Source organism: Sinorhizobium sp. CB7 (assembly GCF_041357635.1).
Classification (GTDB): Bacteria; Pseudomonadota; Alphaproteobacteria; order Rhizobiales; family Rhizobiaceae; genus Rhizobium.
The window spans coordinates 1-56,308 of the sequence record NZ_JAULLL010000028.1; the positions used below are offsets into that span (position 1 = coordinate 1).

The following is a 56,308-nucleotide window of genomic DNA, read 5'->3' on the forward strand; positions in this document are numbered from 1 at the left end:
GCGCGGCGTATCCCTCCTCCTCTCCGCTTTCGACAATGTGTGAATCTAATAGCCCGCCGGGGAGAAGGGGAGTTCGCCGCTTGCTCGATCGTTCCCTCTCCCCTCGGGGAGAGGGCAGGGTGAGGGGGAATCTCTCAGCAATTACAACAGCCTGCCATCAAATCCCACTCCGCCGCTACCGCCACATCCCGCGCATCCGCGCGCCGACATCGACGCGGATCTGCCTGGCCTGCTGTGACGCAGCTGTTTCCGCCTTGACCTGGGGCCAGCCACAGACCTCGAAGAACTGCAGCAATGTCGCTGGTATGAAACGCGTGCGCGAGGCATAGACGTGCCGGTCGCCCTGCGCATTCTGACCATGCGTGAAGAAACGCTGCGGCACGACCAGGTCGAGACCGTCCCTGGCGCGGGTCATGGCGACATAGAGCAGCCGCCGTTCTTCCTCGATTTCCGCCGTTGTGCCGACGGCGAGATCGGAGGGGATGCAGCCGTCGACCACGTTCAGCATGAAGACTTTCGTCCATTCCTGCCCCTTGGCGGAATGGATGGTCGAAAGGATGAGGTAGTCCTCCTCCATCAGCGGCATGCCCGCCTGATCGCTTGTCGCATCGGGCGGATCAAGCGTCAGCTCGGTAAGAAAGCGCTCGCGTGAGGCATAGCCGCCGGCGATCTGCTCGAGTTGGATCAGATCCGCCTGGCGTGTAGAGGCGTCCTCATGCAGCCGTTCCAGATGCGGTTCGTACCATTGACGCAGCAGCCCGATCTCGGCCGGCCAGCCGGCATTGCCCGTCTTCAGCTCCTGCAGCACGGAAACGAAGGCCGACCAGTCAGCACCAGAGCGCGGGGGCGCCGGGATTTCGGTAAGAGTGCTGAGCGGATCCGGCGTTTCTGCCATGCGGTCGAGCGTGCGCTGCGCCGTCGAAGGTCCGATGCCCGGCAGGAGCTGCATCAGGCGGAAACCGGCCACCCGATCCCTCGGGTTCTGCGTGAAGCGCAGCGCGGCCAGCATGTCCTTGACATGGGCGCTGTCGAGAAACTTCAGGCCGCCATATTTGACGAAGGGAATGTTACGGCGGGTAAGCTCGACCTCCAACGGCCCGCTATGATGCGAGGCGCGAAAGAGAACCGCCTGCTGCTTCAGCCGCGTTCCGCTCTCGCGGTTGTCGAGAACATGATCGGCGACATAGCGCGCCTGATCCGTCTCGTCGCGAACCGTGACGAGACGCGGGCGCTGAGCCGATTCGCGTTCCGTCCATAGGTTCTTGGTGAAGCGTTCGGAGGCAAGCTCGATCACTGCATTGGCGGCTGCAAGGATGGGCTGGGTCGAGCGATAGTTTCGGTCGAGCGTGACGATGTCGGCCGCCGGGCTGAACGAGGTCGGAAAGTCGAGAATGTTGCGAACTGTGGCGGCGCGAAAGGAATAGATCGACTGGGCATCGTCGCCGACGACGGTAAGCCCGCGCCCCCCCGGCTTCAACGCCAGCAGGATCGACGCCTGCAGCCGGTTGGTATCCTGATATTCGTCGACGAGCACGTGGTCGAACCGCTCGCCGATATCCTGCGCGATGACAGGTTCGGTGACCATCTGCGCCCAGTAGAGCAGGAGGTCGTCATAATCGAGGACGTTCTGCGCCTGCTTTGCGTCGACATAGGCGGAAAAGAGTTCCTTGAGCTGCTTTTCCCAGGTGGCGCACCAGGGAAAGCTGTCGCGCAGCACGGCCTCCAAAGCGGTTTCGGAATTGACCGCGCGGGAATAGATGGCAAGACAGGTCGTCTTTGTCGGAAAGCGGCTTTCCATCTTCGAGAAGCCGAGCTCGTGCCGTATGAGGTTCATCAGGTCGGCACTGTCTTCACGATCGTGAATCGTGAAGGCGGGGTCGAGGCCGATCTGTTCGGCATAATCCCTGAGCAGCCGGGCGCCAATGCCGTGGAACGTGCCCGCCCAGGCGAGCGCATCGGTCATGATGCCGGCATTGTTGCCCAGAACCTGCACGCAGATCCGTTCGACCCGGCGCGCCATCTCCGCCGCCGCCCGCCGTGAGAAGGTCATCAGCAGGATACGCCGCGGATCGGCGCCCTTGACGATCAGGTGCGCGACGCGATGGGCAAGCGTATTGGTCTTGCCGGAGCCGGCCCCCGCAATGACCAGCAGTGGGCCGGAGATGTGGCCAGTCCCGTCGAGCGTTCCGTGCTCGACCGCCATGCGCTGCTGGACATTGAGTTTTTCGAGATACATCCGGCCGTCCGTCCTCGCGCCTCTACAGCGCCGTGCGTCTTAATAAGATGCACAAAGGTCGCTGTAACACTTTGAATTACGGAGCCTTCTCTCCGCCAGGCGGAGAGAATCAGCGCCGCCTGGAAGCGATCGTTCGTTGAATGTTCCCAAAATGGCATCCCTGTCAAGCAAGGACCTGTGGAGGAGATCTATCATGCCGGCGATGACTGCCACGACCGGAATTTTCAATCGTTCGAGGTGTCGGAGATGTATTCCCGCTGCAGGATCTTGAGGCTCCTGTCCGGCTGGATCTGGTAGGTTTCTTCGACGCGCCGGCCGAATTCATCCCGGAACATGTGGGGGAAGGTGCTTCCTATCGGGGACTTCGTCAGTTTCGTCCGCGGCTGCCCGCCATAGGTGATGCTGCCGGGAATCGGTGCGAGACCCGGGCCGGATGTGATTGGCGTTGTGCAGGCGGAAAGAATGATTGCTGTGGTTATGGCAATTCCAGGCAAAGCGCGAAATAATTTTCCGTTCGCAGGCAGAAGCGTTTTCATGCCAAGTCCCCCGATCGCGATGCCGGATGATATATGGTTCCGGCCTGTCGCAACCAGAGGCTGACGCCTTTCGAGCATCTCAAGAATTCGTGACCGTTCGCGCAGTGCCTCCGCACGTTTGCAGCTCAAGAGCGGGATGCCGAAAAATGTGTGCGGTTTTCGAGCGACATCCGGCTCTAATGGCGCAACCTTATAATAAAGTTGTCGTCATCACGATTGAGATACTGCCTGCGCGCGATGCTTAAGCTTCTATCCGGCTGGATGATGTAGATCTCTTCCACCAGCCGTCCTTGGTTATCTCTGAATTCATGGGGAAACGAACTACCTATGGGTGACCTCGTCAGTTTGGTTCGCGGCTGGCCGCCATAGGTAATGCTGCCGGGGATCGGTTCGAGTCCGGGGCCGAATGTGGTGGCCGTGCAGGCGGTCAGCGTGGCAGTCGTCACTAAAGCGATTGCCAGCAGAGCGTACGGAAACGCTTTCATGAGTGAACCCCCGTTTTCACTGCCTGATCATATAATAAGCAGACACGCGGCAAAACAGGTTTGCCGAGGGAGCACTTCAAGAAATCGCGAGCACCGCTTACGCCGCCACTAAATTTCGACCGGCGTGCGAGCCTTTAGTTACTGCAGAAGCAGAACGACCGGGAAGACGAAGAGCGTTGCCAGCATCAAGATGGCAGCTCCCGCCATGAACAATCCCCGACCGAATTCGCGCTTCGTCGTTGATTCATAAGCCAATACTTGTCCCTTCCAGTGTCGCCGGGCCGTTGTTTGACCTCGTGCTTAGGGGAAGGGTACACTGATTCTGTTAAAGAAGTCTCTAATTAATATGATTTATCGAAGTTTCGCCGAGGGCAGAAACACGTCCTATCGTTCATTTAGCCTCCTCATTGTCGGTAGAGATACCTCGGAGGCGGATGCCTGGAAGCGCGATGGCCATGGGACCTACGCCTAGTCCTCATCGCCGAAAGCAGTAAGACAAAGTCGACATCCACTAAGATTATTGCCGCGAACGCAGCGCGCGAAGTGTCGCGGCGCGATGCTTTATCGAAAAGCATCCGGCATGAAGGACGCAGTACATGTTCCGTGTGGCCTCCCCATAAATCGACGCAAATGATTTGAAGTTTTATCGTAATTTAGTTTGAGTGGCGCATTCCTGTTCGGCACAGAACAAGCGTCGGGCAAGAAACTGGGAAAAGGCCGGCAAAACGGCTATGAGCTCGCGTCTTGCAAGCAACCGATACAACAGGCAGGTCAACCATGAATGAAGGTTTTGCTCAAGCGTTCCAATATCTGATTCATTGTGGCCCGCTTGGCACGCGATCGAGCGGGGGGCGGCTTACACGTGGTGTAAAAATTGCCTGCATCGCGGCCGTGGTCTCGCCTTTGCTGCCTGCTCCCGCCGTCGCCGACTGCTGGTCGGCTTTGAAAAGTCCGGAATGGCCGCGTCTTGCCAAGACATTCACGACAGTCAAACTGTGCGAGCAACTTCCCGGCGGCCCGGATCGAACCAAAAAGTTCGAGGTCACTGCGGTGGACGTCTGCACAGCGCCAAACGGCGTGTCGATCACGGCAAAGGCATCATTGAGTTGCGAGGCAGGTTCGGGAGGCCTCTTGAAACTCCCAGCTCTCAACGGCAGCGCTGTAGCAAAAGTCACCCTGGATATCGGTGCGTGTAGGATAACAGAATCCCATGTGAGCTTTGGCGGCGCAATCGGCGAAGCTTTGGAAACACTGCCGGAAATACAGAACTTCACGCGTTCCTGGGCACAATCTCGGCTCTCAGAGCTATGTGGCTTGCAATGACCCAGGCGACGTTTCAAATGCCCTGGCCGCGTTGTAGCCAAATGCCCCGGTTCAATGTCGGAATAAATGGGAAAAACTGGTGCTGCTAGAGAGATTTGAACTCTCGGCCTCTCCCTTACCAAGGGAGTGCTCTACCCCTGAGCTATAGCAGCATTCATGACGTGACGCTTGCGTCATGTCGAGCGTGGCGCCTATTGCCACAGCTTGGAGGCAAGCGCAAGCCGCAATTCCAACTTAGCCGCAACATTCTCTGGAAAGGCACCGGCACGTTTGCCGGCACTTTTGAAAGAGCACGATTTCCGCTAAGAAATGTGTATGTGTGACGGGGCGAAAGAAGATCAAGGATTGGCAGCGACGGCGGACGGTAGCGAGGCTGCATCGGCAAGGCAAAAGACCGAGGCCGAACGACGTCGCGAGCGCGAGGCTGCGAAGCTGAGGGAAAATCTGCAGCGCCGCAAGCAGCAGCTGCGGGCGCGCCGTGCCGGGCGCGCGGACGAGACGGATGGATTACCTGCCGCAAAAATGGACGAATCGTAATGTTCGTTGCGCGCTCGAATTGAAGCGCATCGGGAATTCGGCTAAAGCCCACCTTCTTTTTCAAGGCAAAGAACTTTCAGGAAAGGCGGGCACCGCCCGTAAGTGTACATGGATCGTATCAGGATTGTCGGCGGCAATGAGCTTAACGGTGTCATTCCGATTTCCGGCGCCAAGAATGCAGCCTTGCCCTTGATGATCGCCTCGCTTCTGACCAGCGATACTCTGACGCTCGAAAACGTACCGCATCTCGCCGATGTCGAGCTTCTGATGCGCATCCTCGGCAACCATGGCGTCGATGTTGCCGTCAACGGCCGGCGTGAGCGCCAGGAAGACGGCTATTCCCGCACGATCCATTTCACCTGCCGCACCGTCGCCGACACCACCGCCCATTACGAACTTGTCTCGAAGATGCGCGCGAGCTTCTGGGTCATCGGGCCGCTGCTGGCCCGCGTCGGCCAGGCGCGCGTTTCGCTTCCAGGCGGCTGCGCCATCGGCACGCGCCCTGTCGATCTCTTCATAGAGGGCCTGACAGCGCTCGGCGCCAACATGGAAATCGATGCCGGCTATATCAATGCCACGGCTCCGGCCGGTGGCCTGATCGGTGCGCACTACACCTTTCCCAAGGTTTCAGTCGGTGCGACCCATGTGATGATGATGGCGGCAACGCTCGCCCGTGGCACGACCGTGATCGGCAACGCCGCGCGTGAGCCGGAAGTGGCCGATCTCGCCAATTGCCTCAATCAGATGGGTGCCAAGATCACCGGCGCGGGAACGAGCACGATCACGGTAGAGGGCGTGACCTCGCTTTCCGGTGCCCGTCACCGTGTCCTGCCGGATCGCATCGAGACAGGCACCTATGCCATGGCCGTCGCCATGGCGGGCGGCGACGTTCGGCTGGAGAATACCGACATGGCTCTGCTGGAGACGGCGCTGGACGCGCTCCGCCGCGCCGGTGCCGAAATTTCCGCGACCAACAACGGTGTCCGCGTCAGGCGCAACGGCAGCGGCATCGAGCCGGTCGATATCGTCACCGACCCGTTCCCCGGCTTCCCGACGGACCTGCAGGCGCAGTTCATGGCCCTGATGACGCGCTCATCGGGCATTTCGCACATCACGGAGACGATCTTCGAAAACCGCTTCATGCATGTGCAGGAACTGGCGCGGCTCGGCGCCAGGATCTCCCTTTCCGGCCAGACGGCGAAGATCGAGGGCGTGCAGCGTTTGCGTGGAGCGCCGGTCATGGCGACCGATCTGCGTGCTTCCGTTTCCCTTGTCATCGCGGCGCTCGCGGCTGAGGGCGAAACCACGGTGTCGCGCGTCTATCACCTCGATCGCGGCTTTGAGCGGCTCGAGGAAAAACTGGGCCGGTGCGGCGCCGTCGTCCAACGGCTCAGCGAATAGAAAAAACGGGTCGACGGCCGGTGGGAATGAAGCATTCTGACCGGTTGCCTAATCTCTCGCTACGTCTTATCTCCATTTCAGGATGCCGTCCGGCATCGGAATGGTGATGGGGAAAATGTGCGAATGACCGATCTCAGGCTCGTGGCGCTCGACAGCGAAGATCTTGCCGTGCTTTCCGCACATATGCAGGACAGCGTCTTCAAGGTGGGGGATCTTGCCTGGTCGCCGCGGGACCGGCAGTTTTCGCTCGTTGCCAACCGTTTCGTCTGGGAAGACGCGGAAAAGAAGCGCAAGCCCTTCGAGCGCCATCGTGCCGCGCTTGTCTTCAAGCGGGTCCTGACTGTGCGGTCCACCGGCGTTGATCGCAATAATGCGGACGAGGTTCTGTCGCTGCTTGCGATCCGCTTCGATCAGAAAGGCGAGGGGCCGGAGGGAACGCTCGAGCTGACATTGGCTGGCACGGCAAGCATCGCCCTCGACGTGGAATGTATTGAAGTTCAGCTTGCGGATATCGGCGGTGCGTGGGAAACGACTTCGAAACCCCGTCATCCGAAATGATCGCCGCCGATCCAGGCGGCTCCACTGAAGAGGAATTTCACCATTGGCTATCTGGCTGGAACAGGCGTCGGCAGGGTTTGAGCAGCGTTTCGCGGCCTTTCTGACGACCAAACGGGAAGTGTCGGAAGATGTGAACGCCGCGGTTCGCGCCATCATCGATGATGTCCGGCTGCGCGGCGACAAGGCGCTTGCGGAATATTCGCTGCGCTTCGACGGCATCGACTTTTCCCATTCGCCGATGCGGGTGACGGAAGCCGAAATCGATGAGGCGATCGAGGTAGTGCCTTCCGAAGTGCTTGGCGCGCTGAAGGTTGCGGCGCTGCGCATCGAGTCGCACCATCGCCGGCAGTTGCCGAAGGACGATATCTACGAAGATGATCTCGGCGTCGGCCTCGGCTCGCGGTGGACGGCGATCGAAGCGGTCGGAATCTACGTCCCGGGCGGTACGGCGAGCTATCCGAGCTCTGTCCTGATGAACGCGGTTCCGGCGAAGGTTGCCGGTGTCGACCGCGTTGTCATGGTCGTTCCGGCAAGCGGCGGCGCCGTCAATCCGGCGGTGCTGGCGGCTGCCCGCATGGCCGGCGTCGAGGAAATCTATCGCATCGGCGGCGCTCAGGCGATCGCCGCTCTTGCTTATGGTACGGAAACCATCGCACCGGTTGCCAAGATCACCGGCCCCGGCAACGCCTATGTGGCCGCAGCCAAGCGCCAGGTCTTCGGCACGGTCGGGATCGACATGATTGCCGGCCCTTCCGAGGTGCTCGTCATTGCCGACCGGCACAATGATCCGGATTGGATTGCGGCCGATCTTCTTGCCCAGGCGGAGCACGATCAGGGCGCACAGTCCATCCTGATCACCGATGATGCCGAGTTCGCTCGCTCGGTCGAGGCAGCGGTCGAACGGCAGTTGAAGACGCTGAACCGCTCTGAAACGGCGGCCGCGAGCTGGCGGGATTTCGGCGCGATCATTCTCGTGCCGGAGCTCAAGGATGCCGTGCCGCTCGCCAACCGTATCGCCGCCGAACATCTGGAACTTGCCCTCGACGATCCGGATACGCTTCTTTCCGGCATCCGCAATGCTGGCGCCATTTTCATCGGCAGGCATACGCCCGAAGTCATCGGCGACTACGTCGGCGGCTCCAACCATGTGCTGCCGACGGCACGCTCGGCGCGATTCTCCTCCGGCCTTTCCGTGCTCGATTTCGTAAAGCGGACGTCGATCCTGAGGCTCGGTCCGGAGCAATTGCGCGCGCTCGGGCCGGCTGCGATCGCGCTCGCGAATTCCGAAGGGCTTGATGCTCACGCGCGATCCGTCGCCATCAGGCTCAATCTCGAAGGATAAGGCATGGCGAAGGGCGACTACCGGCTCTGCGATGTGGTCCTTGACGACACGATTGGCCGTTCGACGCCCGATACCGAGCATGAGCGCGCGGTCGCCATTTTCGATCTCATCGAGGAAAACAGCTTCGAGCCGGTCGGCCATCCGGGCGGTCCCTACCGGCTCAACATCTCGCTTGTCGATTCAAAGCTGGTCTTCGACATCAAGACCGAAGGCGACAGCGACGTTGCCAAGCATATTCTCTCGCTGACGCCTTTCCGTCGGATCGTGAAGGATTATTTTATGATCTGCGAAAGCTATTACGAGGCGATCCGTTCTGCGACGCCAAGCAAGATCGAGGCGATCGACATGGGCAGGCGCGCCATTCACAATGAAGGCTCACAGACACTGAAGGACCGCCTCAACGGCAAGATCAACATCGATTTCGATACCGCACGACGGCTCTTCACCCTTGTTTGCGTGCTCTACTGGCGCGGATAGGGCGATGGAAACACCCGTGGTTCCCGATGCTGACAAAAAGGCGCCGGGCGCCATTCTCTTCATGTGCGGAATGAACGTCATCCGTTCCCCCATGGCGGAAGCGATTGCCCGTAGCATTTTGCCGACAAAGACCTATATAGCGTCGGCAGGTATTCGGGCCGGAGAACGTGATTCGTTCGTCGACGTCGTGCTGGAAGAGATCGGTCTCTCGCTGGGGCGTCGGCAGCCGCGAACGCTGGAAGAGCTCGAAGACGATTACTTTGATCTCATCATCACGTTGTCTCCCCAAGCTCATCACGTGGCCCTGGAATTCACCCGCTCGAACGCTGTCGAAGTCATCTACTGGCCGACGCCGGACCCGACGGTTGCAACGGGAACGCGCGACCAGATACTCGACGCCTATCGTGCCGTGAGGGATCATCTTGCTGGTCTCATCGAGAGCCGCCTGGTCAAGAGAGACCGAATTGCCGCGCAATCGGCGTGAAACAAATGCAGAAAGGCAATCAATTAGGTTCACAAACCCCTGTTGATTGTGTAGTTTCCGCGCAAATTTCCGGCGGCCCCTGCCGCGGACATCAACCGACAGGAAGAAAAGTCTTATATGCCGAAAGAAGAAGTCCTAGAATTTCCCGGTATCGTTACCGAGCTTCTGCCGAACGCGACGTTTCGCGTAAAGCTCGAAAACGAGCACGAAATCATAGCCCATACGGCTGGCCGTATGCGCAAGAACCGGATCCGCGTTTTGGCCGGAGATAAGGTTCTTGTGGAAATGACGCCTTACGACCTCACCAAGGGCCGCATTACCTATCGCTTCAAGTAAGCTGGCCTTGTCCCCCTGCCTGCGACGGTCGAATTTCCATGGCGCTGAAACACAAGCTGATACTGGCCTCCGGCTCACCGCGCCGCATCGAATTGCTCAATCAGGCAGGTATCGAACCCGCCCGCCTGATGCCCATGGATATTGACGAGACGCCGAAGAGGTCGGAGCATCCGCGTTCGCTTGCTCGCCGACTTTCCGCAGAAAAGGCGCAAGCCGCGCTGGCGGCGATCAAGGGTGATATCGCCTGGCAGGGCAGCTATATCCTGTCGGCCGACACGGTCGTTGCGGTCGGACGGCGCATCCTGCCGAAGGTGGAGTATGTCGAGGATGCCTCTTCCGCGCTTCATCTCCTCTCCGGCCGCAGCCATTGGGTCTATACGGGCGTCTGTCTCGTCACGCCGGACCGCAAGCTGCGGCAGAAGATCGTCGAAACCAAAGTGCGTTTCAAACGGCTGTCCGGCTTCGAGATCGAAAATTATCTCGGCTCCGGTGAATGGCGTGGTAAGGCGGGCGCCTATGGAATTCAGGGACTTGCCGGAACTTTCGTCCAGAAAATCGTCGGCTCCTATACGAATGTCGTCGGCCTGCCCCTATATGAAACCGTATTGCTTTTGACCGGCGAAGGCTTCGATGCCTATAGCCGGTGGCAGGAAGGTTGAATTATGTCCGATGAAAATATCAAGGTCGGAGCTAAGGTCGAGCCGCTTCGCAAGACCCGGCCTTGCCCGGAATGCGGCCGCCCCTCCGTTCGCGAGCACTATCCATTCTGTTCGGATCGCTGCCGCTCGGTCGACCTGTCGCGTTGGCTGAACGGATCCTATGCGATTCCCGTCACCGAGGACGAGGCGAAGGCCGAATTTCCCGAGAAGGAATAGGCAACCTTCTGTTGCGGTCGCCGAATGCTTCGCCTGGGCGGGTCAGTGGCCCGCCACCCCGAAGCCCTTCAATTTGCTAGTGAATCGCCAAAATATCGTTTCCAGTCAAAAAAGAGTCATTTGCCGCTGGACATGGGCGGACAAGATGCTATAACCCCGCTCGCTTCCGGGGCGAACCAACAGTCCCCGCGGTTCTTCAAGAACTTCCGCGCATAAGAGGCGGGATGCCCAGATAGCTCAGTTGGTAGAGCAGCGGATTGAAAATCCGCGTGTCGGTGGTTCGAATCCGCCTCTGGGCACCACTCCTAATTACTTGGTTTTCCTTAGATTTTCAGTCTTTTTCTCTCTCGCTTGCAATTTAGCCGCGAAGCGGGCGGTTGGGCCCTGTCTCAAGCTTTATCGCGCAGATGTCTTTCGAGCGGAAAGCGCAACCAGTTGAGGCAAGCCTCGCACAAGGTTGACCACAAATAATTTGGGTACTGGTGGTTCTGAAAAATGCCATCATGGGTAACACCGATGAGCGGTGCAGTTTTTTCGCGCCGCAGATCATCGTCTACCTGGTCTCTGGCGCATGATGTTTCACGCCTTTGCCGGAGCCCTCCCGTGACCAGCATCTCATCCATATCAAGCGATAGCTATCGTCGCTATTTGACGACAGCATCAACATCCGCGTCAGGCGGAAGCGACAGCATCGCATCCATCCTGTCTTCGAATACAGACAGCAGTTCCAAATCCCAGGCGTCAACTGAGAGCGATTCCGATTATTCGAGTTCGGCCGACAAACTGATCTCCCAACTCATGTCGATGATACTCAGTCTCCAGAGCAGTGGAGCGACCGATGATAATTCCTCTGAGGCGAATTCTCGGCAGGACATGGTTTCCGCCATGGATACTGACGGCGATGGCAGTATCACGGAGGAGGAATTCGTTGCAGCCCGGCCTTCGGATGTGAGCGAAGAACAAGCCGCCTCGCTGTTCTCCAGCTTTGACGTCGAAGGCGCCGGATCATTGCCGACTGAGGAGCTAACCCAACTCATGCGACGCCCTTCTGAGCAGCCTCCTTCGCCGGCGATGCCGGATGACAACGATTTGTCGGAGGTTTTTTCGTCGCTCGACACCGATGGTGACGGCAGCGTAAGCGAAGCCGAGTTTGTAGCTGCGCGTCCGGCAGATCTCAGTGAGGAAGAGGCATCCACGCTTTTTGAAAGCCTCGACGCTTCCGGAAGCGGATCGTTGACTGAAGCCCAGTTCACATCTGCTGTCAGAGCGGCCATGGCTCGGCCTGAAGACATGTTCGGCTACTCCGATGCCCATTCCGACGATATGGCAGCCGAGATCCTGAGCCTCTGACGGTGCGATCGGTCAGTTCGATTGATGAACTACTGCATGTTTCCTTAAATCGGAACCGATTTAAGGATAAAGACATGCAGCGATTGAAAGTGCTACAGCGTCCTTTGTGCGTCTGAAAAGACGCACGGCGCTGTAGAGCAATTCCAGGAAAAGTGCGAAGCGGTTTTCCGTCCGGACTTGCATAAAAACAAAAGGTCAGAGCGGTTCTGCGCTTCCATGAAAAGCTGAAACGCTCTCGCCGGTCCCATTGGTGCCGACCGGGAGCCGGGCTGCGATGGTGCAGCACCTCTATCTTTTGAACACAGCATGTGCGCGGCTTCCATCAGGGGTGCCGCGCCGCAGTACTGCGCCTCGCCAAGGGTATGGTTCACCTACGTCCGGAGCGTTACACTTTCTCCGGAACATGATTAAGCCAGCTGGGTTTCCCCTTCGAATGAAAGGGAGAAGCAGCGTGTCACACGATCACGATCCGCATGACAAGCACAAAGAGCCTCAGGCCCTTGAGAAGATCCAGCACAGCCGCGCGAACAACGAAAAGCAAAAGCCAAAGCGGAAGGCCGCTGTCGTTGCCGATCCGAGGAACAGGCTGGTCGACGGTTCGGTCGATCCAGTCACCAAAGAGGTCAAGCCGGCGGGGGAATGACGTCTTGTCTTGCCCCCGCACGTGCTGTGAGGCGAGCCGTATGGTCTTGCCGGTTAACGGCGTGTCGCCGGTTTATTAGTTTCTCGGCGAGGATACATAACCTTTGACTTGTGGGAAACGGAGCCTTTCTTGATGCTGCCCGTGTGCATTACATCGGGCGTCCGGCTCGGTTGCTGCCCGCCGGATCTCATCATTTTCGGGTATGGGTCTGCGTCGGGACCGTAATAGTCTGAGGCCGAAGCCGTACCGGCGACGAATGCGGAGGCGACGATTGCGGCCGCCATCGTAATGCTTGCTATCTTACTCATTTCCTCTTCCCTTGAGACGCCGTGCGCTGCTTGGGATCAATCGCACGGGCAATATCTCAACTTTCCCGGCCGATCCGCGGGATCCATCCGGGCGGTTAGTCTTTCCGAGATGTCAGCGATTAAGGAGGAGTGGACCCCGCTTGTTTCGCGGTGACACCGTTTCTGGAGGGCACCTCCGGTACCCAATAGCTGAGATATGAATGCTGACCGTCGCAAAAAAGACGCGAAAATCCGAACTCACTGTCAAGCTAAGGTGAATAATTGGTCGATTGCTGCTTTTGGTGGCACAACCACCATAGGACGCTGCGAAAACGCCGCCGATGTAACGCCAGCTCTCGTGGTCATCACAAAGAGTTGAGCCCTAAAGGGCACAAAAAGGCTTGCAGTAGCTTGCGAATAATTAGTGTGCTATGTACAAAGGCATCGGTTAGCCTGTTGATCAGTTCGCGCGACCTGCGCGCAGCACCGTTCCGTTCCCCAATTCGGAAAGGTAATCTGATCCAGGCTAACTTTTTATTTGTGCATGCACATCCGGGCATCAGCCCGATGTTTCCGGCATCAGACGCGTCTCTGGCGCCTCCAAAGACCTGGAGATATGCCGAACTGGTTGGTGAAGACGCGTGTCAAATGGCTTTGATCGGAAAAGCCGCAGGCGACGGCGATTTCCGCGATCGAGAGCTCTCCGAGCAGCATCTGCCGTGCTTTTTCCGCCCGGTATTCAAGAAGCCAGCGATGCGGCGTGCGTCCTGTCGCTTTTTTGAAAGCACGAATGAAGTAACTGGCCGAGAGGCCGCATTCCGCAGCGACATCCGCAATCCTGACATCTCTGGCCGGTTCTGCCGCAAGAAATGCGGTTGCGACGTTCAACTGCTTGGCGGATAGGCCGCCGGCGTGACCGGGCAGTTTCAGGCCGCCATACCGGCTGACGAGATGCGCCTGCAACGCCAGAAGCGTATGGTCGATGAAGAGGCTGCTGGAATGGGCCGGCTTAGCCAGCGCCGGCAGGAGAGCGGTGGCAAGTCCCTGGACGACCGGGTCGATCCGGCCGGCTCCACAACTGAGGCCGCCGGGTGCTGGTCTGCCCGCCTCATCGGCAAACTCATCGAGTGCCTGACGCGTGATGTTGAATCGCACATTGTCGAAGGGGGAGCGATGGTGGCAGCGCCATTCGTCTCCGAGATAGGTGATCGACAGGGCGCCCGATGCATGACCGCCATCGTAGACCATCCGCCCGCTGCGCCAGAGCCGATGGCTTTCGAATCGCTGCAGCTGAACAATGACGCTGAAGGCATCGGCGCATGGAATCGGGCCGCCTTCGTCGTGAAGGAACCGGTTGCTGCGCATCCGCACAACTGAAATCTTGTCACCGTGGATGGAAGATATGGTCGGGTGCTGGGTCAGTTCGGTTACTCCCGTTTCGTCATGGACGTGCCGGTCACGTTTATACGAGCCGGCGAGTGATGAGTAGATCGCTGGCCGCCTTGGCGATGGAGGGCAATTTTCGACAAGGGAGAGTGAAAACGTCCAATCAGAATCCGCACGGTCGGTCTAGGTTTCCGCACCAACGCCAACCCCAAGTCAAACGAGGACGACGATGCCGACGAATGCCACTCCGACACCCGGTTCAAAGCTGATTTCGCCGAAGGACCACACGCTGATCATGATCGATTTCCAGTCGCAGATGTCCTTTGCGACCAAGTCGATCGATGCCGTCCTGCTGCGCAACAACGCCGCGCTCGTCGCCCATGCCGCTGCCGGTTTTGGCGTCTCGACGATCCTGACCACCGTTGCCGAAAAGACCTTCTCCGGTCCGATGTTCGAAGAGATCACCGCTGCCTTTCCCGGTCAGCCGCTGCTCGACCGCACCTCGATGAACACCTGGGAAGACGCTGCCGTCATCAGGCAAGTCAACGCCATCGGCAAGAACCGTCTCGTCTTTTGCGGCCTCTGGACCAGCGTCTGCATCGTTGGCCCGACGCTTTCCGCGCTCGATCAGGGCTTCGAAGTCTATGTGATTGCCGACGCCTGCGGGGACGTTTCCGACGAAGCGCATGAGCGCGCCATGGAACGCATGATCCAGGCCGGCGTACAGCCGATGACCTCACTGCAATATATGCTCGAGCTGCAGCGCGACTGGGCTCGCAGCGAAACCTATGACTTGACGACCGGCATCGCCAAGAAATTCGGCGGCGCCTATGGCCTCGGCATCATCTACGCCAAGACCATGTTCGGTGCGCACAAAGGCTGAACTGTCTGGAAATGGCGTCGGCGGCTTCGCCGGCGCCTCCCGGCAATCCTCTTCGTTCTCCCCCTCCGTTTTCTTGGAGCGCGTCCGCCGTGAAAGTCTATGTCATCTCGCTTGCAGCCGGTCTTCTTGTCGGCATCATCTATGGGTTGTTGAACGTCCGCTCTCCCGCGCCGCCCGTTATCGCACTTGTCGGTTTGCTCGGTATCCTTGTCGGCGAGCAGCTTCCGCCGCTGGTCAAGACCCTGTGGCGTAACGAGCCGGCCGCTCTCTCCTGGCTGCATCAGGTGCGCCCGCATATGTTCGGCCATCTGCCGAAAGGCGACAACCCTTCCGACAGGACACCGGTGTGATGCCGACGCGCCGCAATTTTCTCGGCGCGACTGTCGCCCTTGCGCTGGGCGGCGGTGCAGCTGCGCGATCCCAACAGAATACGGAGGCCCATCCGATGACTGCCGACCTGATCCTGCATCATGGGCTGATCACCACGCTCGACCGTTCCAATCCTTCCGCCAGTGCAGTTGCGGTCAAGGACGGCAAGTTTCTCGCCGTCGGCCATGACCACGAGATCATGGCACTCGCCGGCCCGGATACGAAGGTCATCGACCTCAAGGGCAAGCGCGTGCTGCCCGGCCTGATCGACAACCATACCCATGTCGTCCGCGGCGGCCTCAACTTCAACATGGAGCTGCGCTGGGACGGCGTGCGCTCGCTCGCCGACGCGATGAGCATGCTGAAGCGGCAGGTGGCCATCACCCCACCGCCGCAATGGGTGCGCGTCGTCGGCGGCTTCACCGAGCATCAGTTTGCCGAAAAGCGGCTGCCGACCATCGAGGAGATCAACGCAGTCGCCCCCGACACACCGGTTTTCCTGCTGCATCTCTATGACCGCGCGCTCCTGAACGGGGCGGCTGTGCGCGCCGTCGGCTACACCAGGGACACGCCGAACCCACCCGGCGGCGAGATCATCCGCGATGCCAGCGGCAACCCAACCGGACTACTGCTTGCCAAGCCCAATGCCGGCATTCTCTATGCGACGCTCGCCAAGGGGCCAAAGCTGCCCTTCGACTACCAGGTCAATTCCACCCGCCACTTCATGCGTGAGCTCAACCGCCTTGGCATCACCGGCGTCATCGACGCCGGAGGCGGCTTCCAGAACTATCCGGATGACTACGCCGTCATCCAGAAGCTCGCCGATGAAGGGCAGATGACAGTGCGGCTTGCCTATAACCTCTTCACCCAGAAGCCGAAGCAGGAAAAGGACGACTTCCTCAACTGGACGGCCTCGGTGAAGTATAAGCAGGGCGACGACTATTTCCGCCACAACGGCGCCGGCGAGATGCTGGTGTTTTCCGCCGCCGATTTCGAGGATTTCCGTGAGCCGCGTCCGGACATGCCGCCGGAGATGGAGGGCGAGCTCGAAGCTGTCGTGCGCGTGCTGGCCGAGAACCGCTGGCCGTGGCGGCTGCACGCCACCTATGACGAAACGATCTCACGGGCCCTCGATGTTTTCGAGAAGGTCAACCAGGACATCCCGCTCGAAGGGCTGAACTGGTTCTTCGACCACGCCGAGACGATCTCCGACCAGTCGATCGACCGCATCGCCGCGCTCGGCGGTGGCATCGCCGTGCAGCACCGCATGGCTTATCAGGGCGAGTATTTCGTCGAGCGCTACGGCCATGGTGCGGCCGAAGCGACGCCGCCGATTGCCCGCATGCTGGAGAAGGGCATCAGGGTTTCCGCCGGCACCGATGCCACCCGTGTCGCCTCCTACAATCCCTGGGTTTCGCTTGCCTGGATGATATCAGGCAAGACCGTCGGTGGCCTGCAGATCTATCCGCGCCGCAACTGCCTCGACCGCGACACGGCGCTCAGGATGTGGACGGAAAACGTCACCTGGTTCTCCAACGAGGAAGGCAAAAAGGGCCGCATCGAACAGGGCCAGTTCGCCGATCTGATCGTGCCGGACAAGGACTTCTTCGCCTGCGCCGAGGACGAGATCTCGTTCTTGACCTCGGAGCTGACCATGGTCGGTGGCCGGATCGTCTATGGCGCCGGGGATTTCGCCGGCCACGAAGACAATCCGGTGCCGCCGGCCATGCCGGACTGGTCGCCGGTGCGCACCTTCAAGGGCTATGCCGCCTGGGGCGATCCCGAGGAGGCGGGCAAGAACTCGCTCAACCGCCGTATGATCGCCGGCTGCGGCTGCGCCAACGACTGCAGCGTCCACGGCCATGCCCACGCCAATGCCTGGACATCGAAACTGCCGGTCTCCGACCTCAAGGGCTTCTTCGGTGCCCTCGGCTGCGCCTGCTGGGCGGTGTGAAAAGGGTGCCGATGTCAGCCTTCGCCGCCCTCGAAACCAGACTGGCCGCCATCGTCCGACCGGTCTTTGCCACCTCCGCCATACGTTTCACCGCGCTGCTCGGCCTTTGCGCCGCCTACATCCAGGGCGGCCTCAACAAGCTGACCGATTTTGCCGGAGCGATCGGTGAAATGACGCATTTCGGACTTTCGCCTGCTCCGCTCTTCGCCGTGTTCGTTATCATTCTCGAGCTTGCTGCATCGGTGATGATCGTGACGGGCTTTTTCCGCTGGCTCGGCGCACTCGGTCTCGGCGCCTTCACCCTTCTTGCCACCTTCCTGGCGCTCCGCTTCTGGGAATTGCCCGCCGGTCAGGAACGTTTCATGGCGGCCAATTCCTTCTTCGAGCATCTCGGTCTCGTTGGCGGATTCCTCCTTGTCGCGTGGCTGGACCTGGGCGAAAAAAGCCGGAACAGACATTGAGGTGGTTCAGCTTTTCACGGAAGCGCAAAACCGCTCTAACTTTTTGTTTTTACGCAATTGCGAACGGAAAACCGCTTCGCACTTTTCCTGGAATTGCTCTAGAAGGGGACATAACGCGATGCGCCCGGCACTGCCCATTATTCTGAGTTTCACCGGCGGCTACGTCGACACGGCCGGGTTTCTCGCGCTCGGCGGCCTGTTTGCCGCCCATGTTACCGGCAATTTCGTCACACTCGGCGCAGCACTCACCTATGGCACGTCCGGCATTATCGCGAAACTCCTGGCCCTGCCGGTCTTCTGCGTAAGCATTATCGTTTTACGCTATCTCGTCGATCGGATCGGGGCATCCGACAGCGTTTCGTTGCGTGCAATGCTGATTGCGAAGTCGGCTTTTCTAATCGCAGGTGCGGTCTCCGCGATCTATTTCGCACCGTTCGCACATCCCGACAGCGCTCCGCTCGTCCTGACCGGCATGCTTCTGGTGATTGCGATGGCGATCCAGAATGCCGCGCACCGCATCCATCTCGGCTCGGCGCCGCCATCGACGCTGATGACCGGCACGACGACGCAGATCATGATCGATATCGGTGACATATTGAGCGGCGTTCCGGCGGAATCGAAGGCCGTATTGCATGGCCGGCTGACACGCATGGCATTGGCCGTTGCAGGCTTTGCGGCCGGCTGCGGTGCGGCAGCCCTTCTCTTCATCCTGTTCAAGATGTGGTGTTTCGTCCTGCCGCCATTGCTCGGGATTAGCTCAGCTCTGCTGGTCGTGTCCGAGCCGAAGACCTAGAGCGGGATGCCGAAAAGTGTGTGCGGTTTTCGGGCGACATCCCGCTAACTTTTTGCGCAAAAACAAGGGGCTGGAGCGGTTTTGCGATTCCCTGAAAAGCTGAAACGCCCGAGCCGAAGCCCTGGACCCGCTCAGGCTGTTGAAACGGCTGTGCGCTTACGCCGAGGAGACGCTTGCGTGCACCACAATGGTATCAGAAACCTCGTCAAATGCGCGGCCACCTTCGCGCAGCGTCAGGAGTGTCAACTCCTGAAACCCCTTCAAAGCTCAGCCGGGCGAGCGAAACAGGACGTTGTTGATGTCGACGTCAGTCCGGCAGCCCTAGCTGCTTTCGCAGACTTTTGTCGAAAGCGGAGGCGGGAACGAAGCGGCGCAGGAAACTGACCTGGCGCGCCATTTTCCCCGCCGCATAGCGCCTCTTCGGATTGGCATCGGTCGCAGCCGCCCAAACTGTCTTGGCTACCACTTCGGGCGCATCGCCTTTTTCCATCGCTTTCCGCACGGCTACATTCATACCTGCGCGCGCCCGGTTATAGATATCAAGCAACTGATCCGGAGTTGCGAGATTTTCTTCGAACGACGTACGCGTATAGGCGGGCTCGACCAATGCGACGCGAATGCCCAACGGGCGCAGTTCGTGATCGAGCGATTCGGAATAGCCTTCGATAGCATGCTTGGTCGACGAATAAAGCGCGAAATAAGGAGCTGGGATGAACCCCTGCACCGAACTCAAATTAACGATCCTTCCCTTTCCCTGGCGTCGCATTATCGACAACACCGCGTTCGTCACACGGAAAACCCCGAATACGTTCACGTCGAACAACGCTTGAGCCTGGGCCATCGAGGACTCCTCCGCGCCGCCAAGCAGACCCATGCCGGCATTGTTAACAAGCAGGTCAATGCGCCCGGCCTCAGCCATAACGTCATCGACCATTTTCGTCACGGACGCGTCATCGGTTACATCGCAGGTCAGCATGGTAACGCCATCGGATCTTTCAATAACCGCGCGACGGCTGGTTCCGAACACGCGAAAGCCGGCCTTCTGCAGGGCTTTGGCCGTTGCGTGCCCGATGCCGGTCGATGCCCCTGTCACGAGGGCAACGCCAAGATTGGTCCTGTTCATGGAAATCACTTCCTTCTTTGTCCTGGATTACCGGCTTCGAGCGTGCGCACGCAAGCAGACGTGGCGCACGCCCCGGCGACCTGGTGAGGCCATTACTCGGCAATGGCTCCAATTTGCTGATTGGAAATCGATCCCACTTCGGTGACGGTAAGCTTGTCGCCCGAGCGCGACATCTCGAGGCTTTGGGCAGCTTCGCCCAATTTCCCTGGGATCGATATCGTAGCAGACTGCCCTTCAGCGAGGGTTGCCGAGAATCGCACCGGAACTCCGGCCCCACCATCCGCTAGCGTTGCGATCACGCGATAGCTGTCATTTTCGTTGGTGTAATAGAGGACGCCATGAAAACCGCCGATATGGATACTCTCTGCCGCCATGGTGGACAGCTCACCGGCATATAGCGAAGACGCGGCCAAGCCGAATGCCGCCACACCACCGATGAAGTTGATCGTCGCGAGGCTAAGTTTGGATTGTTTCGATCTCGGCTGGTCCGGAGGGACATGATGCGCCGATTGCACGCGCTGGGGGGCGCCAAGATTGGTCATGTTCATGAGGTCATTTCCTTCTTTGCTGTAGAGCCCGCAATACGCCTGACTTCATCGGCCGCTACTTCGAGGAGGCCTTGCGACAAACTCTCATCTTTTACAATACGAGAGAGCGTGACCGCGCCCACCATAAGCGACAGCATCACCATTGCTTTGCCGCTGGATTTGGAGCTCTCCGTCTCCTCCATGAGTTCGTCCAGAATTTGCAGATGAGCCCGGATCCCGTCCTGGAACGGAGCCCTGACCTGGTCACTTTGACGTGCCGCGTCTGCGCCAAGCGCCACCAGCGGACAACCGTCGCTCTTTTCTTCGCGATGTCCCACCGAAAGGTAGAGCCCGATGACGGCGGCAAGGGGATCAGGGCTTGCGGCAGCAGCAGCTGACCATCTGCGGGTCGCATTCTCCATCGCGCGCCTCGAAGCCAGTGCCGCAAGATCGTCCTTGGACTCGAACTGCTTATAGAATCCGCCCTGGGTCAGGCCGGCGCCCTTCATCAGATCCTTCAGTCCGATCCCATCAAAGCCATGCTCCCGAAACAGCCGGCTCGCGGCATTGATGACCGCTTCGCGATTTGCCTCGGCCTGCGCTCGACTGACTCTCATATCGACCTCCAATTAGATTTCACTTGACATCTATAGCACCAATAGATTTAGATCGCAATCTAAATCGAGCGCGTCGCTCGTCAAGAAGAGTCATCTGCAATGAACCGCAAATATGTTCTGACATCTCTGGGCCTCCTGGCAGCGGCCGCTGTCGCGGCTTTTGTCCTCGTTGTCGAAGCGCCCAAAAGGGAGGCCGAGGCCGCAGATCCCCGAATGGCGCCGCCACTCGTAAGATTGGCGGGAGCGACGAGGCCGGAGACGGCCGAGCGAGCCTTTACCGGCACGATTGCAGCGCGGATACAGAGTAACCTCGGTTTTCGTGTCCCCGGCAAGATCGTTGAGCGGCTGGTCGACGTCGGTCAGCAGGTCAAGGCGGGCCAGCCTCTGATGCGCATTGACGAGACGGATCTTCAGCTTGCGCTCACAGCAAAACACAATGCGGTCGTCGCAGCGCGCGCTGTATTGGTGCAGGCCGAAGCAGACGAGAGACGCTATGCGGCTCTTGTCAAGAACGGATTGGCTGCGACGCCGCAGCGTTATGAACAAGCCAAGGCAGCCCTTGACACTGCGACCGCACAGCTCGCCGCCGCGGAAGCGGAAGCCAAAGTCGCGGAAAACGAAGCGACCTATACCGTCCTGGTTGCCGACACCGATGGAACTATTGTCGCGACGCTCGGGGAGCCCGGGCAGGTCGTCGGGGCGGGACAGACGGTGGTTCAACTCGCGCAGGCTGGGCCGCGTGAAGCGCTGGTTTGGCTTCCGGAGTCCCTGCGGCCCGAGATTGGCTCGGAAGCGGAGGCTAATGTCTATGGAAGCGACGGGCGGGGCGGAAAAGCACGCCTGCGACAGATCTCGGATGCGGCCGATTCGCAGACCCGCACTTACGAAGCCCGTTACGTGCTCGACGGCGACGCCGCCTCGGCGCCGCTCGGTTCGACGGTAACCATCAGAATCCTCAATGGAGAAAGGCAGTCGGAGGTCGCGGTTCCGGTCGGCGCCGTGTTGAATGACGGCAGCCGTACCGGAGTCTGGGTTGTTGACCAAGCCTCTTCCACCGTGCACTTCGCTCCCATCGAGATCAAGCGGCTCGGTGAGGAGACAGCATTTGTCATCGGGATCGCGCTTGGAGAGCAGGTCGTTGCCCTCGGGGCACATCTCCTCAAAGATGGCGCTCCTGTCAGGACGGCGCTTCAGGAAGAGGTTTCGAACCGATGAGCTTCAATCTTTCCGCGCTCGCGGTTCGCGAGCGAGCCGTCACTTTGTTCTTCATCGTCCTGCTGGCTGCCGCAGGTGTCTATGCCTTTGTCAAGCTGGGGCGCGCCGAGGACCCCTCCTTCACCATCAAGACCCTGACGGTCACGGCCGTGTGGCCAGGCGCCACTGCGCGTGAAATGCAGGATCTCGTCGCTGAGCCGCTCGAGAAGCGCATCCAGGAACTGACCTGGTACGACCGCGTCGAGACAATGACCCGACCTGGCTACGCCTTTCTGACCGTCACGCTGAAGGACAGCACGCCGCCTACGGCCGTCGAGGAAGAGTTCTATCAGGCCCGCAAGAAACTTGGAGACGAAGCCCGAAATCTGCCCCCGGGCGTCCTTGGCCCCTTTGTCAACGATGAGTATTCCGATGTGAGCTTCGCCCTTTACGCGCTGAAGGCCAAGGGCATGCCGATGCGCGAGCTTGTCCGGCAGGCCGAGGTGATCCGCCAGGATCTTCTGCACGTGCCGGGCGTCAAGAAGATCAACATCCTTGGAGAGCGGCCCGAACAGATCTTTGTCGAATTCTCCTACGCCAAGCTCGCGACCCTTGGCATTTCGGCACAGGACATCGCCGCCGCCTTGCAGAGGCAAAACACCGTGACGCCGGCGGGCTCCATCGATACACGCGGTCCGCAGGTCTTCATCCGCTTCGATGGCGCCTATGACAGTGTGCAGGCGATCGCCGATACCCCGATCGTCGCTGCCGGACGCACGTTGAAGCTCTCCGATTTCGCAGATGTGCGGCGCGGATATGAAGACCCAGCGACCTACATCATCCGCCATGAGGGCGAGCCCGCCATCATGCTTGGCGCGGTGATGCAGCAGGGCTGGAACGGCCTGGAACTCGGAAAGGCGCTCGAAGAAAGATCTGCCGCGATCGCGCAGACGCTGCCGCTCGGCATGACGCTCGCCAAAGTCAGCGACCAGGCCGTCAACATCGACGCTGCGGTCGGCGAGTTCATGTTGAAATTCGCCATGGCGCTTGGCGTTGTGTTGCTCGTGAGCCTGCTCAGCCTCGGTTGGCGGGTCGGGATCGTCGTGGCGCTTGCTGTTCCGCTCACGCTTGCCGTCGTCTTTCTCATCATGCTGGAAACCGGCCGGTTCTTCGATCGCATCACGCTCGGCGCGTTGATCCTGGCGCTCGGCCTTCTTGTTGACGACGCCATCATCGCCATCGAGGTGATGGTGGTGAAGATGGAAGAGGGCATGGATCGCATCAAGGCGGCCGCCTATGCCTGGAGCCATACGGCCGCACCTATGCTGTCCGGCACACTCGTGACAATCATCGGGCTGATGCCGGTTGGATTCGCCAGATCAACCGCCGGCGAGTACGCCGGCAATATCTTCTGGGTCGTGGGCTTTGCGCTGATCGTTTCCTGGATCGTCGCGGTGATTTTCACGCCCTACCTCGGTGTCAAGATGCTGCCGGCGATCAAGCCAGTCGAGGGTGGCCATCACGCCATCTACGACACTCCGAATTACCGGCGCCTGCGAGGGCTCATCGAGTTTGCGGTGCGCCATAAGTTCATCACATGCGCTGTCGTCGGCATCGTCATGGCTCTTTCTGTGGTCGGAATGGGAGGGGTGAAACAGCAGTTCTTCCCGACGTCGGATCGCCCCGAGGTATTGGTCGAGGTCCGCATGCCGGAGGGTACGAGCATCGAGACGACGACAGCCGCGGTCGAGAAAGTTGAAAGCTGGCTGCAAAACCAGCCCGAGGCAAAGATCGTCACCAGCTATGTCGGGCAGGGGGCTCCCCGCTTCTTTTTCGCCATGGCGCCGGAATTGCCAGACCCCGCTTTCGCCAAGATCGTCGTGCTGACCCCTGATTCTCACGCGCGCGAGGCTTTGAAGCAGCGCCTTCGGACTGCTGTTTCGGATGGATTAGTTCCCGAAGCCTACGTTCGTGTCACGCAGCTCGTGTTCGGCCCTTACACGCCGTTTCCCGTCGAGTTTCGAATCATGGGCCCCGATCCTGACCAACTGTACAAAATCTCCGACAAGGCCCTCGACATCATGAAAGGCGTGCCGGACGTTCGGCAGGCAAACCGCGACTGGGGCAATCGGACGCCCGTGCTTCGCTTTGTCCCCGATCAGGATCGGCTCAATTTGATTGGCCTTTCGCCGGCTGAGGCAGCGCAGCAGATGCAGTTGCTGCTGACTGGCATTCCAGTGACACAGGTTCGTGAGAACATCCGCAACGTGCCTGTCGTCGCGCGCAGCGCTGGCGACAACCGCCTCGATCCGGAAAGGCTGGCCGACTTTTCACTGATGAGCAGGGACGGCCGACAGGTTCCGCTCGATCAGATCGGCCATTCCGAGATCCGGTTTGAGGAACCGATCCTGAAACGTCGCGATCGAACGCCCGTCATCACGATCCGGTCGGATATCAACGAGGCTACGCAGCCTCCGGAAGTCTCCCAGCAGGTCATGAAGGCACTTCAGCCGCTGATCGCTTCGCTTCCCGTCGGATATCGCATCGAGATGGGTGGAAACATCGAGGAATCTTTGAAGGCCAATGTCGCGCTTGTCCAAATCTTCCCGGCCATGATTGCCGCCATGCTGATCGTCATCATCCTCCAGGTCCGCAGCCTGTCAACGATGACCATGGTCATGTTGACGGCGCCGCTCGGTCTTGCCGGGGTGGTTCCGGCCCTGCTCCTCTTCAATCAGCCCTTCGGCTTTAATGCCATTCTCGGATTGATAGGACTGGCCGGAATCCTGATGCGCAACACCTTGATCCTGACCGAACAGATCAAGGAGAACCAAGCAGCCGGTCTAGACGACTACCACGCCGTTATCGAGGCGACGGTGCAGCGGACACGCCCGGTTATCCTGACCGCCCTTGCAGCCGTCCTTGCCTTCATTCCGCTTACCCATTCGGTGTTCTGGGGATCGATGGCTTATACGCTGATCGGCGGCACGGCGGTGGGTACGGTTATGATCCTGCTCTTCCTCCCCGCACTATACGCCGCGTGGTTCCGGATCAAGCCGGCCGAAGATGAGATCCACCAGGGACCGGCGGACGACCTGGAGCCACCAAGAGCAATGGCTGCCGAGTAGGGCTCCTCCGTTGGAAGACATAGTTCAAGATCTCCGGCATCTGGTTTTGCGCTACGGAACGCCGATCAGCTGAGGCCGGCGCTCTTCCACATTCACGAAAGGAAAACTCATGAAGATCGGGATCATTGGCGCTGGAAACATCGGCGCCACTTTGGCGCGGAAGCTTGCTGCCGGCGGGCACGAGGTCAAGCTTGCCAATTCCAAGGGGCCGGACACTATCCGCGAGCTTGCGTGCGACGCAGGAGCGACCGCCGTTTCGAAGGATGAAGCCGTGCAAAACGTCGAAGTCGTCATTCTCTCTATTCCCTTTGCCAGCTACCAGGACCTCGCCAATCTTTTCAGCGATGTCCCTGACGACGTCGTTGTGATTGACACCTCTAACTACTATCCATTCCGCGACGGTGTGATCACGGAGGTCGACGGAGGCAAGCCTGAAAGCGTCTGGGCCAGCGAGCAAATCGGCCGTTCGGTCACCAAGGCATGGAACGCAGTGTTGGCGGTGACGCTCGCGGAGAGGGGGCAGCCGAAGGGGCAGTCTGGACGCATCGCCATTCCTGTCGCGGGTGACGACGGGAAAGCCAAGGCCACCGCCATGCAACTGGTAGAGGTCACCGGCTTTGAACCGGTGGACTCCGGGGACCTGAATGACTCGTGGCGTCAGCAGCCTGGCACCCCCGCCTATTGCACAGAGCTCACGGCGCTCGAGTTGAAATCGGCGCTGCAGTCTGCGGATCGGTCTCGCGCGTCCAGCAATCGCGACGCCCTTATCAGGGAATTCATGGCAGCCGGCGGCAACCTGTCCCACGTCGAAACTGTCGCTCGCAATCGAGCGGCGGGGACCGCGTGATCACCGAAACCTTAGAAAGAAAAAGCTCCTGGCTTACTGACTTTCCGTTTCGCGGAAGAGCCATTTCTGGATGATCGGTATGTCCGCCTCGCCGAGGTCATGTCCACCCGAGATCACATCGGAATCGACCGTTGCCCCTGACCCTTTCAGCCTCTGTTCCAGCTCACTCGCATAGCGGCCGTAGGCATCCGTCTTTCCGCTGATGACGAGCAGATCTGTCCCGGAGAGATCGGCGCGGGGCGGGTTGTTCAGCACCGGCATCGATCTCAGAAGGACTGCCCGGTGGATCATCCGGGGATGCAGATAGAGAAGCGAGTTGAGCAGGTTCGCGCCGTTGGAATAGCCGACATAGACGATCTTGGCCGGATCCATCCCGTAGGATTTCACAGCTCCGTCAATGAAGGCCGCGAAGGCTTCCGCTTCATTCTTGATATCCTGCTGATCGAAGGAGAAGGGCGTAATACGCTTGTACCAGCGTGGGAAGCCCTCCTCGGTCGCGCGCCCGCGAACGCCGAGGAGTGTAGCCCTGGGTGCGACCTTATGGAGGAGCGGCATGAGCGTCGTCTCATTGCCGCCTGAGCCGTGCAAGAGCACGAACACGCTGCCGTCCGGATCCGGCGGCGTATAGAACCGATGCACGAAGGGAAGGTCGCGATAGTTGACGCGCGGCTCGCCCGGCATCGAGAACTGCGGCAGGACGACCCTCAGATCATTGAGGTCAGTGATGGCGTCTCCAGGAATGAAGAGTTTCCTTCCGAGCTTGGTGACGGGCTCGTCGACCGTCATGCCCGGCTTGTCGGTTGCAAGCTCGATCAGGTTGCCGCCGGGCTCTCGAACATAGAGCGATTTGAAATATTTGCGGTCGTGCACGTTGGTGGCGGAGGAATGGCGAGCCTGCAGGTCTTCATGAACGCGTGCGAGTTCAGCTTCATCGGAAGCACGGAAGGCGATGTGATCCACCGTGCCCGTTCCAGGTGCGCTCGACCAGAAACCCTGGGCGTCGCGGACGTCCACGACATCGCCCGACGATGAGATCAGACGGCGAATGGCGCCGCTGCGTGATTGGAGCCTGTAGTCGAAATGGTTTTCGAGGAATGCCTGGGTTTCGTCTGCCACTTCCGTCAGCATCGTGGCGCCACGAATCCGACGGATGGCGTGCTCCGTCGGCACCTGTGCACCGTCCCAGTGGGCGGCTGGCCGCAGGTTGCGCGCGCCGGAGAGCTTCAGGATCACATTGTCCGGATCTTTCATTCGCAAGGTCGGTTCACCGAACTCTTCCACCGGCCCTTCCGGCCGGAGACCGAAACTCAAGGCGCGCGTCAGCCAGTAACCGATGCTGGTCGGATCGATCCCCAGCGCCACTTCGCTGATCTGGCCGAAGCCCGCCCGTCCCGGTGCGCCGTCTTCCCATACCAGGAAGGTCATCAGCGATCCGGGCGTAGCGGCGCCGTCGCCGTAGAAGAGATGCAACTGCGCTGCGTCCTCGAACCCGGCTGTCTGCTTGACCAGGCGCATTCCGAGGAAGCCCGCATAGAAATCAACGTTGGCCTGCACCTTGCGGGTAATCAGGGTGATGTGATGAATGCCATTGGCCATGGAAGCTAACTCGGGGTTCAGCGGCTTAAGAAGCAGTGCCAGGATGAAGAGCGAGGCTTTAATCATACCGCAACCGCTTCTAGCCTGGCAGGCCGCTCGACGCAAAGCCCCAATCCGTCCCCCATGGGGATCAGTTCCAGCCGGCCGATATCCCGAATGGTGCTCTGCAATTGCTGCAGCGTTGCCGGCTTGACCATATAAGCCCGCGCGCCGCGCGCCTTTGCGCGCTGGACGTCCGCCACGTCGCCCGAAGTGCTGAGCATGCAGACGGGAATGGTGCTCATCTTGCTGTCTGAAGCCAACGCATCGAGCAGCTCGAAACCATCCATGATGGGCATGTTTATGTCGAGCAGCATGAGATCGATGCCGGGATGACCCGTCTCAGAAATACGCCGCTGCACCAGTTGGAGCGCATCTTCGCCATTCGCCGCGACGTGCAGATTGAAATTCACCTTTTCCCGCTTCATCAGCTTGATCTTGAGAAGTTGGACATCGGCCGGGCAGTCATCAACAAGGAGAACGTCGGCGAGTCGACCGGGTTCCTGAGAAAAAACACCTGCTGTTTCTGGGCGCAGCACGGTTTGGACGTCCGCCTTTCCGGCAGATCGGGCTCCTGCGTCGGGGATCGCCACGACGAAAGTTGCCCCTTGGCCGGCGCGCGACTCGCACCAGATCGAACCACCATGAAGCTGCGCAATTCGCCGGCAGATGGCGAGACCGAGACCGGTGCCTTCGATTCCGCGTCCGACCAGGCGCTTGAACGGCTGAAAGATGACCTCGTGATGTTCCGGCGCGACACCAGGTCCGTTGTCGCTGACGATGAGATGCCAGAAGCCCGCATGCGCTTCCGCGCGAACATGGATTTCCGGCTGCCTGTCGCGACAATAGTGGATAGCGTTGGAGACGAGATTTTGCAGGAGCTGCGCGAGCATGGTCGCGTCGCCCCGAATCTCCGGTAACGCTCCCTGGTCGATGCGTGCTCCACGGCTTTCGATCTGTTGCAGCAGATTGGCTTTCACCTGCGTCAGCACCGTGTCGAGAAATACCGGCTTCATCTCCAGTTCGTTCGAGGCCTCAAGCCGCGTGAACCCGGAGACCTTGACGATCAACTCTTCCATGTGGTCGGCCGCACTCAGCATATAGTCAAGCAATTCCCGATCTTCCCTTGGCAGCGCAGCGGAACCATACAGAATCCTGCCGAAGGATTTGATGGTTCGTAGGGGTTCCTTGAGGTCATGCGCCATCGCGCGGGTGAAGATTTCCAGGGACTGGCGTTTTTGCTCGAGCTTGCGTTCGAGGCTGCCATGCATGATGGCGCTTTGTATGCAGCGATGTAGCGATTCCGGCGATATCACGTCCTTTGTCAGGTAATCGCGAGCGCCATTCTTCATTACCTCGACGGCGACTGTTTCGTTGCCCTGGCCGGTCAGCATGATGACGATCGCATCCGGATCGAGTTCTCGGATCTCGGCAAGGATGCCGATTCCATCCTGTCCCGGTAGCGAGTAATCGAGAAGGATGCAGTCCGGTCGCTTCTCTCTGGTGAGCGCAATGCCTTCCTCGCCGGTTTCCGCCTCCAGCACGGTGTAGCGCGTATTTTGCACCCTCTTCAGCGTCCGCCGGTAGGTCTCGCGGTCATCGGCATTGTCGTCAATGATCAGGAGCGTAGATTCGTCCGACATCTATTTTGCCTCTTCTCACTCCTCTACGGGCAGCACAGCGATTTCGAACCAGTATTCCTTGAGCCTCTGGATCGCGGCAAAGAGACCATCCAGATCGACCGGCTTCTGTACATAGGTATTGGCGCCGAGGGCGTAGCAGCCTTCGATATCGCGCTCGTCGTCGGAGGTCGTCAGGATGACGACCGGAATTTTGCGGAGCGACGGGTCCGACTTGATGATCTCAAGCGTTCTGCGGCCATCTAACCCTGGCATGTTCAGGTCGAGCAGGATCAGGCCCGGCTTCGCAGCGCTTCCGTTCAGCATGTCCAGCGCCTCTTGCCCGGACGAGGCCCAGCGGATCGGATTGCGCAGATTGGTCTTCTTGAAGGCACGCAGCGTCGCTTCGAAATCGTCTTCGCTATCCTCGACGATCAGTATGGCTTGCGTATCACGCGGCTGCATATTGCCCCTCCCGTCTCGGCCCCAGTGTGAAATAGAATGTCGTCCCGATACCTATCTTGGACTTCAGCCAGATCTTGCCCTGGTGTCGCGCGATGATTTTCCGGACGAAGGTCAGACCCGCGCCCGTTCCGTCATCCTTTTCCTGCGATTTTTCCAGGCGCTTGAAAATGCGGAAAATATCCTCGTGAAACTGCTTTGGGATTCCTTTGCCATTGTCGCGGACGTAGAAGACGTCACGTAGCACCGCGCCATCCTCGCTGTCCCAACGCTCGAGAAATCCAACCTGCACCAACGGTTCCGTCTTGTCGTTGTATTTCACTGCATTGGTAATCAGATTACGGAAGACTTCGGTGATACGGATGCTGTCGCAGGTCATTGTCGGCAAGATACCGTCGATCGAGACCTTGGCTCGCCGATCTTCCAGGAAATGCTCTATCGTTCGCACGACGTCCTTTACCACAAGATTCATGTCCGTCTGCTTGATCGCAAGCTGCTGTCGGCCTATCCGCGAGAAATAAAGCAGATCATTGACGAGTTTTTCCATCCGCTGGCTGAGATGAACGAGGCGTCTGAGGCGCCGTTTGCCGTCGTCATCGAGCCTATCGTCATAGTCTTCCATGAGAAAACGTGAGTGATTGTGAAGGCCGCGCAGCGGCTCCTTCAGATCATGTGAGGCGATATAGGCAAATTCGTCGAGGTCCTGGTTGCTGCGTTCGAGATCGGCGGCATAGGCTTCCATCCGCGCCAATGTCGACCGTAGCGCCTCCTCCTGGCGCACGCGTTCGCTTATATCGCGCACGATGCCGACGAAGGTCTGTTGGCTGCCCGACTGGACGGTGCTGACCGAAAGGTCCAAGGGGAAGACGATCCCGTTCTTGCGCCGCCCCGAAACCACGCGCGCAGTGCCGATGATCCGCGCCTCGCCCGTCTTTTTATATCGGGCCAGATAGCCGTCGTGCTCCGAATGATAGGGCTCGGGCATCAGCATCTTGACGTCGCGTCCGACGGTCTCCTGCGAATTATAGCCGAACATCGCTTCGGCAGCCGGATTGAAGCTCGAGATGATTCCGTTCGCATCCATGGTGATGACGGCATCCGGTGCGGTGCGAACCAGCGCGCTGAAGCGGATTCGTTCCGTTTCGAGGAAATGGCTGTTTCGCATGAAATAAAAGACCAGGGAGGCAACCAGCCAGAGCGTGGCGGTGGTGACACCGCGATTGACCAGATCGCGCCAATAGCCAGCTCCCTCATGATTAACGGCAAAGAACCCGAGCAGGATGAGCAGGGTACAGACAAGCGCGAAAGAGAATGGCGCATATCTATTGCCGAACCAAAGGGCGGTGAGGACGAGCGGGACATAGAGGATGCCGTTCGCCACTCCGAGCGGCGTATAGAGATCGACCAGCAATCCGGCAAAACAGATAGTCGCTGGAATCCAAAGCGGGATCTGCGCCCGGTTCGAGGGAAGCATCCACCACGCTCTTGCAAGGAGCGACGATCCGAAAATGACCACACCGGTGGCGGTGTGCAGCGCCATTGCGGCAAAGGATCCCCAGCGATAGCCGTTCTCCGCGTCGGTGACATATCCGGCGAGCGCGACCATGCCCAGAGTGATGATGACATAGCTCGTCACCTCCTGGCCGATTTGACCCATCCGCCGCGGCATGACGAGCGAGGCAATGAGCGACAGATTCCCGAGAGTAAATACGAGCGCCGTGTTCGGTCCCATGCCCCCGCCGACCTCTTGCCGGAATGCCTGATCCACGACGTAGGTCGAAAACAGGCGATCGACGAAATGGAAGCTCTGCCCGAGAGCGATGATTTCCATCAGTCTGACAACGGCAATGACGACAACTAGGCTGGAGAGCAAAACTGCCAGGCCGCGATACCTTTTTTCGGCGCGCGCGGAAGCGATGATAGCCATACCGGAAAGCAGAAATGCCAGGGCTGTATTGAAGGCCATTGCCGGGAATCCGGGCATGACGGAAATGATATGGTTCGACCCCACGAACCATCCGGCCAGCACGACGACACCGAGCGTCGACAGGACAATACCGCCTGCGACAACAAATCTGCGGTAGCGGCCCAGCCTCCTTTCCGGGTCTTTCGGGTCAGTGTATCCCATTGCCCACATAGTCTCGGCTTCTCTCCATTCTGTCCGCAGATCAGCCATTACCGTCATGCTGTCAATCACCAACGCTAACGTCAACCTTCGTGCCACCAAAATAGGTCGCGTAAAGGTTGCCCGTAGTCTCTAGTTCAGAATAGGGAAACAACTTTCGGCATGATATTGGGGTTGCAGTAGACTCGAAGCAACCGGATGGGATCGAACCGGATTGATGGGCAGCGACGACAGCACGTTCGAGATATTCTACGTGGACGACAGCAAAGACGATCTCTTCTATCTCGAATATGTGAGGAGAAGGGACAACATACCGGCCGCGCTCTCCTGCTATGCGGATGCCGACACGGCCTATGCCGCCTTGGAGACGCGGCTTTCGGAAGGCAGTCCGCTGCCTTCCGTGCTTGTCGCAGATCTCTATATGGCGCCTGTCGGCGGCGCGGATCTGATCCTGCGAATACGGGCGGACGGGAGATTGTCCAAGTTGAAGGCGGGAATATGCAGCGGTTCGGATGCGATAGGAGATCGCGAAGCTGCAGCCACCGCGGGAGCCGATTTCTACGTCGGAAAGCCGCTCGATATGGTCGCGCTCATGAACTCCTTCTCTCCTTGAGATGCGCTTTGACATGTCGGCCTCGCGCTTCTGGTTTCGGACATGAACACGAACGAATATTGACAAGGCAGAGGTCGAAAAGCAAAGTTCAACCAGCGGATGATTCTATACTTTTGAAAAGCTCGAGAGGGCCGGATACCGTTTCGCCGCCACGATCTTCAACACCCCATATCGAAGAAGGTAAACCGGCCCATCTCTCGCTTTATTACTGGCACCTACTGCATGTTTCCTTAGATCGCGATCGATTTACGGATAAACATGCAGTCATTCAAAGTGCTACAGCAACCTTTAAGCGTCTGAAAAGACGCACGGAGCTGTAGTATTTCCTGCCGCCCTGGATGAGGAACGGCAGGGCAATTAACGATGGACGGACAAAATACATGCCACCGGAATTGCCTATTGGTTCACTCACGTTCGAGACATTTGATGAGTTCCGCACCGTAGTCTTCGGAAAACCCCATCCCGAAGACCAACCATCAAAGTTCTCATCTTCTTATTAACTATTCCCATTTCTGCTTCATATCCCAAGATTTCGGGATAATGGGCAACGGATTACAAGGCCGGTCGGAGAGGAGAGGGGAGGATATGAACAAGGTCGCAGCGGTTCCCTTCCATACGGGTCCCGAGCTTGGTCGAGCGATCAACCGTACGGATTTTTTCCGTTTGCTGAAATCCGCGACGCAATATTATCGTTTTGAGCATTTTGCGCTGCTGCGCCTTTCCGACGCTGGCTCTCTTGGCGGCAGCGAGGATGGCCCAATCACGAACATCAGCGAAAAGCGCATCCCGCTCTTCGTGCAGACGATGAAACAGGTTCTGGCTCTTGCCAAGGCTAGAAACATGCAGCTCATGACCGCGCCCTTCTGCGGCAGGAGCGAGGAAGCCGAAGAATACCCGACGGATCTTGTTCTCAATGAATTTCGCGGGGGTTGCTTCCTGCTGATTCCGCTGTTCACCCCCGAAGGCAAGCGATACTTTTTCATGACGAGCGGGGCGAGGTCGACGCCCGATCAGGCGGAAATCGCCGAAGTGCTTCTCGATGTGATGCAGATATTCAACAAACTCTACGAGGAGATCCTCTCTGCGCAGGTTTCCGGCCGGCTGACCCAAAGAGAAATCGAGATCGTGAAATGGACCAGCGAGGGAAAGACCTCGGCGGACATCGCCGTCATCCTCGGCCTGTCCGAACACACGGTCAATTCCCATATCACCGCCGCCGCCCGGAAACTCGATGCGGTCAATCGCGTTCATATGGTGGCAATTGCGCTGAGGAAGGGCCTGGTATCGTGACAAGCAAGCGGGATAACGAAACTTCGGGCGTTCCGAAGGGCGCCATAAGGGTTCTCTTCATCGATGACGAGTTCATCGAATATCGGGCGATCAAGAAGAAGGTCCCCGAACTGCCCGACTTCGCGATCGAATTCGACTATTCCGGCTCGATTGAGGATGCGGTGGAGAAGCTCGGTCGCGGCAGGTTCGACCTCATACTCCTCGATAATCGTCTGCTTCCCCGATCGGATTTCCGCGAAACGGTGCCGGAATTGCGCGGCGCGGGATATACCGGCCCGATCGGTGTCGTCTCCACCGACATAAGCGGAGGATACTTCCAGCAATTCCCCGATTACGGCGTCGACTTCCGCATCGGCAAGGACGAGATCGATCCATCGGCCATCCAGCACATCATTCGCGAATACGTGGCCTACGAAACGCCGTCCTGTTGGAAGGAAGATTACAGCATCTAGTTTGGCCCATGCCAGCCGCTGCCATATTACAACGGTAATGCCATCACGCCATTCTGACATCTGACTGCAGCCGCAAACGCCTAAAAGCAGCCTCAGGAAGAGTGCAAAGCAGTTTGGGAATTACACGAAAACAAAGGATTAAAGCGTGTGTTCGTTAGAACGCATAGTGCTTTGCTGCGGGCAATCACCGAAAGTTATGGATACGGTATTCGCGGAGATGCAGCCATGTCTGTCTTGAGATCGTCCGTCTTGATAGCCGTTATCACCGGCGCAACGACCCTCAATTCGATAGCAGCCCCCGTTGGGACTGTTCGATGGCCGGACACGGTGCCGTCGAGACTGGAGGCGTTCGCGCTGATCCAATCCCTTCAGAACGATCTGCTGAGCAATGAGAGCGCAACGTTGACCTTGGATCGCTGGTGCGAAACGCATCATTTGGGCGATCCTCCGGAGATCATAGTCGAACGCATTCCGGATCAGGTTAAGCAGGCCGGTGACGAAGAGCGCAAGATTCTTGAAGTCGGCATATACGACGTCGTGAAATACCGACGCGTCAAGCTGCGCTGCGGTGACCGCGTTCTGTCGGAGGCGGATAATTGGTATGTACCCGATCGCCTCACGCCGGAGATGAATGAAAAGCTCGATCACAGCGATATGCCTTTCGGGCGGGTAGTTTGCGCGCTGAATTTTCATCGCAAGACGCTCCAGGCGAGGCTCCTATGGAATCCGCTGCCTTCAGACTGGGAACTGAAGGGCGCGTTACCATCTGACCGTTCCGGCTCCGGCTATCTTGATATACCGCCATATCTGTTCCAGCATCGGGCGGTGCTTACCCTAGCCGGCGGCGTGCCCTTCAGTTATGTCGTCGAGACTTATACGAACAGCGTGCTCGATTTTCCTGCCCCCTCCGACTGATGATTGCTGAGCTTCCTTGCGCGTTCGTCCGAACATGCGGCGCTCCAGAGCGCGATGGGAAAGTGCGCGCCGTTCCGCTCGATCACGTTTATGATTTAGCGGGTACCAACCGGGATCTTGATGGCAAAGGTGGTGCCTGAAGCGTCGGATTGGACAAGTGTCAATGTGCCGCGCATCGCCTCCATGAGCTCGCGCGCGATGGTGAGGCCGAGCCCCGCGCCGGGTGTTGAGCCGTTCCGGGGAAGCTTCCAGAACGGCTCGAATATGTGCTGCTGATAACGGGCATCGATGCCGGGGCCGTTATCCTTTACCAATATCAGCAAATGATCCTTTTCGTTGGAAGCAGAGACATCGATGCGTTGTGCGGTCGTTGCGCCATGTTCGATGGAATTGATCAGCAGATTGCGCAAGACCTTGCCGAGAAGCTGCGGATCGGCGTTGATCACCGGCAGCGCCTTATGGGTGAGGGTGGCGTTTGCCGCGGTGATTTGCTCTTCCAAGTCCCTGGCCACCGTGACCAACAGCGCCTCGAGATCGACCGGCGCAATTGCGACCTGCGGCGTTCCGGCGGCAAAGCTCATCAGAGCCTTGGTCATGTTTTGCAGGTGTTTCGCCCTTTCCACAATCATCCCGAGGCTGGCAAGATGATCGGCCTCGAGCCTGTCAGCAAGATCGTCGCAGAGGATATCGGCATGCATGGCGATATGTCTCAGCGGCGATTGCAGATCGTGCGATGCGGCGGCAAGGAAACGCTTCATGCGTTCTTCACGAAGCTGCAACTGCGCATTTGCGTCTCTGTCGTCAGCTTGTCCCTCTCGTGTGGCCATCACAGGCTCCCGAACCGAAGATATCTGGCGATCATAGGAAGAGGGCGCAGGGTAGGCAACCATCATCGAATGCGTGTGTAAAGTGTGGGCCGGCTCCTACTTCGCCGGCTTCAGGCAATCCGGCTGCACCCGATAGGCATAGATATGCCGGCCCCTCATATATCCGTCAGTCAATTGCCAGTCCCTGACACTTTCCACACCATGAGCCGGGCATTCGAACGGATCTGTGCTCACATAAAGCACCTGATCGGTTACGTCTGCCGGCAGTGAAAATTCCTGCTCATAGTAGTTCCGCGGAAATCCTCCCAAATTCCGGGCATAGATCCGATACGGCTCTTTGCGCAGCGTATAGAAGAGGTCGGCGAGGATCTCGCGCTTGTCGGCAACGATGATGTTGGTATTGGCCTGCTTTGCCACATCGGCAATCGTCCGGCTGAGGTCGCTGTGCCCGACATATCGCTTCATCACGAGCTCACCATTCGGAAGCCGCAGATCATGCGCAAAGATCGTCAGCAGGGGAATGAGGATTACCGGGATGCTGTTGATGATCAGTGACGTGCTGAGCCCACGCTCGGTCTTTCGATGAAGCAGCCAGACGGCAAGGATGGTTCCGGCCGCATAGGCGGTGACGCCCCAATTGGCGTAGGCCTTGGCAACCAGCGCCTGCAGCGTGATAAGCACGACGACCGGGACGGAAAGCCAGATCAGGTGCTTTTCCTTCTCGTCGCTTCGACCGCGCACCATCCGGTAGGTTGCCCATAAGATGGCGTAGAAGATGATCGGGCCGACGACGCCGAACTGAGCGAAAAAGAACTCGGCCGCCCCCGCGAGATCCAGCTGAAGTCCGCTCCAATGGGCGATCTCCTGCGTATGACGAACCGTGGTGATGTCATGGGCAAGGTTCCACCAGAGATTCGGTATGACGGTGGCCCCGGCGGCAAGGACGCTGATGATGAAGTCGCGCCATGCGACGCGCGCCGAAGGCAGAAGCACCAGGGCAATGAGGCCGCCCGGCACGAGGAAGAGAATTGCATATTTCGACATGAAGCCTAGGCCGAAGCTGATCCCCATGATCAGCGCCAGAACAACCGAGCGTCGCTCGGTCAGCCCGAAATAGGCCCATAGTGCGGTGGCAAGAAACAGGAAGAGGACAGTATCTGTCGAAAAGAGAACGGACGAGAGCGCTACGGCGGGCAGGGTGATGAAGGTGGCACCGACCCATGGTTCGATGTCGGGTCCGACGAACCGCCGCGCGACCCGCATCAGGACTATAGCTGTTGCCATGTGAAAAAGCGGCCCACCGATCCTGATCCAGAAAATCGAATCGGATCCTGAGAGCTCGGTGATCGCGCGGATGACCCAGGCGATCATCGGCGGCTTGGAATAATAGCCGAAGTCGAGATTTTGGCTCCAGAACCAATATTGCGCTTCATCGACGAAAAGATCGGTCGTATCGAAATGAAGCATGACGATACGCCACAACGTGACGATGAAAATGATTCCGAGACCAAGTCTGAGGGACATCAACCGGCTTCTTCTTCCTGGCGAATGATGCAAAGCAACGAAAGCGGATCACGATCTTTCCGCATTTCGGACGACCGGTCTTCCGACGCGGTGCGATACATCAATGTCGCTTGAATGCCAACCATGCTAGGCAAAAAGCGTGGGGCGCGACCGGCGCGCCATGGCATGATGGCACGGCAGAAGGACGACCCGCGTCCTTTGGCCTTAGAGAACTCTGGAAGGAAAATCGCTGCGCAACGCCGCGATCCGATCAAACAGCACCACTGCCGCCAAGGTTGCGGCCGCCGTTATTAAGGCACCCATGCAAAGAACAGTCATTGCTCTTTCCCACTGACATCATTGTCGTGACCGATGCACATATTAGGGCAACCTTGCGCGTGACTTGCACAGTCCTTGTGGCGCTTGCGCATTCAGACCCCTTTGAAAAGGCAAAATACTTCAAAAGCAGGCTGCGAGAGGGGTTATTAACCTTCAAGCAAGGAATTAACCATAAACATTGGGTTAGACGTCGGAATGGGAAGTTGCAGCTCGTTCCCACCTGGCATGAAGCCGCACCCGTCGTACCGGTCGATCCGGTATCATTTCTTCAATCAGCTCCGGGACAGACTTGCCGATCAAGCAGGTTTTCATCGTTGGCGATCGCCAGGAGAAACCCGCCTTGTCATCGCGCTGATCGGAATCATGTCAAAGGTTTTGCTGGGAAGTAGCGCCTGGCATTTGTGTGGGGACAGGCGTGGGGCAGGAAATGCCATCAGATCAGGCTCAACGGGCGCAGGCAGGCAGCCTTCGCGACCGTCTGCGCTTTGCCGGTCTGGACGCCGACCAGTGTGATGTTCTGCGCCGCCACCGGCCGATGCTGCAGGCGCATTTGAAGGCCGGCCTTCGCGATCTCTTTCACCGTTTTCAGTCCTTTCCCGATTCCGCGCGCAATTTCGACAGCGAGAATCAGATCGAAAGGCTCCATGATCTCCAGTCGTCCCACTGGAACGTGCTGACGGATGCCCGCTTCGACAGTCTCTATGCCGAGCGCGTGAAGGTCCTTTCCGATACCGAAAGCAAGATGGGGCTCGATCCTCGCTGGCACGTCGCCGGGCACGGCGTGATGCTCGAGCATCTCCTTGCCGGCATCGCGCAGGACCTTGCCGGACGTCCGCTGCTGCCGGGCGGCAAGCGTCGGGTGCGTGAACTCATCGAGCTGATGACCGCGATCATCAGGCTGGTCATGGTCGATGTGGAAATTGCCGTGTCGCTGCGCTTCAATGAATTGCGCCTTCAACAGCAGCGCGCCCTTGCCGAACAGCGCAGCGCGCATGAAGCCGAGGTCGCGCAGGTCTTTGGTGATGTAATCCGCGGTCTTTCCGCCCGTGACCTGACGGTCAGAGTTTCCCCCGATGTTCCGGAAGCCTATGGCGACCTCGTCCAAACGTTGAATGCCTCGCTCGACGATATTCAGGCGGAATTGGCCTCGCTCGCCGAACGCGCTCAAAACGCCGAAACGGCGGCTCGCTCGCTGTCGGATAATTCTGAGATCCTAGATCGCAATGCATCCGACCAATCGCGCCAATTGCTTTTGGCCGCAAAGGCTCTTGCCGGCATAGCCGAGGATGTGCGGGAGGGTGCTGCCAATACCCGTTCGGCTGAAAGGGCCGCAGCCTCAACCCGCATGGCCGCGGAGAAAAGCGGCATGGTTGTCGGCCAGGCCATCAGCGCCATGGCGGATATCGAAAGCTCCGCCGAAAAGATCGGTCAGATCATCGGCGTGATTGATGATATCGCCTTCCAGACGAACCTGCTGGCGTTGAATGCTGGGATCGAAGCGGCGCGTGCCGGCGAGACCGGACGCGGCTTTGCCGTCGTGGCACAGGAGGTGCGCGCGCTTGCGCAACGCTCCGCCGATGCGGCGCGTGAAATCAAGACGCTCGTCACGACCACCAAGAGGCAGGTCGATTCCGGCGTGCAGATGGTCGGTCGGACACAGGAGGCGATCGGCAGCATTGTCCGTCAGGTCACGGACATCAATGACGCCATATCGGGAATCGCCGGCCGTACCGACACCCAGGCGAAGGATCTCGAAGCTGTCACCGGAGAGGTAAGCGGCCTCGGCGGGCTTGTCGCGGAAAATTCCGCCTTCGCCCGGCGCTCCGGGGAGGAGGCCGATCATCTTCACACCGTCATCCTGGAGCTCGGCCAGACGATCCGTGAGTTTCGCATTGCACGGGCAGAAGGTCTTGCTGGTTCGGATGCCGTGCCGGCGCGGCTTGTCGCGCACACTCCGGAACAGCGCCAGCCACGGCGAGATCTCCATCACGATCCGCGCGGTGCCGTTGCGATTGCCGAAGATTTTTTGAAGCAAGAGGATTTTGAGGCTCCGTTTCACGCTGCCGGCATCGGACGTGAGCGGAATGTTTACTGACATGGCTGATAATTTGCGTGCGCCAGGCTTCCGGCGCGAGACCAAAGGACAAGGAATTCACTGATGGCGGCCAAGAAAGGCGAAAAAACCCTGAGCCTTGCGGCGGTGCTGGACCTCAACGAAGCGTCCGCCCTGCGCGGCAAGCTCGTGTCCATGCGCGGTAGCAACCTGAAGATCGACGCGTCGGGAGTCGAAAGAATGGGAACGCTCTGCGTTCAGGTTCTCATGTCTGCCGCCAAGACCTGGGATGAGGACAAGCTCTCCTTCACCTTCTCTAAGGTGTCGGATGCATTTCAGAAAACGATGCAGCTGATCGGCGTCAATATCGATCATCTGCTTGCCAAGGAGATCCGGCAATGAAGAAAAAAGTACTTACCGTGGATGATTCACGGACTATTCGTAACATGCTTCTCGTCACGCTGAACAATGCTGGCTTCGAGACCATCCAGGCCGAAGACGGCGTCGAGGGCCTCGAGGTTCTTGAGGAAGCAAATCCCGACGTGATCGTCACCGACATCAACATGCCCCGCCTCGACGGCTTCGGCTTCATCGAGGGCGTTCGCCGTAACGACAAGTACCGGGCAATTCCGATCCTGGTCCTGACCACGGAAAGCGATGCGGAAAAGAAGAACCGCGCGCGCCAGGCCGGAGCCACCGGCTGGATCGTGAAGCCCTTCGACCCCGCGAAACTGATCGATGCCATTGAGCGTGTAACCGCTTAAACAGGAATTGTTCCTATGGATATGAACGAAATCAAAGAGATCTTTTTCCAGGAATGCGAGGAGCAACTCGCCGAACTGGAATCGGGTCTTCTGAAAATGAATGACGGGGACCGCGATCCGGAAACAGTCAATGCTGTCTTCCGGGCCGTTCACTCGATCAAGGGCGGCGCCGGCGCCTTCGGTCTGGACGATCTGGTCTCCTTCGCGCATGTTTTTGAAACTACTCTTGATTGCGTTCGTTCCAACAAGCTTGAACCGACTCAGGATGTTCTGAAGGTCATGCTGAAAGCGGCCGACGTGCTGGCCGATCTGACGAATGCTGCCCGCGACGGCGGCAGCGTCGACGAAAGCAGAAGCCGCGGCCTCGTCAAGGAACTGGAGGCACTCGCCAATGGAGAGGTGCCGACGCCTTCCGCCGCGGCCGAAGTTGCCGCGCCCAAGCCGGTTGCATCCAAGCCGGCCGCACCTAAGGCCGCAGCCCCCCAGCCTACGGACGACAGCGGTTTTCAGCCGATTCCATTTTCCTTTGACGATTTTGGCGGTGAAGAAAAACCCATCGAAGCGCCGAAATACGAGGTGACCTTCAAACCTCGTTCCGATCTCTATTCGAAGGGTAATGACGCGACCCTTCTCCTGCGCGACCTGTCGCGTCTGGGCGAGATGAGCATTCACTGCAATATGGACGCGCTGCCGGGTCTGGGAGACCTGGATCCCGAGGCTGCCTATCTATCCTGGACGATCTCCATCAGGACGGAAAAGGGGGAGGATGCTATCCGCAGCGTATTCGAATTCGCCGAATGGGATTGCGAACTCGAAGTGAGGGCCGTGGACGAAGTCGACGATATCGGCAGCGACGAAGAGTTGCCGATGGTTCCCGTTCCTTTCGACCTTTCCATTCTCGACGACGACACCGCCGCACCCTCCGAGGAAACCGGCGAGGGGTCGCAGATCTCGGAAGAAGCCACCGCAGCTCTGGCAGCCGCGGAAACCGCAAGTAGCGTTGCCCAGATTGCCGCCGCCGCTGCGCGGGTCGAAAAGAAGGAATCGGCTGCGGCCGCCGCCGCTGCGGCGAGTGCGGCTGCTGCCGCCCAGAACAATGCCGCCTCCAGTGCAGGCCAGACGATCCGCGTCGATCTCGATCGCGTCGATCGCCTCATCAACCTCGTAGGCGAGCTGGTCATCAATCAGGCGATGCTCTCGCAGAGCGTCATCGAAAACGACAACAACGGCGCATCCTCCATCAACATGGGCCTCGAGGAGCTGCAACAGCTGACCCGCGAGATCCAGGACAGCGTCATGGCGATCCGCGCGCAACCGGTCAAACCGGTCTTCCAGCGCATGTCGCGCATCGTGCGCGAAATCGCCGACATGACCGGCAAGTCGATCCGACTGATCACGGAAGGTGAGAATACGGAAGTCGACAAGACGGTCATCGACAAGCTGGCGGAACCGCTGACCCATATGATCCGCAACGCCGTCGACCATGGCGTCGAAATGCCCGAAAAGCGCGCGGCACTGGGGAAGAACCCTGAGGGCACCGTTCGCCTGACGGCGAAGCATCGCTCCGGCCGCATCCTGATCGAGCTTGCCGATGACGGCGCCGGCATCAATCGCGAGAAGGTCCGTCAGAAGGCGATCGACAACGACCTGATACCGGCGGACGCCAATCTCTCGGACGAGGAGATCGATAACCTGATCTTCCTGCCGGGCTTTTCTACGGCCGACAAGATCTCCGACATCTCCGGCCGAGGGGTCGGCATGGATGTAGTCAAGCGCTCCATTCAGGCGCTGGGCGGTCGCATCAACATCAGCTCGAAGCCGGGACAGGGCTCCGTCTTCACCATGAGCCTGCCGCTGACGCTGGCGGTTCTCGACGGCATGGTGGTGACGGTCGCAGGCCAGACGCTCGTCGTGCCGCTGACGGCAATCGTCGAAACCCTGCAGCCGGAAGCCGCGGCCATCCATTCCTTCGGCGCCAACCATCGCCTGATCTCGATCCGCAACAGCTTCTGCCCGCTTGTCGATGTCGGCCGCATTCTGAACTTCCGCGCCACCCAGGCCAATCCGGTTGACGGCGTCGCTCTGCTCGTCGAATCGGAAGGCGGAGGGCAGCGGGCATTGATGGTGGACGCGATCCAGGGACAGCGCCAGGTTGTCATCAAGAGCCTTGAGGCGAACTACACCCATGTCCCGGGCATCGCCGCGGCAACCATTCTCGGCGATGGCCGCGTGGCCCTGATCCTGGACGTCGACGCGGTCGTGGCCGCATCGCGCGGACAGCCGCTCAAACCCGAAATGTCGCTGGCAGCCGTAGGATAAGCCATGTCGTACACCGCTAAAAATCTGACCCAGGGAGACCGCGAGCTCATCGCCTTCCGGATTGGTGATCAGGAGTTTTGCGTAAACATCATGTCGGTACGCGAAATTCGCGGCTGGACGCCTGCGACAGCCATGCCGCATGCGCCGTCCTACATGATGGGCGTCATAAACCTGCGTGGGGCTGTCCTTCCGATCATCGATCTTTCCGCGCGACTCGGCATGAAGGCTGCCGATCCGACAGCCCGCCATGTCATCATCGTCGCGCAGGTCAAGCGCAAGGTCGTTGGCCTCCTGGTCGATGCGGTTTCGGACATCCTGATCGTGACGGACGAAAATATACAGCCGACCCCGGAAATATCCTCCGATCTCGAACGCCAGTTTGCCCGCGGCATTCTTGCGATAGAAAATCGCATGATCTGCCTGATCGAGCTCGAGGCGTTGGTCCCGGATACCGAAAGCGAGGCGGCATGAATGCCTTAGGTGCAAAGGATCAGCTGCAGTCGGCAGGCGAGGTGCTCGCAAGCGGTGAATATCCGCTGACGCGTCGCGATTTGTCGGAAATCGCTGCCATGATCTATTCCGATGCAGGCATCTATCTGAACGAAACGAAGGCGTCGCTGGTCTATTCGCGCCTTTCCAAGCATATCCGCAATCTCGGGCTTTCGGGCTTCCGGGAATATTGTGCGCTTGTCTCCTCGCCGTCAGGTGCGCAGGCTCGGCGGGAAATGCTTTCGCACCTGACGACGAACTTTACACGCTTCTTCCGTGAGAACCACCATTTCGAACATCTGCGCGACGAAGTGCTGCCGGGGCTCCTGAGCCGTGCGAAGACCGGCGGCCGGGTCCGCATCTGGTCTGCAGCCTGCTCTGATGGGCAGGAGCCGTACTCGATCGCACTTACCGTCCTCTCCTTGCTGCCGAACGCCGCCGATTATGATTTCAAGATCCTGGCGACCGACATCGATCCAAAAATCTTGAACCTCGCCCGGGCCGGCGCCTATGACGAGGCCGCGCTCGAGACGGTCAATCCCACCATGCGCAAGCAGTGGTTCCAGGAGGTGCAAGTCCAGGGCCGTCGGAAATTCCAGGTCGATGATCGGGTCAAGCGTTTGATCACTTTCAACGAGCTGAATCTGATGGCGCAATGGCCATTCAAGGGCATGTTCGACGTCATTTTCTGTCGAAACGTCGTCATATATTTCGACGAGCCGACACAGATGAAGATCTGGTCAAGATTCGCGGAACTGCTACCGGTCGGTGGCCATCTGTACATCGGCCATTCCGAGCGTGTTTCCGGCGATGCCAAGCAGCTTTTCGACAATACCGGGATTACGACCTATCGCCATTTGGGTAAAGGTTCGGGGAGGAAGCTATGACGGCGCCTGCACGTGTCCTTGTCGTTGACGACTCGCCGACAATGCGCGGTCTGATCACGGCCGTCCTGAGTTCCGATCCCGGTGTTAGCGTTATTGGTCAGGCAGGCGATGCGCTTGAGGCTCGTGCTGCCATCAAGGAGCTCAACCCCGATGTGGTGACGCTTGATATCGAGATGCCGAACATGAACGGTCTCGATTTTCTGGAAAAGATCATGCGGCTGCGGCCGATGCCGGTCATCATGGTTTCAACGATGACGCATCGCGGCGCCGAGGCTACGCTCGCCGCCCTCGAGATCGGCGCCTTCGACTGCGTCGGCAAGCCCACACCCGGCGAACCCCGGCCCTTTGCGGACCTCGCTGAAAAGGTGAAGGCCGCCGCGCGCTCCCAGCGCCAGTACAAGCGACCGGGTGCCACGGCATCCGTTTCAGCCCCGCCTTCCGTCTCTGATTTCCGGGTCGGCCGGAAGATCGTGGCGATCGGCTCTTCAACGGGCGGCGTGGAAGCGCTGATTGCGGTGCTTCAAAAGTTTCCGGCGAACTGCCCGCCGACCGTAATTACGCAGCATATGCCGCCAACCTTCACGAAAAGCTTTGCCGATCGACTGGACCGAATCTGCGCGCCCGTCGTCCAGGAGGCGACCGACGGTGCGCGGCTCGAGATCGGCAAGGTCTATCTGGCGCCAGGCGGCGAGCGGCACCTGCAGGTGGTCAACGCTTCAGCGCCCTGTTGCCGCCTGCTGGAGAGTGCGCCTGTCAATGGTCACCGGCCATCAGTGGATGTGCTGTTCGATTCGGTCGCCGAATTGGCCGGCCGTAACGCCGTCGGTGCGATCCTGACCGGCATGGGTCGGGATGGGGCCGCCGGTTTGCTGAAGATGCGCCATGCGGGTGCGCGCACCATCGGCCAGAATGAGAAAACATGCGTCGTTTATGGAATGCCCCGGGTCGCCTATGAGCTCGGCGCCGTTGAGCAGCAACTACCCCTAAATGCCATCGGCGAGGAAATATTGAAAATGACTGCCGCCCGAAAGGAAGGAAGCGAGTAATGTCTATAGCGGAAAAAATCAAAGTCCTGATCGTCGACGACCAGGTAACCAGCCGCCTGCTGCTGAGTGACGCCTTGACCCAGCTGGGCTTTAAGCAGATCACGGCTGCCGGCGATGGCGAGCAGGGCATGAAGATCATGGCCCAGCAGCCGCATCACCTGGTGATCTCGGATTTCAACATGCCGAAGATGGATGGTCTCGGCCTGCTTCAGGCGGTGCGGACCAATCCCGCGACGAAGAAGGCGGCCTTCATCATCCTGACGGCGCAGGGCGATCGTGCCCTGGTGCAGAAGGCGGCACAGCTCGGCGCAAACAATGTTCTCGCCAAGCCGTTCACCATCGAAAAGATGAAAGCGGCAATCGAGGCCGTGTTTGGAGCATTGAAATGATCGCCGACAGTGCGGCCCGACGCGTGCACATCATTCAAGGCGAGTACAAAGTCATCAACGATCCCAATGTGGTGTTGACGACGATTCTCGGCTCGTGCGTGGCTGCATGTCTGCGTGATCCGGTAGCCGGCGTTGGAGGCATGAATCATTTCCTCCTGCCCGGAACCGCGTCTTCTCCGATGAGCGGCGGCGACGCCACCCGCTATGGCGTGCACCTCATGGAACTCCTGATCAATGGCCTTTTGAAGCAGGGCGCGCGCCGCGACCGGCTGGAAGCCAAGATATTCGGAGGTGCCAAGACGATCGCGACCTTCTCGAATGTGGGGGAGCAGAACGCGGCTTTCGCGATGCAGTTCCTCAAGGACGAAGGCATTCCCGTGGTCGGTTCGAGCACTGGCGGAGAACATGGACGCAAGGTGGAATATTGGCCCATCTCCGGCCGGGCGCGACAATATCCGCTGACCGGCGCCGAGACGCAGAAGACCGTGGCTCTCGAACAGCGTCCGCCGGTTACCCAGAAGCCTGCCGAAAATGCGATTGAGTTCTTTTAAATCCAGAGGATTTTATATGACTTTTGAACGCCCCCAGGAGCCGGCAGACGCGGAAGAAGCCCTGTCAGATATTCTGATGCGCATCGTTTCCGAACTGCATGATGTCGCCTATCTCATCGAACGCATCGAGCCGCAATTGCTGGAACTCGGTGGAGTGAGTATCCTTCAATCCCCTGACAGCTTAAAGGTCATGCAGGGCATCGACCTCGCCGTTCAGAAGACGCGGGGTCTGGCGGAATTCATCGACACCATCACCGGTGAGGTTCCCCAGGCGCTCAGCATCGATGTCACCACTGCGCTGAGCCTAGTCAAACTCACCGAGATGCAGAAGGCACTGGCCGGCGGCATGCGGCACGGTCATTCCCAGCCTCTTTCCAAGGCGGCGGGCGATTTCGATTTCTTCTGATACTTCCCGCATAAGCGGCAACCGATAGGATTGGTGCCGCTCAGATCCCGCACTGCAGGAAACGCTCGCACAAGCTTCGCTATTTATCTTGGCATGAGGCAATAAGCCTATTTTGTCGTTTGCGGACCGTGCGAGAACAGAATGAATCTGTTAAATCAATTAGTTCAGATTTTTAAGAACTTTGCCGATCTGGGAAGAAATCGCCTTCTGGCGTTGGCTGGCGTTGGCGTTGTTTCGATAGGGATTATTCTGGCTGCCGCATTCTTCGTGAATAAGCCGGCGCAGGAAACACTGTATGTCGGCCTCGATACGCCCGATTTGAATCAGATAAGCATGGCCTTGGCGGAGGCCAATATTGACTTCGAGGTTGGCGCGGACGGCTCGAGCGTCACCGTGCCGGCGGGCATGACGGGTAAGGCTCGTCTGCTGCTTGCCGAACGCGGACTGCCCAACAGCGCTAATGCCGGCTATGAACTCTTCGACAAGGTCGGCTCCCTCGGACTGACGTCGTTCATGCAGGAGGTGACGAGGGTTCGCGCGCTCGAAGGTGAAATCGCCCGGACCATCCAGTCGATTTCGGGCATATCGGCTGCGCGGGTACATATCGTCATGCCGGATGTCGGAAACTTCCGCAAAGCGGAGCAAAAGCCGACCGCGTCCGTTATGATCCGCGCAAACGTCGACACTGGGCGTAATGCCGCCTCGTCGATCCGGCATCTTGTCGCCTCGGCCGTCCCCGGCCTCAACGTCGACGATGTCACGATTCTCGATTCTGCCGGCCAGTTGCTGGCTTCGGGCGATGAGGCGAGCAACAGCACCCTCAACCGGTCTCTCAGCATCGTTCAGAACGTGCAGCAGGAAGTCGAATCGAACATCGACAAGGCCCTGGCGCCGTTTCTCGGCATGGACAACTTCCGCTCGAGCGTGACCGCGCAGCTCAACACCGACAGCCAGCAGATTCAGGAAACGATCTACGATCCGGATTCCAAGGTCGAACGTTCCGTACGCTCGACGAAAGAGGCGCAGCAGTCACAGCAGCGTCAATCCGACACGGCTGCAACGGTGGAACAGAATATTCCGCAGGCTGCACCGACACCCGGAGCCGGCGGACCGGAATCCCAGGACCAATCCGACAAGCGGGAAGAGCAGACCAATTACGAAATCAACAGCAAGACGGTTGCGACGACGAAGAACAGCTACAGAGTTGAAAAGCTCTCGGTCGCCGTCGTCGTCAACAAGGGCCGCATCGCCAAGATGGTTGGTGAACCTGTCGATCAGGCCAAGGTCGATGCCTACCTCGCCGAGATGCAGAAGATCGTTGCCTCTGCAGCCGGTGTGGATCCCAATCGCGGTGACGTCGTCACGCTGACGGCGATGGACTTCCTCGAAAATCAGCTTCTCGATGAGGGCACGACGGGACCACGTATCCTCGACATGCTGAGCCGCAATCTCGCTGGCATCATCAACTCGCTCGCTTTCGTCGTAGTGGCCTTCCTTGTGGTCTGGATGGGTCTTCGGCCTCTCGTCCGAACGGTCAATGGCAATGCGGTCGCCGGCGAAGCGGCGGGCGATGCGGCAAGCCTGGAACTGCCGGACTTCGCGCCGGCGGGCGGGGCAGCTGGCGGAGCGCTCATGGATGGCTTCGGATCCGACTTCGGCTTCGACAGCACAGACGATCTCCTCTCCATGGGCAGCGACGACGGCGGCTTCAATCGTCGCGTCAGGGAGGGGCCGGAGCGCAAGCTGTCACGAATGGTGGAAATCAGCGAAGAACGCGCCGCCAAGATCCTTCGCAAATGGGCGGTCGAAAGCGCCGCATAATGAAAGGCCGGTTTTCCCGGCCTTTTTCTTTATCTGCAGGTGCCCTGCACTTGCGACTAACACATATGGTTTAATATATGTAAGTTGGAGTAAAGTCATGGAATCGGAAGAATGGCTAATAAAAATAAGATCTACCTAAATTTTAATAAATTTTTATATAAATATATTGAGAGAATCGAAAATAGAAGGGAATGATACATTTGTTGAAGAAGGATTAGTCAGAATAAAATAAATTACTTCCGATGATAAGTTTGAAATAATTTAGAATAGTTCCGTAATCTTGTGATACGTATGAAGTAGTAAAGAAATATATATTCGAGCCAATGAGTTTTTAAAATATATTCGAGTCGATCGGCATTGATTATCTTCGTACTTTAGGTCTTCTTGTATTTGCTGAAGTTTCGATTTACGCGTGGCGTGTTGCTCAGGTCGCAGAATCAACTTAGAATCGGCATTATTGAAACAAGTTAAAGCTCGGCGAATCGCGGCACGAAAGCGGGTTAAAGTAAATCCCAAGAAACTTGGAGATGGAGATTTACAGTATAACGCTTAGGCTTTGGGTGATTCGTGTAGGCAATCGCAGCGGGTAAACCCAGGGTCTCGATCGGGATCGAGTTGGCACTGAATTCGCGTAAGGTTTGGTCGTTCAGCCGCGGGAAGTGCAAGAATGGACATGCAGATATCGCAGTCGAACAAAATCGGCAGGCCGTTGGTTTCCATTGCTTCCACGCATGGTCATGCCATCAATAGCTTTTCTCGCGAGCAGTTTCTCAACCGGCTGGGCGACATTGCAGGTGCCGATCACCTGCAGACCGGTCTGCGCGTCATGGCCGACTATGTCGGTGCGTCTCATTATCTCCTTGTCCGCTGCGATCTGATCCAAGAAGATGGCTTGGATTTCGTCGTCTCATCCAATTGGCCGTTCGATCTCGTTCGACGGCTTGCGAGCGAGCTGGCAGGCGGCTACCTGCGGGCAGCGGAGGTTGAAAGATGTTTATTCCTGCTGCAGCCGAGCTTTGCATCCCTGCCTGAGGATGTGGAGCTTCCTGAAGGCACGAGCCGGCAATATAGCGCGGTGATGTTCAATGTCGGGCGTTCGCGCTTCTCCCTGATGCTGCTTTCCCCCGAAGGATTTGTCGTATCGCCCGAAAGGCTGCGGGATGTCGGATTGCTTGCGGGTTATTTCGCCAGTTTTCTCGGCTATGGAGGCGGCAAGGCGGAGCGCGATTTCGAACTGACCGAGCGTGAGATTGAATGTCTTTTCTGGATCGCGGAAGGAAAGACGAGTGATGAGATCGCAGTGATTCTGGGTATCTCGCGCAATACGATCAACAACTACATCACCAGTGTCATGCGGAAGACGGCTACCAAGACACGGTCCGAGGCGATCGCCTTTGCCGTCAGGAATAACCTTGTTTGAGGGATAGTTATGGGACATCCGTCGGGTAAAGCGGCGTTTACTGCGGATGAAATACGCATGCTGCGTACTCAGAGAGTTTCCGGTCGATCGGATCTTTTTCCTCGGCTAGTGGCAATGCAGAAAATGATCGGTGCACAGCATTTCGCGGTGTACAGGGTGAGTGGTTTTGGGCTCCCGGCAAAGCAGCGGCTCACATGCGAGCTCGAAAATTGGGGCGCATCGAACCCTGGCTATAACAAGAGCTTTCTTGATGCCTATGGCGGTCTTCTCATCGAGCATATCGACAGGTCCGTTCTGCCGCTGACATGGCAGGGAACTGAGGATGATGACATCGGCCCGGCATCCGGTTGCAGCGCTTTTCTGCATTGTCTTGCTGGGCACGCTTTGCCCTTTTCCGGCATTGCATTTCCTGTGCGCCTTGGCGCGGTCGGAAACGGGTTCATCGTCTTCACTGCCGATCATATCGACCTCACGATCGAAATGGTCATCGAGCTTCACGGCCGCAGTTGCCAGATCATGATGGATCTCTTGTCATTGGACGAACGGCGGATGACCACCGCCGAAGCATTAAGCGAGCGCGAGATAGCGTGCCTGCAGCTTGCCGGCGATGGCCGCATCAGTGAAGAGATTGCCGACAAGCTTGGGCTTTCCGTTCATACGGTAAATGCCTATCTCGGATCGGCAACGATCAAGCTTGATTCCGTGAACCGTATCCAGGCGATCGCGAAGGCAATTCGGCTCGGCTATATCAGCTAAGCTAAAGCGGTTCAGCTTTTCATAGAATCGCAGAGCCGCCATAACCATTTGTTTTTTCGCAATCTCCAGAGCCGGATGATTATAGGTCGAATTGACCTGAAATCTGAATCCGTCTCCAAAAGCCTGGCGCGTGAAGGTAGGCTCACGCGACAGGCTTCAGCTTGTTGTTTTCATGCATGTCGTTGCCGCAAAAACCGCTGCACACTTTTGCGCGACATGCATTAAAGCGATAGAGCGCCCGAACGGCTCGTCGAATACCGGGCCTGCTGCAGGCCTCTTTCCAGAAGAGCCGTGTTTTCGTCCGGATCGTCGGACGCGTTCTGGAACGAGATATGATTGATCTCGATGCCCGCATGATGGCTCGCCAATGTGAGCTGGGCATAGATGGTCACGCCTTGCGGTTTGATTTCGAGATCAAGAACCACTTCCGGCTTGCCGTCCCAATCCAATCGATAATCTCCTCCGAGACCGAAATTGATCGTGCCGGGATGAAAATAGAGCTCGGCCGCCGATGCCACGAGATCGGAGAGATTGCCGTAATATTCAAAACGCAGCAGCGAGATCAGGTCGGCCGCGTCGAGAAGCCTGAGCTCCGATGCTACCGGATTGATTGCATCGGCAAGAATTTTTTCACGCTGGCTGGAGTGGGGGCATTTTTTCATTCGGCTTATCGGACCCGTTTCTTATTCGACTGCGCGGCATAGACCCGATGTATGAGCTCAGCCACAGCCTTGTAAAATACTGACGGTATGACACTATCGACCGAGACTTGCGCAAACATGGAGCGGGCAAGAGGCGGGTCCTCGAAAACGGGAATGCCGTTCTGCTCGGCAATCTCCCTGATCTTCAGTGCGATAAGATCCTGGCCCTTGGCCACGACGACAGGCGCATCGTTTTCCTCCCTGACATAACGCAGGGCGACCGCGTAGTGGGTCGGGTTGGCAATGACGAGCGTGGCACGCGGAACGCTGTTGATCATGCGGCGGCGGGCCCGGTCGCGGGCAATTGAGCGCTGGCGGGATTTGACGATCGGGTCACCCTGAGCCTGTTTCAGCTCTTCCTTGACCTCGTGCTTCGTCATCTTCAATTGCGTAAACCAGTGATATCGCGACCAGAAAAGATCGACGACCGCGATGACGGCCGTTGAAAGCAGAATGACGATGACGACTTTACGCAGGATCGCCAGCAATCTTACGAGGATTGTCTGCGGGTCCGAGAACATCGCATCGATGGACTGGAAATATTCCGATCGCAGCACGAAGAACATGATCAACGACACGACCATGATCTTGAACAGCGATTTGCCGAACTCGACGAGGCCCGGTCCGCTGAAGATCCGAGCAAATCCCTTGGTAGGAGAAAGGCGTGAAATTTGTGGGCGCACTCGTTCAAGAACCGGTGTGGGCAGGTTCTGGGCGACGGATGCGCCGACGCCAAAGACGACAAAGAGAATGAAAGCCGGCGCCAGCAGCGCCGCTGTCGCCCAACCCAGCCGGACGAAAAGTGAAATGACGTCCGGGCCTGTTTCGATTTTCCACTGATCCGGCTGCTCGAAAAGATCGCGCAATATCTCGCTTATTCGCCCGACGCCGCCAGGCGCAAAGAAGACGAGATAGATGAAAATGGCAGCCACCGAAGCAAAGATCGAAGCCTCTCTGGAATGGGGGACATTTCCCTTTTCCGCGGCATCGCGAATCTTTTTCTCGGTTGGGGATTCTGTTTTGCTGTCCTTGTCCTGATCGTCAGCCAAATCCGCGCGCCTTCCTCAAACAGGCGAGCATCGCGCAAATGCGCGATCCGCCCATCGTCAACGGTAGGCCCGCGCCGGGGCCCGATCAACCGGATGCTGGCGCAGGGTTGAGATTTTCAACAGCAGTCGTGTCTCACGCGGCCGCCGAGGATTTCTCCTCTTCGGTTTCCTTGAGCTGGATCTGCCCGGAATTGGCAAGCCGTATGGCTTCCTGGGCAACCGCGCGTCTTGCGATCGCCACTTCGCGGGGATTGATCGGCGCGCCGGTGACGGCGAGATCCGATTCGATCATGCGCCTTTGTCGAGGGCTGATGGCGGCAAGCACGGATTCGCGGATATCCATTGGCGCGCCGCGCAGTGCCACGGTGATAATGTCGGACGAAATGTCGTTGAGCAGCATGACGCGGCTGCGCTGCGGCATGTGCATGAGATCCTCGAAGAGGAAGATCTTCGGCCGAACCTTGTTGACGGCTTCCCTGCTGATCGATTCCAAGGAGGTAAGAAGCGTGTCGACCTGGGGTTTCTCCAGCTCGTTCATCAGTTCCGCCACCTTGTTCGAACCAGAGGAATTGCGTTCCGCCTCGATTTCGTTGAGCAGCATGACCACGCGATTTTCGATGATCTGCGCTGCTTTCGGACTGACGTCCTTCAGATTGACGGTTCGGTTCATGATGTCGGCGCGACGGCTGTCGGGGAGCTGCAGCAGCACTTTCGCGCCAAAGGATGACGGCATCATGGAAAGCGTATAGGCGATGGTCTGCGGATGTTCGCGAAGCAGGAACTTGCCGACGAATGCCGGGTCGGCCTCGCCGAGGCGGTCCCAGATGGAGGTCTCATAGGCCTCGAACGTGGCCCGGCGCCCGAGCAGGCTATCCACCTCGTCGGGTGTAAGCCCTTCCTCAAGAATGCTTTCGATGGCCTTGGCGTTGTCCATGAGACCGGCGCCCTCGGTGAAGAGGTCTTCGAACTCGGCAACAAGCTGGGCAAGCTCATCCGGCGGAATGGGGCGGAGCGATTGAGCCGAAGCGATGATGAGCTGCAGCTCGTTTTGCGTGAAATATTTCAGCAGCCGTCCCGCGACCTGTTTTCCCATCGCAAGAAGAACGGCTGCCGCTTTTTCAGCCTGGGTTAACGGTTTCTCGGCAAGGGCGCCGCCGAAATCGTCAAAGTCCATCATGGTCTTTCCCTCTCCGTCCCGCACAGGGATCAGGCTTTTTTCGTACTCAGAACTTCAATAAGCTTTACACCGAAATGCGTATCGTCATTTTCCAGAACCGTGATCTCGCCGCGGGCAATCTTGCGCCCGTTCACTGTGATCTCGACAGGTTCGCCGATCTTTTTGTCGAGCGCGATGATCGCCCCCTCATTGAGGTTCATCAGACCGGAAACCTGCATACGGCTGCTGCCGAGGACGATCTGAACATCGATGGGAATGTCCATGATCATTTCGAGGTTTGCGGTCAACGCGCTTCCCGGCGGCTGCATTGTGCCTGATTCACCGCCGGAGAAGGATGTGTCCGCGAAGGAGGAATCGGCCCCAAAACCGCCGGCATCGAAACCGGAAGTGTCACCGCCGAAATTGCCTCCGAAGGCCGAAAGCTCCAGCCCGTCGTTCTGGGCGTCGCCGACTGCGATATCGGAGCCGATGTCACCGCCGAAATCCGGCAGATCGCTGTCGGCGCCCTTTTTCAGCACGCCGCGGAGGTCATCGATCGCCTGCTCCAGCTCGGCGTCATTGCCGGGGAGCTGCAATGATTCGTCACTCGATTTTTGTGTTTTCTTCGTCGCCATGAAATCACTATTCCAGTTGAAACTTGCCTCAAGCTGCCTTGCAGCTTCAGCGCGAGAACACCGACTAATTCATTAGGTGCCTAATCAGTTCGTCATCTGAATTCACATTGTCCTTTACCCTGACGGTATAGTTGTCACCGGACCGCCCGAATTCGCATATGTACAGATCCCTGTTGTTGGCACTGACCTCGACACGAACATCGCCCTTTTCCTTGAACGGAATGACATCGCCGACGGCGAGCCGCGAAATCGTGCCGAGAGTAAGCGATTGCAATCTTATGCGCGCTTCGAGCGTGACCTGAGAGCGGCGAACCTGCTCGCTCATCTGTTCGGTCCATTCGTTGGATTTTGCTGCCTGGGTTTTGGCCTTGGGCGGCTTGATCGTCGTCTTCAACAGGGCCTTCTGCGGAACCACCAATGCGAATTCCGACGTGACCTCGCCGAGCGTGATGGCCATTTTCACCGTCGCCGCGAATTCGTCGACATAGTCATCCGCTGGCTTGGGACGGTCCTCGATATTGTAAGGCCGCTCGAGATAGGGTTCGAACCCGCCGGGAGCATCCACCGCCGACCGCATGACGTTGGCGATCTTGTCGAAAACCATGACGGCGAGATCGAGCTCGATGACCGACAGCGGACGAAGGACCGGTTCTTCGATCGTTTCCGGAAGCGCACCGAGCATATGCTCCATCAGCGTCATGACGAAGCCGTTACCGCAGGAAAGGACGACGTTCGGTGACCAGTTGCGGAGTGACGCATCGACCAGCGCGACGTTTTCGCCGAGATCTGCGATGAGGTCGGTCATGAAGCCGGCTTCGCATCCGAGATAGCTGGCGGTGACGTTCAGCCCCGTTTCGCTCTTGATGATATCGGGCAGGAACTCGCCATAGACCTGTCCGAAGGCGCTGCAGAGCTTTGCAACGGTCGCGGTATCACCGAGCGCACCTGTTAACCTGGCAAGAAGAGCGCGATCCATGACCGGTATGTTCGAGGTTTCTTTGCTCATGGATGATCAGGCCGCCTTGTTCTCACCACCGGGGTTCATCATTTCCTGTTCGACCGCGTCGATCGACGGGCGTTCGTAGGAGGAGATCGTCTTGCGTCCGTATTCCAGAGCCACCTGCGGAACGGAACCGTTCATGTAGGCCAGCAGCGTCTGCTTCACGATGACATAGAGGCGGTGCTGCTTGTTGCGGACGACCTTGATCTGGGAAACCAGCGGTGCACAGAGCGAGTAGGAAAGCAGAATGCCGAGGAAGGTGCCGACGAGTGCCGAGCCGATCAGATGGCCGAGAACTTCCGGAGAGTCGTTGATATGGCCCATGGCTTTGATGACGCCGAGCACTGCCGCGACGATACCGATGGCCGGGAAGGAGTCGCCCATGATGCTGATCGCGTGATACGGCTTCATCTTGTCGTGGAGGATCGTATTGATTTCCTCGTCCATCAGCGCCTCGATCTCGTGCGAACGGGCGTTTCCGATGATGATGAGCCGCACGTAATCGCAGATGAAAGCGGTCAGATCCTTGTTTTTGAGCACCGTTGGCGCGGACTGGAAGATCGAGGACTCTTCCGGATTGTCGATATGCGCCTCGATCTCGTTTCGGGATTTCGTGCGCAGATCGCGCATCAGCGAGTAGAGGACGCCGAGCACGTCGAGATAGTTGCGCTCCTTCGGCACCGCATGCTTGAAAGCCTCGCCGAGCGCCTTGCCCGAATCTTTCACGACCTTCATCGGATTGGCCATGATGAAACCGCCAAGACCGGCGCCGCCGATGATCAGAAATTCGAAGGGCTGAAACAGAACGTCGAGCTCACCGCCCATCGCCATGAAACTGCCGATGATGCAGCCGCAGGTCACTACAAATCCGATAATGATATTCATCGCCAGTCCACATCTGAACGTTGTTTTTCACCAAAACGGATATGGTTTC

At 58.4% G+C, this 56,308-nt stretch carries 57 protein-coding genes and 2 tRNA genes; 39 read left to right on the forward strand and 20 right to left on the reverse strand.

Going from position 1 to position 56,308, the window contains the following annotated elements; all coding sequences use genetic code 11:
- Positions 1-175: 175 nt before the first annotated feature.
- The 3 genes from AAE029_RS33130 to AAE029_RS33140 form a co-directional block, all read right to left on the reverse strand.
- Positions 176-2,236: an ATP-dependent helicase gene (locus tag AAE029_RS33130; protein WP_371077181.1), complete on the reverse strand. Its 2,061-nt coding sequence runs from the start codon at positions 2,234-2,236 to the stop codon at positions 176-178.
- A 224-nt stretch (positions 2,237-2,460) separates the two neighbouring features.
- A complete protein-coding gene (locus tag AAE029_RS33135; RefSeq protein WP_371077182.1) occupies positions 2,461-2,772 on the reverse strand; it encodes a hypothetical protein in 312 nt (103 codons plus the stop codon).
- 176 nt (positions 2,773-2,948) lie between these two features.
- Positions 2,949-3,257, reverse strand: coding sequence for a hypothetical protein (locus AAE029_RS33140; protein ID WP_371077183.1), 309 nt, complete (start codon positions 3,255-3,257; stop codon positions 2,949-2,951).
- Positions 3,258-4,034: 777 nt separating this feature from the next.
- Here AAE029_RS33140 and AAE029_RS33145 point away from each other — a divergent pair.
- The gene (locus tag AAE029_RS33145) at positions 4,035-4,580 is read left to right on the forward strand and encodes a hypothetical protein (protein WP_371077184.1); all 546 of its coding nucleotides are present in this window, start codon (positions 4,035-4,037) and stop codon (positions 4,578-4,580) included.
- Positions 4,581-4,657: 77 nt separating this feature from the next.
- Here AAE029_RS33145 and AAE029_RS33150 read toward each other — a convergent pair.
- A tRNA-Thr gene (locus AAE029_RS33150) sits at positions 4,658-4,732 on the reverse strand.
- A 193-nt stretch (positions 4,733-4,925) separates the two neighbouring features.
- Here AAE029_RS33150 and AAE029_RS33155 point away from each other — a divergent pair.
- The 12 genes from AAE029_RS33155 to AAE029_RS33210 all read left to right on the forward strand — a co-directional run bounded on the left by AAE029_RS33155 (position 4,926) and on the right by AAE029_RS33210 (position 12,583).
- A complete protein-coding gene (locus AAE029_RS33155; RefSeq protein WP_371077185.1) occupies positions 4,926-5,117 on the forward strand; it encodes a hypothetical protein in 192 nt (63 codons plus the stop codon).
- Positions 5,118-5,225: 108 nt separating this feature from the next.
- Positions 5,226-6,518 (forward strand): UDP-N-acetylglucosamine 1-carboxyvinyltransferase, encoded by a 1,293-nt coding sequence (gene murA, locus AAE029_RS33160; protein WP_371077186.1) that lies wholly within the window; start codon positions 5,226-5,228, stop codon positions 6,516-6,518.
- 123 nt (positions 6,519-6,641) lie between these two features.
- Positions 6,642-7,076, forward strand: coding sequence for a DUF2948 family protein (locus AAE029_RS33165; RefSeq protein ID WP_371077187.1), 435 nt, complete (start codon positions 6,642-6,644; stop codon positions 7,074-7,076).
- A 43-nt stretch (positions 7,077-7,119) separates the two neighbouring features.
- On the forward strand, positions 7,120-8,418 hold the full coding sequence (gene hisD / locus AAE029_RS33170) for a histidinol dehydrogenase (RefSeq protein WP_371077188.1): 1,299 nt from the start codon (positions 7,120-7,122) through the stop codon (positions 8,416-8,418).
- Between the two features lie 3 nt (positions 8,419-8,421).
- Complete coding sequence (locus tag AAE029_RS33175; RefSeq protein WP_371077189.1) at positions 8,422-8,895, forward strand: UPF0262 family protein; 474 nt, start codon at positions 8,422-8,424, stop codon at positions 8,893-8,895.
- Between the two features lie 4 nt (positions 8,896-8,899).
- On the forward strand, positions 8,900-9,379 hold the full coding sequence (locus AAE029_RS33180) for a low molecular weight phosphatase family protein (RefSeq protein WP_371077190.1): 480 nt from the start codon (positions 8,900-8,902) through the stop codon (positions 9,377-9,379).
- A 117-nt stretch (positions 9,380-9,496) separates the two neighbouring features.
- Positions 9,497-9,715, forward strand: coding sequence for a translation initiation factor IF-1 (gene infA, locus AAE029_RS33185; protein ID WP_003545338.1), 219 nt, complete (start codon positions 9,497-9,499; stop codon positions 9,713-9,715).
- 38 nt (positions 9,716-9,753) lie between these two features.
- On the forward strand, positions 9,754-10,374 hold the full coding sequence (locus AAE029_RS33190; RefSeq protein ID WP_371077191.1) for a Maf-like protein: 621 nt from the start codon (positions 9,754-9,756) through the stop codon (positions 10,372-10,374).
- Positions 10,375-10,377: 3 nt separating this feature from the next.
- Complete coding sequence (yacG, locus tag AAE029_RS33195; protein WP_371077192.1) at positions 10,378-10,590, forward strand: DNA gyrase inhibitor YacG; 213 nt, start codon at positions 10,378-10,380, stop codon at positions 10,588-10,590.
- Between the two features lie 226 nt (positions 10,591-10,816).
- A tRNA-Phe gene (locus AAE029_RS33200) sits at positions 10,817-10,892 on the forward strand.
- Positions 10,893-11,193: 301 nt separating this feature from the next.
- The gene (locus tag AAE029_RS33205) at positions 11,194-11,940 is read left to right on the forward strand and encodes an EF-hand domain-containing protein (protein WP_371077193.1); all 747 of its coding nucleotides are present in this window, start codon (positions 11,194-11,196) and stop codon (positions 11,938-11,940) included.
- Between the two features lie 451 nt (positions 11,941-12,391).
- Entirely contained in the window at positions 12,392-12,583 is a 192-nt protein-coding gene (locus AAE029_RS33210) for a hypothetical protein (protein ID WP_371077194.1), read from the forward strand.
- A gap of 866 nt (positions 12,584-13,449) precedes the next feature.
- Here the strand turns inward: AAE029_RS33210 and AAE029_RS33215 are convergent.
- Entirely contained in the window at positions 13,450-14,118 is a 669-nt protein-coding gene (locus tag AAE029_RS33215; RefSeq protein WP_371077195.1) for a helix-turn-helix transcriptional regulator, read from the reverse strand.
- Between AAE029_RS33215 and AAE029_RS33220 the strand changes: the two genes are divergently transcribed.
- The 6 genes from AAE029_RS33220 to AAE029_RS33245 all read left to right on the forward strand — a co-directional run bounded on the left by AAE029_RS33220 (position 14,098) and on the right by AAE029_RS33245 (position 18,716).
- On the forward strand, positions 14,098-14,247 hold the full coding sequence (locus tag AAE029_RS33220) for a hypothetical protein (RefSeq protein WP_371077196.1): 150 nt from the start codon (positions 14,098-14,100) through the stop codon (positions 14,245-14,247). The two genes, AAE029_RS33215 and AAE029_RS33220, sit on opposite strands and share 21 nt — an antisense overlap.
- A 238-nt stretch (positions 14,248-14,485) precedes the next feature.
- Complete coding sequence (locus AAE029_RS33225; RefSeq protein WP_371077197.1) at positions 14,486-15,139, forward strand: hydrolase; 654 nt, start codon at positions 14,486-14,488, stop codon at positions 15,137-15,139.
- 89 nt (positions 15,140-15,228) lie between these two features.
- Positions 15,229-15,489, forward strand: coding sequence for a XapX domain-containing protein (locus AAE029_RS33230; RefSeq protein ID WP_371077198.1), 261 nt, complete (start codon positions 15,229-15,231; stop codon positions 15,487-15,489).
- The gene (locus AAE029_RS33235) at positions 15,489-17,462 is read left to right on the forward strand and encodes an amidohydrolase (RefSeq protein WP_371077199.1); all 1,974 of its coding nucleotides are present in this window, start codon (positions 15,489-15,491) and stop codon (positions 17,460-17,462) included. The genes AAE029_RS33230 and AAE029_RS33235 overlap by 1 nt, the downstream gene beginning before the upstream one ends.
- Positions 17,463-17,473: 11 nt before the next feature.
- Entirely contained in the window at positions 17,474-17,923 is a 450-nt protein-coding gene (locus AAE029_RS33240; protein ID WP_371077200.1) for a DoxX family protein, read from the forward strand.
- A 118-nt stretch (positions 17,924-18,041) separates the two neighbouring features.
- Complete coding sequence (locus AAE029_RS33245; protein ID WP_371077201.1) at positions 18,042-18,716, forward strand: YoaK family protein; 675 nt, start codon at positions 18,042-18,044, stop codon at positions 18,714-18,716.
- A gap of 307 nt (positions 18,717-19,023) precedes the next feature.
- Here AAE029_RS33245 and AAE029_RS33250 read toward each other — a convergent pair whose 3' ends face one another.
- From AAE029_RS33250 to AAE029_RS33260, 3 genes are all read right to left on the reverse strand, one after another.
- Positions 19,024-19,839 carry an oxidoreductase gene (locus AAE029_RS33250; RefSeq protein WP_371077202.1) on the reverse strand — a complete coding sequence of 272 codons (816 nt, stop codon included), beginning with the start codon at positions 19,837-19,839 and terminating at the stop codon, positions 19,024-19,026.
- Positions 19,840-19,931: 92 nt separating this feature from the next.
- Positions 19,932-20,381 carry a hypothetical protein gene (locus tag AAE029_RS33255; protein WP_371077203.1) on the reverse strand — a complete coding sequence of 150 codons (450 nt, stop codon included), beginning with the start codon at positions 20,379-20,381 and terminating at the stop codon, positions 19,932-19,934.
- Positions 20,382-20,383: 2 nt separating this feature from the next.
- The gene (locus tag AAE029_RS33260; RefSeq protein WP_371077204.1) at positions 20,384-20,983 is read right to left on the reverse strand and encodes a TetR/AcrR family transcriptional regulator; all 600 of its coding nucleotides are present in this window, start codon (positions 20,981-20,983) and stop codon (positions 20,384-20,386) included.
- Between the two features lie 99 nt (positions 20,984-21,082).
- Between AAE029_RS33260 and AAE029_RS33265 the strand changes: the two genes are divergently transcribed.
- From AAE029_RS33265 to AAE029_RS33275, 3 genes are all read left to right on the forward strand, one after another.
- Positions 21,083-22,198, forward strand: a complete 1,116-nt coding sequence (locus AAE029_RS33265; RefSeq protein WP_371077205.1) for an efflux RND transporter periplasmic adaptor subunit — start codon at positions 21,083-21,085, stop codon at positions 22,196-22,198.
- Complete coding sequence (locus tag AAE029_RS33270; protein ID WP_371077206.1) at positions 22,195-25,305, forward strand: efflux RND transporter permease subunit; 3,111 nt, start codon at positions 22,195-22,197, stop codon at positions 25,303-25,305. The genes AAE029_RS33265 and AAE029_RS33270 overlap by 4 nt, the downstream gene beginning before the upstream one ends.
- 109 nt (positions 25,306-25,414) lie before the next feature.
- Positions 25,415-26,152, forward strand: a complete 738-nt coding sequence (locus tag AAE029_RS33275; protein ID WP_371077207.1) for an NADPH-dependent F420 reductase — start codon at positions 25,415-25,417, stop codon at positions 26,150-26,152.
- A gap of 33 nt (positions 26,153-26,185) precedes the next feature.
- Here the strand turns inward: AAE029_RS33275 and AAE029_RS33280 are convergent, their stop codons facing one another.
- From AAE029_RS33280 to AAE029_RS33295, 4 genes are all read right to left on the reverse strand, one after another.
- The gene (locus AAE029_RS33280; RefSeq protein WP_371077249.1) at positions 26,186-27,748 is read right to left on the reverse strand and encodes a VOC family protein; all 1,563 of its coding nucleotides are present in this window, start codon (positions 27,746-27,748) and stop codon (positions 26,186-26,188) included.
- Positions 27,749-27,810: 62 nt separating this feature from the next.
- Positions 27,811-29,430, reverse strand: a complete 1,620-nt coding sequence (locus AAE029_RS33285) for a response regulator (protein WP_371077208.1) — start codon at positions 29,428-29,430, stop codon at positions 27,811-27,813.
- A 15-nt stretch (positions 29,431-29,445) separates the two neighbouring features.
- On the reverse strand, positions 29,446-29,871 hold the full coding sequence (locus AAE029_RS33290; RefSeq protein ID WP_371077209.1) for a response regulator: 426 nt from the start codon (positions 29,869-29,871) through the stop codon (positions 29,446-29,448).
- On the reverse strand, positions 29,858-32,005 hold the full coding sequence (locus AAE029_RS33295) for a PAS domain S-box protein (RefSeq protein ID WP_371077250.1): 2,148 nt from the start codon (positions 32,003-32,005) through the stop codon (positions 29,858-29,860). Before AAE029_RS33295 ends, AAE029_RS33290 begins: the two co-directional genes overlap by 14 nt.
- A 205-nt stretch (positions 32,006-32,210) precedes the next feature.
- Between AAE029_RS33295 and AAE029_RS33300 the strand changes: the two genes are divergently transcribed.
- The 4 genes from AAE029_RS33300 to AAE029_RS33315 all read left to right on the forward strand — a co-directional run bounded on the left by AAE029_RS33300 (position 32,211) and on the right by AAE029_RS33315 (position 35,263).
- A complete protein-coding gene (locus tag AAE029_RS33300; protein ID WP_371077210.1) occupies positions 32,211-32,606 on the forward strand; it encodes a hypothetical protein in 396 nt (131 codons plus the stop codon).
- A gap of 585 nt (positions 32,607-33,191) precedes the next feature.
- Positions 33,192-33,896 (forward strand): helix-turn-helix transcriptional regulator, encoded by a 705-nt coding sequence (locus AAE029_RS33305; RefSeq protein ID WP_371077211.1) that lies wholly within the window; start codon positions 33,192-33,194, stop codon positions 33,894-33,896.
- Positions 33,893-34,348 carry a response regulator gene (locus AAE029_RS33310; protein WP_371077212.1) on the forward strand — a complete coding sequence of 152 codons (456 nt, stop codon included), beginning with the start codon at positions 33,893-33,895 and terminating at the stop codon, positions 34,346-34,348. The genes AAE029_RS33305 and AAE029_RS33310 overlap by 4 nt, the downstream gene beginning before the upstream one ends.
- A 225-nt stretch (positions 34,349-34,573) precedes the next feature.
- Entirely contained in the window at positions 34,574-35,263 is a 690-nt protein-coding gene (locus AAE029_RS33315; RefSeq protein ID WP_371077213.1) for a hypothetical protein, read from the forward strand.
- A 95-nt stretch (positions 35,264-35,358) separates the two neighbouring features.
- On the opposite strand, the gene AAE029_RS33320 is transcribed toward AAE029_RS33315, so the two are convergent.
- Together AAE029_RS33320 and AAE029_RS33325 are read right to left on the reverse strand one after the other, a co-directional pair.
- The gene (locus AAE029_RS33320) at positions 35,359-36,090 is read right to left on the reverse strand and encodes an ATP-binding protein (RefSeq protein WP_371077214.1); all 732 of its coding nucleotides are present in this window, start codon (positions 36,088-36,090) and stop codon (positions 35,359-35,361) included.
- Between the two features lie 96 nt (positions 36,091-36,186).
- Positions 36,187-37,614 (reverse strand): ArnT family glycosyltransferase, encoded by a 1,428-nt coding sequence (locus tag AAE029_RS33325; RefSeq protein ID WP_371077215.1) that lies wholly within the window; start codon positions 37,612-37,614, stop codon positions 36,187-36,189.
- Between the two features lie 745 nt (positions 37,615-38,359).
- On the opposite strand from AAE029_RS33325, the gene AAE029_RS33330 reads away from it, so the two are divergent.
- The 13 genes from AAE029_RS33330 to visR all read left to right on the forward strand — a co-directional run bounded on the left by AAE029_RS33330 (position 38,360) and on the right by visR (position 50,833).
- On the forward strand, positions 38,360-40,027 hold the full coding sequence (locus tag AAE029_RS33330; RefSeq protein WP_371077216.1) for a globin-coupled sensor protein: 1,668 nt from the start codon (positions 38,360-38,362) through the stop codon (positions 40,025-40,027).
- A gap of 63 nt (positions 40,028-40,090) precedes the next feature.
- The gene (locus tag AAE029_RS33335; protein ID WP_371077217.1) at positions 40,091-40,387 is read left to right on the forward strand and encodes an STAS domain-containing protein; all 297 of its coding nucleotides are present in this window, start codon (positions 40,091-40,093) and stop codon (positions 40,385-40,387) included.
- Positions 40,384-40,749 carry a chemotaxis response regulator CheY1 gene (cheY1, locus tag AAE029_RS33340; protein WP_028751177.1) on the forward strand — a complete coding sequence of 122 codons (366 nt, stop codon included), beginning with the start codon at positions 40,384-40,386 and terminating at the stop codon, positions 40,747-40,749. The genes AAE029_RS33335 and cheY1 overlap by 4 nt, the downstream gene beginning before the upstream one ends.
- Positions 40,750-40,764: 15 nt before the next feature.
- Entirely contained in the window at positions 40,765-43,068 is a 2,304-nt protein-coding gene (locus AAE029_RS33345; RefSeq protein ID WP_371077218.1) for a chemotaxis protein CheA, read from the forward strand.
- Positions 43,069-43,071: 3 nt separating this feature from the next.
- Positions 43,072-43,539: a chemotaxis protein CheW gene (locus AAE029_RS33350; RefSeq protein ID WP_371077219.1), complete on the forward strand. Its 468-nt coding sequence runs from the start codon at positions 43,072-43,074 to the stop codon at positions 43,537-43,539.
- Positions 43,536-44,444, forward strand: a complete 909-nt coding sequence (gene cheR, locus AAE029_RS33355) for a protein-glutamate O-methyltransferase CheR (protein ID WP_371077220.1) — start codon at positions 43,536-43,538, stop codon at positions 44,442-44,444. Before AAE029_RS33350 ends, cheR begins: the two co-directional genes overlap by 4 nt.
- A complete protein-coding gene (cheB, locus tag AAE029_RS33360; RefSeq protein ID WP_371077221.1) occupies positions 44,441-45,490 on the forward strand; it encodes a protein-glutamate O-methylesterase CheB in 1,050 nt (349 codons plus the stop codon). Before cheR ends, cheB begins: the two co-directional genes overlap by 4 nt.
- Positions 45,490-45,879 (forward strand): response regulator, encoded by a 390-nt coding sequence (locus AAE029_RS33365; protein WP_022718672.1) that lies wholly within the window; start codon positions 45,490-45,492, stop codon positions 45,877-45,879. The genes cheB and AAE029_RS33365 overlap by 1 nt, the downstream gene beginning before the upstream one ends.
- The gene (gene cheD / locus AAE029_RS33370) at positions 45,876-46,430 is read left to right on the forward strand and encodes a chemoreceptor glutamine deamidase CheD (RefSeq protein WP_371077222.1); all 555 of its coding nucleotides are present in this window, start codon (positions 45,876-45,878) and stop codon (positions 46,428-46,430) included. Before AAE029_RS33365 ends, cheD begins: the two co-directional genes overlap by 4 nt.
- A gap of 16 nt (positions 46,431-46,446) precedes the next feature.
- Positions 46,447-46,836 (forward strand): hypothetical protein, encoded by a 390-nt coding sequence (locus tag AAE029_RS33375; protein ID WP_371077223.1) that lies wholly within the window; start codon positions 46,447-46,449, stop codon positions 46,834-46,836.
- Between the two features lie 141 nt (positions 46,837-46,977).
- Positions 46,978-48,657, forward strand: a complete 1,680-nt coding sequence (fliF, locus tag AAE029_RS33380) for a flagellar basal-body MS-ring/collar protein FliF (RefSeq protein WP_371077224.1) — start codon at positions 46,978-46,980, stop codon at positions 48,655-48,657.
- Between the two features lie 667 nt (positions 48,658-49,324).
- Positions 49,325-50,077, forward strand: a complete 753-nt coding sequence (gene visN, locus AAE029_RS33385) for a transcriptional regulator VisN (protein WP_371077225.1) — start codon at positions 49,325-49,327, stop codon at positions 50,075-50,077.
- A gap of 9 nt (positions 50,078-50,086) precedes the next feature.
- Positions 50,087-50,833 (forward strand): transcriptional regulator VisR, encoded by a 747-nt coding sequence (gene visR / locus AAE029_RS33390; RefSeq protein ID WP_371077226.1) that lies wholly within the window; start codon positions 50,087-50,089, stop codon positions 50,831-50,833.
- Between the two features lie 221 nt (positions 50,834-51,054).
- On the opposite strand, the gene AAE029_RS33395 is transcribed toward visR, so the two are convergent.
- The 6 genes from AAE029_RS33395 to motA all read right to left on the reverse strand — a co-directional run bounded on the left by AAE029_RS33395 (position 51,055) and on the right by motA (position 56,259).
- Positions 51,055-51,495 (reverse strand): hypothetical protein, encoded by a 441-nt coding sequence (locus AAE029_RS33395; protein ID WP_371077227.1) that lies wholly within the window; start codon positions 51,493-51,495, stop codon positions 51,055-51,057.
- A gap of 5 nt (positions 51,496-51,500) precedes the next feature.
- Positions 51,501-52,583 carry a flagellar biosynthesis protein FlhB gene (gene flhB, locus AAE029_RS33400; RefSeq protein ID WP_371077228.1) on the reverse strand — a complete coding sequence of 361 codons (1,083 nt, stop codon included), beginning with the start codon at positions 52,581-52,583 and terminating at the stop codon, positions 51,501-51,503.
- A gap of 133 nt (positions 52,584-52,716) precedes the next feature.
- Complete coding sequence (fliG, locus tag AAE029_RS33405) at positions 52,717-53,760, reverse strand: flagellar motor switch protein FliG (protein WP_371077229.1); 1,044 nt, start codon at positions 53,758-53,760, stop codon at positions 52,717-52,719.
- Positions 53,761-53,789: 29 nt separating this feature from the next.
- The gene (gene fliN / locus AAE029_RS33410) at positions 53,790-54,374 is read right to left on the reverse strand and encodes a flagellar motor switch protein FliN (protein WP_371077230.1); all 585 of its coding nucleotides are present in this window, start codon (positions 54,372-54,374) and stop codon (positions 53,790-53,792) included.
- Positions 54,375-54,438: 64 nt separating this feature from the next.
- Positions 54,439-55,380: a FliM/FliN family flagellar motor switch protein gene (locus AAE029_RS33415; protein WP_371077231.1), complete on the reverse strand. Its 942-nt coding sequence runs from the start codon at positions 55,378-55,380 to the stop codon at positions 54,439-54,441.
- A 6-nt stretch (positions 55,381-55,386) separates the two neighbouring features.
- Complete coding sequence (gene motA / locus AAE029_RS33420) at positions 55,387-56,259, reverse strand: flagellar motor stator protein MotA (protein WP_371077232.1); 873 nt, start codon at positions 56,257-56,259, stop codon at positions 55,387-55,389.
- Between the last annotated feature and the right edge of the window lie 49 nt (positions 56,260-56,308).

Bases quoted from the DNA above. Each gene is read 5' to 3' on its own strand.
- AAE029_RS33315 (WP_371077213.1), top strand. From the start codon at position 34,574: ATGTCTGTCTTGAGATCGTCCGTCTTGATAGCCGTTATCACCGGCGCA.
- fliF (WP_371077224.1), top strand. From the start codon at position 46,978: ATGAATCTGTTAAATCAATTAGTTCAGATTTTTAAGAACTTTGCCGAT.
- murA (WP_371077186.1), top strand. From the start codon at position 5,226: ATGGATCGTATCAGGATTGTCGGCGGCAATGAGCTTAACGGTGTCATT.
- AAE029_RS33350 (WP_371077219.1), top strand. From the start codon at position 43,072: ATGTCGTACACCGCTAAAAATCTGACCCAGGGAGACCGCGAGCTCATC.
- AAE029_RS33220 (WP_371077196.1), top strand. From the start codon at position 14,098: ATGACCGCCATCGTAGACCATCCGCCCGCTGCGCCAGAGCCGATGGCT.
- AAE029_RS33140 (WP_371077183.1), bottom strand. From the start codon at position 3,257: ATGAAAGCGTTTCCGTACGCTCTGCTGGCAATCGCTTTAGTGACGACT.
- AAE029_RS33250 (WP_371077202.1), bottom strand. From the start codon at position 19,839: ATGAACAGGACCAATCTTGGCGTTGCCCTCGTGACAGGGGCATCGACC.
- AAE029_RS33215 (WP_371077195.1), bottom strand. From the start codon at position 14,118: ATGGTCTACGATGGCGGTCATGCATCGGGCGCCCTGTCGATCACCTAT.
- AAE029_RS33365 (WP_022718672.1), top strand. From the start codon at position 45,490: ATGTCTATAGCGGAAAAAATCAAAGTCCTGATCGTCGACGACCAGGTA.
- cheR (WP_371077220.1), top strand. From the start codon at position 43,536: ATGAATGCCTTAGGTGCAAAGGATCAGCTGCAGTCGGCAGGCGAGGTG.
- AAE029_RS33335 (WP_371077217.1), top strand. From the start codon at position 40,091: ATGGCGGCCAAGAAAGGCGAAAAAACCCTGAGCCTTGCGGCGGTGCTG.
- AAE029_RS33275 (WP_371077207.1), top strand. From the start codon at position 25,415: ATGAAGATCGGGATCATTGGCGCTGGAAACATCGGCGCCACTTTGGCG.
- AAE029_RS33290 (WP_371077209.1), bottom strand. From the start codon at position 29,871: ATGCAGCCGCGTGATACGCAAGCCATACTGATCGTCGAGGATAGCGAA.
- AAE029_RS33165 (WP_371077187.1), top strand. From the start codon at position 6,642: ATGACCGATCTCAGGCTCGTGGCGCTCGACAGCGAAGATCTTGCCGTG.
- visN (WP_371077225.1), top strand. From the start codon at position 49,325: ATGGACATGCAGATATCGCAGTCGAACAAAATCGGCAGGCCGTTGGTT.
- visR (WP_371077226.1), top strand. From the start codon at position 50,087: ATGGGACATCCGTCGGGTAAAGCGGCGTTTACTGCGGATGAAATACGC.
- AAE029_RS33330 (WP_371077216.1), top strand. From the start codon at position 38,360: ATGCCATCAGATCAGGCTCAACGGGCGCAGGCAGGCAGCCTTCGCGAC.
- cheB (WP_371077221.1), top strand. From the start codon at position 44,441: ATGACGGCGCCTGCACGTGTCCTTGTCGTTGACGACTCGCCGACAATG.
- cheD (WP_371077222.1), top strand. From the start codon at position 45,876: ATGATCGCCGACAGTGCGGCCCGACGCGTGCACATCATTCAAGGCGAG.
- AAE029_RS33300 (WP_371077210.1), top strand. From the start codon at position 32,211: ATGGGCAGCGACGACAGCACGTTCGAGATATTCTACGTGGACGACAGC.
- infA (WP_003545338.1), top strand. From the start codon at position 9,497: ATGCCGAAAGAAGAAGTCCTAGAATTTCCCGGTATCGTTACCGAGCTT.
- AAE029_RS33415 (WP_371077231.1), bottom strand. From the start codon at position 55,380: ATGAGCAAAGAAACCTCGAACATACCGGTCATGGATCGCGCTCTTCTT.
- AAE029_RS33305 (WP_371077211.1), top strand. From the start codon at position 33,192: ATGAACAAGGTCGCAGCGGTTCCCTTCCATACGGGTCCCGAGCTTGGT.
- AAE029_RS33225 (WP_371077197.1), top strand. From the start codon at position 14,486: ATGCCGACGAATGCCACTCCGACACCCGGTTCAAAGCTGATTTCGCCG.
- AAE029_RS33270 (WP_371077206.1), top strand. From the start codon at position 22,195: ATGAGCTTCAATCTTTCCGCGCTCGCGGTTCGCGAGCGAGCCGTCACT.
- AAE029_RS33130 (WP_371077181.1), bottom strand. From the start codon at position 2,236: ATGTATCTCGAAAAACTCAATGTCCAGCAGCGCATGGCGGTCGAGCAC.
- AAE029_RS33345 (WP_371077218.1), top strand. From the start codon at position 40,765: ATGGATATGAACGAAATCAAAGAGATCTTTTTCCAGGAATGCGAGGAG.
- AAE029_RS33265 (WP_371077205.1), top strand. From the start codon at position 21,083: ATGAACCGCAAATATGTTCTGACATCTCTGGGCCTCCTGGCAGCGGCC.
- AAE029_RS33145 (WP_371077184.1), top strand. From the start codon at position 4,035: ATGAATGAAGGTTTTGCTCAAGCGTTCCAATATCTGATTCATTGTGGC.
- AAE029_RS33240 (WP_371077200.1), top strand. From the start codon at position 17,474: ATGTCAGCCTTCGCCGCCCTCGAAACCAGACTGGCCGCCATCGTCCGA.
- AAE029_RS33285 (WP_371077208.1), bottom strand. From the start codon at position 29,430: ATGTCGGACGAATCTACGCTCCTGATCATTGACGACAATGCCGATGAC.
- AAE029_RS33255 (WP_371077203.1), bottom strand. From the start codon at position 20,381: ATGACCAATCTTGGCGCCCCCCAGCGCGTGCAATCGGCGCATCATGTC.
- AAE029_RS33175 (WP_371077189.1), top strand. From the start codon at position 8,422: ATGGCGAAGGGCGACTACCGGCTCTGCGATGTGGTCCTTGACGACACG.
- cheY1 (WP_028751177.1), top strand. From the start codon at position 40,384: ATGAAGAAAAAAGTACTTACCGTGGATGATTCACGGACTATTCGTAAC.
- AAE029_RS33135 (WP_371077182.1), bottom strand. From the start codon at position 2,772: ATGAAAACGCTTCTGCCTGCGAACGGAAAATTATTTCGCGCTTTGCCT.
- AAE029_RS33280 (WP_371077249.1), bottom strand. From the start codon at position 27,748: ATGGCCAATGGCATTCATCACATCACCCTGATTACCCGCAAGGTGCAG.
- fliN (WP_371077230.1), bottom strand. From the start codon at position 54,374: ATGGCGACGAAGAAAACACAAAAATCGAGTGACGAATCATTGCAGCTC.
- AAE029_RS33245 (WP_371077201.1), top strand. From the start codon at position 18,042: ATGCGCCCGGCACTGCCCATTATTCTGAGTTTCACCGGCGGCTACGTC.
- AAE029_RS33180 (WP_371077190.1), top strand. From the start codon at position 8,900: ATGGAAACACCCGTGGTTCCCGATGCTGACAAAAAGGCGCCGGGCGCC.
- AAE029_RS33190 (WP_371077191.1), top strand. From the start codon at position 9,754: ATGGCGCTGAAACACAAGCTGATACTGGCCTCCGGCTCACCGCGCCGC.
- AAE029_RS33295 (WP_371077250.1), bottom strand. From the start codon at position 32,005: ATGTGGGCAATGGGATACACTGACCCGAAAGACCCGGAAAGGAGGCTG.
- AAE029_RS33235 (WP_371077199.1), top strand. From the start codon at position 15,489: ATGCCGACGCGCCGCAATTTTCTCGGCGCGACTGTCGCCCTTGCGCTG.
- yacG (WP_371077192.1), top strand. From the start codon at position 10,378: ATGTCCGATGAAAATATCAAGGTCGGAGCTAAGGTCGAGCCGCTTCGC.
- AAE029_RS33320 (WP_371077214.1), bottom strand. From the start codon at position 36,090: ATGGCCACACGAGAGGGACAAGCTGACGACAGAGACGCAAATGCGCAG.
- AAE029_RS33395 (WP_371077227.1), bottom strand. From the start codon at position 51,495: ATGAAAAAATGCCCCCACTCCAGCCAGCGTGAAAAAATTCTTGCCGAT.
- fliG (WP_371077229.1), bottom strand. From the start codon at position 53,760: ATGATGGACTTTGACGATTTCGGCGGCGCCCTTGCCGAGAAACCGTTA.
- AAE029_RS33375 (WP_371077223.1), top strand. From the start codon at position 46,447: ATGACTTTTGAACGCCCCCAGGAGCCGGCAGACGCGGAAGAAGCCCTG.
- AAE029_RS33260 (WP_371077204.1), bottom strand. From the start codon at position 20,983: ATGAGAGTCAGTCGAGCGCAGGCCGAGGCAAATCGCGAAGCGGTCATC.
- motA (WP_371077232.1), bottom strand. From the start codon at position 56,259: ATGAATATCATTATCGGATTTGTAGTGACCTGCGGCTGCATCATCGGC.
- AAE029_RS33325 (WP_371077215.1), bottom strand. From the start codon at position 37,614: ATGTCCCTCAGACTTGGTCTCGGAATCATTTTCATCGTCACGTTGTGG.